Source organism: Enterobacter sp. UPMP2052 (assembly GCF_053709675.1).
Genome location: NZ_JBSKJR010000003.1, coordinates 173014 through 230029, shown reverse-complemented (window position 1 = coordinate 230029; position 57016 = coordinate 173014). Strand labels below are relative to the sequence as shown.

At 56.1% G+C, this 57016-nt stretch carries 55 protein-coding genes, 1 pseudogene and 1 other annotated feature (2 of these 57 running past the window's edge); of the genes and pseudogenes, 37 read left to right on the top strand and 19 right to left on the bottom strand.

Going from position 1 to position 57016, the window contains the following annotated elements:
- Both sltY and trpR read left to right on the top strand, forming a co-directional pair.
- Positions 1-1301: the 3' portion of a murein transglycosylase gene (gene sltY / locus ACWKX3_RS13035; RefSeq protein ID WP_042319297.1), read on the top strand. It extends 637 nt beyond the left edge of the window; the window shows 1301 of its 1938 coding nt (coding positions 638-1938); the start codon falls outside the window, past its left edge; it ends in the stop codon at positions 1299-1301.
- Between the two features lie 55 nt (positions 1302-1356).
- A complete protein-coding gene (trpR, locus tag ACWKX3_RS13030; RefSeq protein WP_042319296.1) occupies positions 1357-1683 on the top strand; it encodes a trp operon repressor in 327 nt (108 codons plus the stop codon).
- On the opposite strand, the gene yjjX is transcribed toward trpR, so the two are convergent.
- The gene (gene yjjX / locus ACWKX3_RS13025) at positions 1680-2195 is read right to left on the bottom strand and encodes an inosine/xanthosine triphosphatase (protein WP_282484216.1); all 516 of its coding nucleotides are present in this window, start codon (positions 2193-2195) and stop codon (positions 1680-1682) included. The genes trpR and yjjX overlap by 4 nt on opposite strands.
- A 49-nt stretch (positions 2196-2244) precedes the next feature.
- Here yjjX and gpmB point away from each other — a divergent pair, with 49 nt between their 5' ends.
- Positions 2245-2892 (top strand): 2,3-diphosphoglycerate-dependent phosphoglycerate mutase GpmB, encoded by a 648-nt coding sequence (gpmB, locus tag ACWKX3_RS13020; protein WP_006174012.1) that lies wholly within the window; start codon positions 2245-2247, stop codon positions 2890-2892.
- On the opposite strand, the gene robA is transcribed toward gpmB, so the two are convergent.
- Positions 2889-3758, bottom strand: a complete 870-nt coding sequence (robA, locus tag ACWKX3_RS13015) for an MDR efflux pump AcrAB transcriptional activator RobA (RefSeq protein WP_006174011.1) — start codon at positions 3756-3758, stop codon at positions 2889-2891. The genes gpmB and robA overlap by 4 nt on opposite strands.
- A gap of 211 nt (positions 3759-3969) precedes the next feature.
- Between robA and creA the strand changes: the two genes are divergently transcribed.
- The 4 genes from creA (at position 3970) to ACWKX3_RS12995 (ending at position 6049) form a co-directional block, all read left to right on the top strand.
- The gene (creA, locus tag ACWKX3_RS13010) at positions 3970-4440 is read left to right on the top strand and encodes a protein CreA (protein ID WP_006174009.1); all 471 of its coding nucleotides are present in this window, start codon (positions 3970-3972) and stop codon (positions 4438-4440) included.
- 106 nt (positions 4441-4546) lie between these two features.
- Positions 4547-5038, top strand: coding sequence for an Hcp family type VI secretion system effector (locus ACWKX3_RS13005; protein ID WP_202561641.1), 492 nt, complete (start codon positions 4547-4549; stop codon positions 5036-5038).
- 11 nt (positions 5039-5049) lie between these two features.
- Positions 5050-5556, top strand: coding sequence for a DUF2778 domain-containing protein (locus ACWKX3_RS13000; protein WP_337278988.1), 507 nt, complete (start codon positions 5050-5052; stop codon positions 5554-5556).
- The gene (locus tag ACWKX3_RS12995; protein WP_202561643.1) at positions 5549-6049 is read left to right on the top strand and encodes a hypothetical protein; all 501 of its coding nucleotides are present in this window, start codon (positions 5549-5551) and stop codon (positions 6047-6049) included. The genes ACWKX3_RS13000 and ACWKX3_RS12995 overlap by 8 nt, the downstream gene beginning before the upstream one ends.
- A 46-nt stretch (positions 6050-6095) precedes the next feature.
- Here ACWKX3_RS12995 and arcA read toward each other — a convergent pair whose 3' ends face one another.
- The gene (gene arcA, locus ACWKX3_RS12990; protein ID WP_006174002.1) at positions 6096-6812 is read right to left on the bottom strand and encodes a two-component system response regulator ArcA; all 717 of its coding nucleotides are present in this window, start codon (positions 6810-6812) and stop codon (positions 6096-6098) included.
- A 95-nt stretch (positions 6813-6907) separates the two neighbouring features.
- Between arcA and yjjY the strand changes: the two genes are divergently transcribed.
- From yjjY to ACWKX3_RS12955, 7 genes are all read left to right on the top strand, one after another.
- The gene (gene yjjY, locus ACWKX3_RS12985) at positions 6908-7048 is read left to right on the top strand and encodes a YjjY family protein (RefSeq protein WP_001541509.1); all 141 of its coding nucleotides are present in this window, start codon (positions 6908-6910) and stop codon (positions 7046-7048) included.
- 399 nt (positions 7049-7447) lie between these two features.
- Positions 7448-8134 carry a tRNA/rRNA methyltransferase gene (locus ACWKX3_RS12980; protein ID WP_153688972.1) on the top strand — a complete coding sequence of 229 codons (687 nt, stop codon included), beginning with the start codon at positions 7448-7450 and terminating at the stop codon, positions 8132-8134.
- A gap of 211 nt (positions 8135-8345) precedes the next feature.
- On the top strand, positions 8346-8414 hold the full coding sequence (gene thrL / locus ACWKX3_RS12975) for a thr operon leader peptide (RefSeq protein WP_072039575.1): 69 nt from the start codon (positions 8346-8348) through the stop codon (positions 8412-8414).
- Positions 8353-8470: a sequence feature (Thr leader region), on the top strand. It overlaps the preceding gene by 62 nt.
- Before the next feature lie 24 nt (positions 8471-8494).
- Positions 8495-10957: a bifunctional aspartate kinase/homoserine dehydrogenase I gene (thrA, locus tag ACWKX3_RS12970; RefSeq protein WP_006173999.1), complete on the top strand. Its 2463-nt coding sequence runs from the start codon at positions 8495-8497 to the stop codon at positions 10955-10957.
- Position 10958: 1 nt separating this feature from the next.
- A complete protein-coding gene (gene thrB / locus ACWKX3_RS12965) occupies positions 10959-11888 on the top strand; it encodes a homoserine kinase (protein ID WP_202561645.1) in 930 nt (309 codons plus the stop codon).
- A 3-nt stretch (positions 11889-11891) separates the two neighbouring features.
- Positions 11892-13178 carry a threonine synthase gene (thrC, locus tag ACWKX3_RS12960; RefSeq protein ID WP_454541915.1) on the top strand — a complete coding sequence of 429 codons (1287 nt, stop codon included), beginning with the start codon at positions 11892-11894 and terminating at the stop codon, positions 13176-13178.
- Positions 13179-13422: 244 nt separating this feature from the next.
- Complete coding sequence (locus ACWKX3_RS12955; protein ID WP_058609644.1) at positions 13423-13716, top strand: DUF2502 domain-containing protein; 294 nt, start codon at positions 13423-13425, stop codon at positions 13714-13716.
- A gap of 33 nt (positions 13717-13749) precedes the next feature.
- On the opposite strand, the gene yaaA is transcribed toward ACWKX3_RS12955, so the two are convergent.
- A complete protein-coding gene (gene yaaA, locus ACWKX3_RS12950; protein WP_006173987.1) occupies positions 13750-14523 on the bottom strand; it encodes a peroxide stress protein YaaA in 774 nt (257 codons plus the stop codon).
- A 66-nt stretch (positions 14524-14589) separates the two neighbouring features.
- Positions 14590-16020: an alanine/glycine:cation symporter family protein gene (locus ACWKX3_RS12945; protein WP_454541914.1), complete on the bottom strand. Its 1431-nt coding sequence runs from the start codon at positions 16018-16020 to the stop codon at positions 14590-14592.
- 262 nt (positions 16021-16282) lie between these two features.
- Between ACWKX3_RS12945 and tal the strand changes: the two genes are divergently transcribed.
- From tal to ACWKX3_RS12930, 3 genes are all read left to right on the top strand, one after another.
- Positions 16283-17236, top strand: coding sequence for a transaldolase (gene tal / locus ACWKX3_RS12940; protein ID WP_006173984.1), 954 nt, complete (start codon positions 16283-16285; stop codon positions 17234-17236).
- 111 nt (positions 17237-17347) lie between these two features.
- A complete protein-coding gene (mog, locus tag ACWKX3_RS12935; RefSeq protein ID WP_088208834.1) occupies positions 17348-17935 on the top strand; it encodes a molybdopterin adenylyltransferase in 588 nt (195 codons plus the stop codon).
- Positions 17936-18057: 122 nt separating this feature from the next.
- Positions 18058-19347 carry an MFS transporter gene (locus ACWKX3_RS12930; protein WP_058609646.1) on the top strand — a complete coding sequence of 430 codons (1290 nt, stop codon included), beginning with the start codon at positions 18058-18060 and terminating at the stop codon, positions 19345-19347.
- A 44-nt stretch (positions 19348-19391) separates the two neighbouring features.
- On the opposite strand, the gene ACWKX3_RS12925 is transcribed toward ACWKX3_RS12930, so the two are convergent.
- The 4 genes from ACWKX3_RS12925 to satP form a co-directional block, all read right to left on the bottom strand.
- Positions 19392-20528: an ABC transporter substrate-binding protein gene (locus tag ACWKX3_RS12925; RefSeq protein WP_454541913.1), complete on the bottom strand. Its 1137-nt coding sequence runs from the start codon at positions 20526-20528 to the stop codon at positions 19392-19394.
- 16 nt (positions 20529-20544) lie between these two features.
- The gene (locus tag ACWKX3_RS12920) at positions 20545-21324 is read right to left on the bottom strand and encodes an ABC transporter ATP-binding protein (RefSeq protein WP_006173979.1); all 780 of its coding nucleotides are present in this window, start codon (positions 21322-21324) and stop codon (positions 20545-20547) included.
- Complete coding sequence (locus tag ACWKX3_RS12915) at positions 21321-22394, bottom strand: FecCD family ABC transporter permease (protein ID WP_006173977.1); 1074 nt, start codon at positions 22392-22394, stop codon at positions 21321-21323. Before ACWKX3_RS12915 ends, ACWKX3_RS12920 begins: the two co-directional genes overlap by 4 nt.
- A gap of 236 nt (positions 22395-22630) precedes the next feature.
- Complete coding sequence (gene satP, locus ACWKX3_RS12910) at positions 22631-23197, bottom strand: acetate uptake transporter (protein WP_006173976.1); 567 nt, start codon at positions 23195-23197, stop codon at positions 22631-22633.
- Positions 23198-23493: 296 nt separating this feature from the next.
- On the opposite strand from satP, the gene dnaK reads away from it, so the two are divergent.
- From dnaK to nhaR, 4 genes are all read left to right on the top strand, one after another.
- On the top strand, positions 23494-25407 hold the full coding sequence (gene dnaK / locus ACWKX3_RS12905; protein WP_058609649.1) for a molecular chaperone DnaK: 1914 nt from the start codon (positions 23494-23496) through the stop codon (positions 25405-25407).
- Positions 25408-25492: 85 nt separating this feature from the next.
- Positions 25493-26641 (top strand): molecular chaperone DnaJ, encoded by a 1149-nt coding sequence (gene dnaJ, locus ACWKX3_RS12900; protein ID WP_006173972.1) that lies wholly within the window; start codon positions 25493-25495, stop codon positions 26639-26641.
- 173 nt (positions 26642-26814) lie between these two features.
- On the top strand, positions 26815-27990 hold the full coding sequence (gene nhaA, locus ACWKX3_RS12895) for a Na+/H+ antiporter NhaA (RefSeq protein WP_088208839.1): 1176 nt from the start codon (positions 26815-26817) through the stop codon (positions 27988-27990).
- 57 nt (positions 27991-28047) lie between these two features.
- Complete coding sequence (gene nhaR / locus ACWKX3_RS12890; protein WP_006173964.1) at positions 28048-28947, top strand: transcriptional activator NhaR; 900 nt, start codon at positions 28048-28050, stop codon at positions 28945-28947.
- Between the two features lie 57 nt (positions 28948-29004).
- On the opposite strand, the gene rpsT is transcribed toward nhaR, so the two are convergent.
- On the bottom strand, positions 29005-29268 hold the full coding sequence (rpsT, locus tag ACWKX3_RS12885; RefSeq protein ID WP_003856458.1) for a 30S ribosomal protein S20: 264 nt from the start codon (positions 29266-29268) through the stop codon (positions 29005-29007).
- A gap of 101 nt (positions 29269-29369) precedes the next feature.
- On the opposite strand from rpsT, the pseudogene ACWKX3_RS12880 reads away from it, so the two are divergent.
- The 8 genes and pseudogenes from ACWKX3_RS12880 (at position 29370) to ACWKX3_RS12845 (ending at position 36869) form a co-directional block, all read left to right on the top strand.
- Positions 29370-29589 (top strand): annotated as a pseudogene (locus ACWKX3_RS12880) (DUF2575 domain-containing protein).
- A gap of 7 nt (positions 29590-29596) precedes the next feature.
- A complete protein-coding gene (ribF, locus tag ACWKX3_RS12875) occupies positions 29597-30523 on the top strand; it encodes a bifunctional riboflavin kinase/FAD synthetase (RefSeq protein ID WP_102891452.1) in 927 nt (308 codons plus the stop codon).
- Positions 30524-30568: 45 nt separating this feature from the next.
- On the top strand, positions 30569-33385 hold the full coding sequence (ileS, locus tag ACWKX3_RS12870) for an isoleucine--tRNA ligase (RefSeq protein WP_058609652.1): 2817 nt from the start codon (positions 30569-30571) through the stop codon (positions 33383-33385).
- A complete protein-coding gene (lspA, locus tag ACWKX3_RS12865; RefSeq protein ID WP_006173956.1) occupies positions 33385-33885 on the top strand; it encodes a signal peptidase II in 501 nt (166 codons plus the stop codon). The genes ileS and lspA overlap by 1 nt, the downstream gene beginning before the upstream one ends.
- A 118-nt stretch (positions 33886-34003) precedes the next feature.
- The gene (gene fkpB / locus ACWKX3_RS12860; protein ID WP_006173955.1) at positions 34004-34453 is read left to right on the top strand and encodes an FKBP-type peptidyl-prolyl cis-trans isomerase; all 450 of its coding nucleotides are present in this window, start codon (positions 34004-34006) and stop codon (positions 34451-34453) included.
- A 1-nt stretch (position 34454) separates the two neighbouring features.
- Positions 34455-35405 (top strand): 4-hydroxy-3-methylbut-2-enyl diphosphate reductase, encoded by a 951-nt coding sequence (ispH, locus tag ACWKX3_RS12855; RefSeq protein ID WP_006173954.1) that lies wholly within the window; start codon positions 34455-34457, stop codon positions 35403-35405.
- A gap of 137 nt (positions 35406-35542) precedes the next feature.
- Entirely contained in the window at positions 35543-36106 is a 564-nt protein-coding gene (locus ACWKX3_RS12850; protein ID WP_454541912.1) for a glucose-6-phosphate isomerase family protein, read from the top strand.
- The gene (locus tag ACWKX3_RS12845; protein ID WP_101738263.1) at positions 36099-36869 is read left to right on the top strand and encodes a glucose-6-phosphate isomerase family protein; all 771 of its coding nucleotides are present in this window, start codon (positions 36099-36101) and stop codon (positions 36867-36869) included. Before ACWKX3_RS12850 ends, ACWKX3_RS12845 begins: the two co-directional genes overlap by 8 nt.
- A 37-nt stretch (positions 36870-36906) precedes the next feature.
- Here ACWKX3_RS12845 and ACWKX3_RS12840 read toward each other — a convergent pair whose 3' ends face one another.
- The 5 genes from ACWKX3_RS12840 to ACWKX3_RS12820 are packed head-to-tail and all read right to left on the bottom strand — an operon-like array spanning position 36907 to position 41214.
- Complete coding sequence (locus ACWKX3_RS12840) at positions 36907-37725, bottom strand: PTS system mannose/fructose/sorbose family transporter subunit IID (protein WP_006173945.1); 819 nt, start codon at positions 37723-37725, stop codon at positions 36907-36909.
- Positions 37725-38522 carry a PTS mannose/fructose/sorbose/N-acetylgalactosamine transporter subunit IIC gene (locus ACWKX3_RS12835; protein WP_088208842.1) on the bottom strand — a complete coding sequence of 266 codons (798 nt, stop codon included), beginning with the start codon at positions 38520-38522 and terminating at the stop codon, positions 37725-37727. Before ACWKX3_RS12835 ends, ACWKX3_RS12840 begins: the two co-directional genes overlap by 1 nt.
- A 10-nt stretch (positions 38523-38532) precedes the next feature.
- Positions 38533-39027, bottom strand: a complete 495-nt coding sequence (locus ACWKX3_RS12830) for a PTS system mannose/fructose/N-acetylgalactosamine-transporter subunit IIB (protein WP_454541911.1) — start codon at positions 39025-39027, stop codon at positions 38533-38535.
- Between the two features lie 10 nt (positions 39028-39037).
- Positions 39038-39466 (bottom strand): PTS sugar transporter subunit IIA, encoded by a 429-nt coding sequence (locus ACWKX3_RS12825; RefSeq protein ID WP_400404327.1) that lies wholly within the window; start codon positions 39464-39466, stop codon positions 39038-39040.
- A gap of 2 nt (positions 39467-39468) precedes the next feature.
- Positions 39469-41214 (bottom strand): class I mannose-6-phosphate isomerase, encoded by a 1746-nt coding sequence (locus tag ACWKX3_RS12820; RefSeq protein WP_454541910.1) that lies wholly within the window; start codon positions 41212-41214, stop codon positions 39469-39471.
- 187 nt (positions 41215-41401) lie between these two features.
- Between ACWKX3_RS12820 and ACWKX3_RS12815 the strand changes: the two genes are divergently transcribed.
- The 5 genes from ACWKX3_RS12815 (at position 41402) to ACWKX3_RS12795 (ending at position 48579) form a co-directional block, all read left to right on the top strand.
- A complete protein-coding gene (locus ACWKX3_RS12815) occupies positions 41402-42409 on the top strand; it encodes a LacI family DNA-binding transcriptional regulator (RefSeq protein ID WP_006173931.1) in 1008 nt (335 codons plus the stop codon).
- A 128-nt stretch (positions 42410-42537) separates the two neighbouring features.
- Complete coding sequence (dapB, locus tag ACWKX3_RS12810; protein ID WP_058609657.1) at positions 42538-43359, top strand: 4-hydroxy-tetrahydrodipicolinate reductase; 822 nt, start codon at positions 42538-42540, stop codon at positions 43357-43359.
- Positions 43360-43813: 454 nt separating this feature from the next.
- The gene (gene carA / locus ACWKX3_RS12805; protein ID WP_058609658.1) at positions 43814-44962 is read left to right on the top strand and encodes a glutamine-hydrolyzing carbamoyl-phosphate synthase small subunit; all 1149 of its coding nucleotides are present in this window, start codon (positions 43814-43816) and stop codon (positions 44960-44962) included.
- Between the two features lie 18 nt (positions 44963-44980).
- Positions 44981-48205 (top strand): carbamoyl-phosphate synthase large subunit, encoded by a 3225-nt coding sequence (carB, locus tag ACWKX3_RS12800; RefSeq protein WP_006173924.1) that lies wholly within the window; start codon positions 44981-44983, stop codon positions 48203-48205.
- A gap of 140 nt (positions 48206-48345) precedes the next feature.
- On the top strand, positions 48346-48579 hold the full coding sequence (locus ACWKX3_RS12795; protein WP_006173922.1) for a YgdI/YgdR family lipoprotein: 234 nt from the start codon (positions 48346-48348) through the stop codon (positions 48577-48579).
- Between the two features lie 49 nt (positions 48580-48628).
- Here the strand turns inward: ACWKX3_RS12795 and ACWKX3_RS12790 are convergent, their stop codons facing one another.
- Positions 48629-51589, bottom strand: a complete 2961-nt coding sequence (locus tag ACWKX3_RS12790) for an autotransporter family protein (RefSeq protein WP_454541909.1) — start codon at positions 51587-51589, stop codon at positions 48629-48631.
- Positions 51590-51959: 370 nt separating this feature from the next.
- Here ACWKX3_RS12790 and kefF point away from each other — a divergent pair, with 370 nt between their 5' ends.
- From kefF to folA, 3 genes are all read left to right on the top strand, one after another.
- Positions 51960-52490 (top strand): glutathione-regulated potassium-efflux system oxidoreductase KefF, encoded by a 531-nt coding sequence (kefF, locus tag ACWKX3_RS12785; RefSeq protein ID WP_454541908.1) that lies wholly within the window; start codon positions 51960-51962, stop codon positions 52488-52490.
- Positions 52483-54348: a glutathione-regulated potassium-efflux system protein KefC gene (kefC, locus tag ACWKX3_RS12780; protein WP_454541907.1), complete on the top strand. Its 1866-nt coding sequence runs from the start codon at positions 52483-52485 to the stop codon at positions 54346-54348. The genes kefF and kefC overlap by 8 nt, the downstream gene beginning before the upstream one ends.
- Positions 54349-54462: 114 nt before the next feature.
- Complete coding sequence (gene folA, locus ACWKX3_RS12775) at positions 54463-54942, top strand: type 3 dihydrofolate reductase (protein WP_006173915.1); 480 nt, start codon at positions 54463-54465, stop codon at positions 54940-54942.
- Between the two features lie 36 nt (positions 54943-54978).
- Here folA and apaH read toward each other — a convergent pair whose 3' ends face one another.
- The 3 genes in view from apaH to rsmA are tightly spaced (at most 4 nt apart) and all read right to left on the bottom strand, a layout consistent with a single transcriptional unit that may run on beyond the window.
- A complete protein-coding gene (apaH, locus tag ACWKX3_RS12770; RefSeq protein ID WP_006173913.1) occupies positions 54979-55827 on the bottom strand; it encodes a bis(5'-nucleosyl)-tetraphosphatase (symmetrical) ApaH in 849 nt (282 codons plus the stop codon).
- Between the two features lie 4 nt (positions 55828-55831).
- Positions 55832-56209 carry a Co2+/Mg2+ efflux protein ApaG gene (apaG, locus tag ACWKX3_RS12765; protein WP_006173911.1) on the bottom strand — a complete coding sequence of 126 codons (378 nt, stop codon included), beginning with the start codon at positions 56207-56209 and terminating at the stop codon, positions 55832-55834.
- Positions 56210-56212: 3 nt separating this feature from the next.
- Positions 56213-57016: the 3' portion of a 16S rRNA (adenine(1518)-N(6)/adenine(1519)-N(6))-dimethyltransferase RsmA gene (gene rsmA / locus ACWKX3_RS12760; protein WP_006173910.1), read on the bottom strand. It continues 18 nt past the right edge of the window; 804 of the gene's 822 nt are visible here — the last part of the coding sequence; its start codon lies off the right edge, out of view; the stop codon is at positions 56213-56215.

Here is a 57016-nt window from a genome sequence, read left to right as displayed (position 1 = left end):
CCATTTCGACAGCCGTCATCGCGCTTGCGAACGATCCCAATTCGGTGCTGACCTTTGCACGCACCACGGGGGCCACCGATTTTACCCGTCAGATGGCGGCGGTAGCCTTTACCAGCGTGGCGCGTGACGATGTGGAAAACGCGCGGCTGATGATCCCGCAACTGGTGCAGGCGCAGCAGCTTAACGACGAGCAAACGCAGGAGCTGCGCGACACCGTGGCGTGGCGACTGATGGGCACGGATGTGACCGACGAGCAGGCCCGCTGGCGTGACGACGCGATTATGCGGTCAAACTCCACCTCTCTGGTTGAGCGCCGCGTGCGCATGGCGCTGGGCACGGGCGATCGCCGTGGGCTGAATACCTGGCTGGCTCGCCTGCCGATGGATGCCAAAGAGAAAGATGAATGGCGCTACTGGCAGGCAGACCTGCTGCTGGAGCGCGGCCGTGAAGACGAAGCGAAAACGATCCTCCACGCCCTGATGCAGCAGCGTGGGTTCTACCCGATGGTGGCGGCGCAGCGTCTGGGTGAAGAGTACACCCTGAAGATCGACAAAGCCCCGGCCAACGCCAACCCGACGCTGACGCAGGGGCCGGAGATGGCCCGCGTGCGCGAGCTGATGTACTGGAACCTCGACAACACCGCGCGCAGCGAGTGGGCTAACCTGGTCACCAGCCGCACCACCGACGAAAAAGCGCAGCTTGCCCGCTACGCCTTTAATAACCACTGGTGGGATCTGAGCGTGCAGGCGACGATCGCCGGTAAGCTGTGGGATCATCTTGAAGAGCGATTCCCGCTGGCCTACAACGATCTGTTTGAGCGCTATACCAGCGGGAAAGACATTCCGCAGAGCTATGCAATGGCGATCGCGCGTCAGGAGAGCGCCTGGAACCCGAAAGTCCGCTCACCGGTCGGGGCCAGCGGCCTGATGCAGATCATGCCGGGTACCGCCACGCACACGGTGAAGATGTTCAACATTCCAGGCTACAGCAGCCCGTCACAGCTGCTGGACCCGGAGACCAATATCAATATCGGTACCAGCTACCTGCAGTACGTTTATCAGCAGTTTGGCAATAACCGTATCTTCTCTTCGGCGGCCTATAACGCCGGTCCGGGGCGGGTGCGCACCTGGCTCGGGAACAGCGCCGGTCGGATAGATGCCGTGGCGTTTGTCGAAAGTATTCCGTTCTCGGAAACGCGTGGATATGTGAAGAACGTGCTGGCCTATGACGCGTACTACCGCTACTTCATGGGGCAGAAAGATACCCTGATGAGCGATGCTGAGTGGCAGAGACGTTACTGATCGGCGTGGGTTGTGTTATGCTGTACTCGCTAATGAGTACAAGAGGCGGCATAACATGACCCAGCATTCCCCGTATTCCTCGGCGATGGCCGAACAACGCAATCAGGAGTGGCTTCGTTTTGTGGAGTTGCTCCGCCAGTCTTATGAAAAAGACCTGCACCTGCCGCTGATGCAGTTGATGCTGACGCCCGACGAGCGCGAGGCGCTGGGCACGCGCGTGCGGATTATCGAAGAGTTGCTGCGCGGTGAAATGAGCCAGCGCGAGCTGAAAAACGAGCTGGGCGCGGGCATTGCGACCATCACTCGCGGGTCGAACAGCCTGAAGTCTGCGCCGGTTGAACTGCGTCAGTGGCTGGAAGCGGTGTTATTGAAAAATCCCTAACGATAAATCGCGTTGTGGAACGGGCTTAACGCCAGAATCACCGCCTGGTGATAAACGCTTGAGCGCGTCAACTTGCCTGCGGTAAAGACGCCAATCGCCCCTTCTTTACGACCAATCTCATCGATGCCGGTGTACTGCGACATCACCGGCCCGAGCGCTTCACCTTCGCGAACCTTATTCAGAATGACGTCCGGCAGCGGCAGGGTGGCCGAGCGCGCTTCACCGCGCTGCGCACGGCTTTCGATGACCACCCAGCTAAAGGTTGCGCCTTCGTCGATACCCGCTTCAATGGCGACCCAAAAGTCTGCATTGGGCGCGGCGGCTTTGGCATTGGCGACGCGATTTCGTGCGCCAGCCCGCGTTTCCTCGCTGCCGAACGGCTGTTCAGGGACGCCGCTCTCGACGCCGACGGCGTCAATGTGGCAGGATCCTTCGCCGAAAATCTCTTCAAATGCCTTTAGAATTGCCTGAATTTTGGCAGGATTGGTGGTAGCAGAGACAACATGGTGCATAATTAAGCTCGATTCAAAAAAACTCATCGCAGTATAACGGAAAAAAAGCATGTTACAGGTATACCTTGTTCGCCACGGTGAGACGCAGTGGAACGCCGAGCGACGTATTCAAGGCCAGTCAGACAGTCCCCTCACTGAAAAGGGCGTGCAGCAAGCATGGCAGGTAGCGGAACGCGCCAGAACGCTGGGCATCACTCACGTTATCTCCAGTGATTTAGGTCGTACACAGCAGACGGCGCGAATTATCGCGGATGCCTGCGGCTGCGATGTTACCCTCGAGCCACGCATTCGCGAGCTGGATATGGGGGTGCTGGAGCAACGCCATATCGATACGCTGACAGAGCAGGAAGAGGGCTGGCGGCGTGCGCTGGTGAACGGTACCGAAGATGGCCGTATTCCGGAAGGCGAATCCATGCAGGAGCTGAGCGTGCGCATGCATGCGGCGCTGGCAGAGTGCCTGAAGCTGCCGGCGGGAAGCCGTCCGCTGCTGGTGAGCCACGGTATCGCGCTGGGTTGCCTGGTGAGCACCATTCTGGGATTACCGGCCTACGCCGAGCGCCGTTTGCGCCTGCGTAACTGCTCAATTTCCCGCATTGATTATCAGGAGAGCCAGTGGCTGGCTTCCGGGTGGGTCGTGGAGATGGCAGGGGACATTTCGCATCTTGATGCCCCTGCGCTGGACGAACTGCAGCGTTAACGGCGGATCGGAATTAAGAATTCCATGCGCAGATTGATTGGGCCTTCTTCCGGCTTAGCATCGCTGGCCGGATAGTAGCGCTCAATGTCCTGACCTTTACGGCGGTTCAGGTTCAGCATTGGCATGCAGGTGCCGTACACGGTCAGGATAAACTCCTGAACGCCGGTGCCCAGCCCTTCATACGAGAACATGACGTATTCGCCACCCTCCACGACGACCGGCTTCGAACCCTGAATGTAGCCATTAGCCAACTCCGGCGTCAGCGCGGTGGTGTAAAACACCTCCTGCTCGTCGTCTTTTTCCTGGCTTGGGTGCGTCTGGTTCAGGCCATACAGGATAGGCGGGATCGCGGGCGCATGGCTCAGGAAATCACGCCAGAACTGCACGCGCATTTGATGACGGAATTCGGAGATCTGCTCCAGCGAACAGGAGTAGCTTTGCGTCGTCCCGATCAAATGGGTTTCAGGCAGCGTAATGAACTGGTATTTCGGCATGGCGAACTCGCCCAGACGCAGCGGCGGACGCATCCCGAACGAGCTCCAGTCAGGCGAACGGCGATAGAGCGCAGGCGTCAGCGAGAACTGTTTTTTGAAGGCGCGGGTGAAGGTTTGCTGTGAATCAAACCGATACTGCAGCGCAATATCCAGAATAGGGCGCGCGGTCAGACGCAGCGCCACAGCAGACTTCGAAAGTCGGCGTGCGCGGATATAAGCCCCGATAGCATGACCGGTGACATCCTTAAACATCCTTTGCAGATGCCACTTGGAATAGCCTGCTTTTGCCGCCACATTATCCAGTGACAAAGGCTGGTCCAGATGACCTTCCAGCCAGGTAAGCAGGTCGCGAATAATTCCAGCCTGATCCATATACTATCCTCATCCTTAAAACAGCAGGTGCCTGATAACAGGTTAGCGGATAATAGCATTTTTTGATGTTTTAGCATTCAGTGTTTTTTTTGCGCATTAATGCTTTTTGCGAGGCATTATGGGCAGATATATTCTAATCCTGTGATCTTGCTACATTTTTGGCTAAAGTGTTGAATAATCGCTCAATGTAATTTTAAAGAATGGTAACAATATGAAATACAAGACATTGCTCTTCACCGCGTTATTATTGATGGCTGGCCGTGCGGCACAGGCGGAACAGGTAGGTTCCGTCGATACCGTATTTAAAATGTTCGGCCCCGACCACAAAATCGTGGTGGAAGCTTTCGACGATCCCGATGTGAAAAACGTGACCTGCTATATCAGCCGGGCGAAAACCGGCGGTATCAAAGGCGGGCTGGGGCTGGCAGAAGATACCTCCGACGCGGCGATCTCCTGTCAGCAGGTGGGGCCGGTTGAACTGAGCGACAAAATCAAAAACGGCAAAGCACAGGGTGACGTGGTATTCCAGAAACGAACCTCGCTGGTGTTCAAAAAGCTGCAGGTGGTGCGTTTTTACGACGCCAAACGTAACGCCCTGGCCTATCTTGCCTATTCCGACAAAGTGGTGGAAGGATCACCGAAAAACGCGATCAGCGCCGTGCCGATTATGCCGTGGCACTGATTTACCTGAATATGATTGATCGTACTTATGGCACTATAACCTTAACCAAACTATGGACTTAGGGGGATAACATCGGTGCGATCAATTTTGAAAAGGAAATCAGATTATGGCTGTACCCGCACACTTATGGTTATACGATGCCAACGGCTCACTCATCTCTGGAGGGAGTGAGGTTACTGGAAGGGAAGGTAGTATTGAGATACAGAGTTTTGTTCATGGTGTTAATGTTCCCTTTGATGGAAACACTGGTAGGTTGACATCTACACGTGTACATAACGTGATGAGTATTGAGAAAGAGTTCGATAAAGCCTCTCCCTACCTCTACCGCGCAGTAGCTCAATGCGAGAAATTGCAAAAAGCACTCATCCGTTGGTATCGCATTTCACCCTCGGGCATGGAAGAAGAGTTTTTTCATATTTTGCTCGAAGACATCCGCCTCATCCATATCAATCCTACCATGCACAACTTCAAGCAACCTATAGGACAACTTTCGGTGCCGACAGAATCACTTGGTTTGGGTTACGGACGCATTACGTGGAAATATCTCGATGGTAATATTCAGTTTACTGACGAATGGAATTCGCGTGTTTGTGCTTAGGAAATCGGCAAATGATCTACTGTGAGTTGAATTACAACGAGCATTATCCCGCACATAATTTAATGCTTCGTTGTGCTGGCGTCGGTTCTTTCCCGGTTTTTTCGGGGCTGGGTCCGTTTATGAACATCCCTGAATTTACTGCGCATCGTAATGGCCCTATCCCGCTGGGCAAATACTGGATTGTTGACAGGCCGATGGGGGGGATAGGTTCAATGGAAAGAATGGTGGAGAAATGGATCAAAACGGGGAATCGTTATTGGGAATGGTTCGCACTTTATCGGCAAGATGGACTTATTGATGATAGTACATTCGTCGATGGAATATGTCGGGGGAGTTTTCGCCTCCATCCCTTGCGTCCCGACGGTACCGGTGTGTCTGATGGTTGTGTCACTTTTCGTAATCATGCTGATTTTGATCAACTCCGTCAGGCCCTTCTCAGAACGTCAGTCCACACACTTCCTCACAACACCTTAAAAGCTTATGGCGAACTGAACGTAATTGGGATGAGGCGTGCCTGAGTTGAAACAATACTTCCCCTGTTTGATTCGTATTGCTATCGCCCCCTTGGGTTTTGTGCTGCTTGGTATCATGGCATTGAGCAATCTGGACTTCGGCAGTTTTGCCTGGAGCGGATATGAACGCAGCTATCCTCAATTGCTGATGGCGCTTTGCATTAATACAGTCATCACATCCGCTATTTTGGTGGCATGTTACGCATTCATGTTAAAAATCACCTGTACGCTTTCACTGGCAGAATTTGTTACCGGAGCACTTTACATTTGCATCTTTCAACTGTTCTTTATCTTTTTCACCATGGCTGATTGCGTTGTTGTTCTGAAATCGACAATAGAAGGTTTTTTAAGCCAAATTGGTGAGTGGAGAATCGACCAGAATTATCCGCAATTGGAGACACAAAAAGAGGTAAGGGATACACTCATTGCAGCCATTTATTTGGTATGTAATTCAGCGCTATCACTGCTGCTTACCAGGGGCATAATACGGCATATATAAAAAAAACGGCGCAAATGCGCCGTTTTTTAATGCATTATCTGCGGGATTACTCCTGCAGATCACCACAGAAACGATAACCTTCGCCATGAATAGTGGCGATGATTTCAGGCGTGTCTGGCGTGGATTCGAAATGCTTACGAATACGACGGATGGTCACGTCAACGGTACGGTCGTGAGGTTTAAGCTCGCGACCGGTCATTTTCTTCAGCAGTTCTGCACGAGACTGGATCTTGCCCGGATTTTCGCAGAAGTGCAGCATCGCGCGAAATTCGCTGCGCGGCAGTTTATACTGCTCACCGTTCGGGCTAACCAGCGAACGGCTATTGATATCAAGTTCCCAGCCGTTGAATTTATAGCTGTCTACGCTACGACGCTCTTCACTGACCGTACCCAGATTCATGGTGCGGGACAGCAGGTTGCGTGCACGAATGGTTAACTCGCGAGGATTAAACGGTTTGGTGATGTAGTCATCCGCACCGATTTCCAGGCCAAGGATTTTATCGACTTCGTTGTCGCGGCCCGTCAGGAACATTAACGCCACGTTCGCCTGTTCACGCAGCTCGCGCGCCAGAAGAAGGCCGTTTTTGCCTGGCAGGTTGATGTCCATAATGACCAGGTTGATATCATTTTCAGAAAGGATCTGATGCATCTCTGCGCCATCGGTCGCTTCAAAGACATCGTAGCCTTCTGCTTCGAAAATGCTCTTTAACGTGTTGCGTGTAACCAACTCGTCTTCAACGATAAGAATGTGCGGGGTCTGCATGTTTGCTACCTAAATTGCCAACTAAATCGAAACAGGAAGTACAAAAGTCCCTGACCTGCCTGATGCATGTCGCAAATTAACATGATCGGCCTAACGTGACTAAAGTACGTAATTGCGTTCTTGATGCACTTTCCATCAACGTCAACAACATCATTAGCTTGGTCGTGGGTACTTTCCCTTTGGACCCGACAGTGTCAAAAACGGCTGTCATCCTAACCATTTTAACAGCAACATAACAGGCTAAGTGACACCGGACACCCAATAAAACTACGCTTCGTTGACATATATCAAGTTCAATTGTAGCACGTTAACAGTTTGATGAAATCATCGTAGCCGAATGCTAGCCTTTGTCACAATTTTTCAATAAACCAACCAGTTGCGGACATTGATTGATAAACGTTACGAATCCAATCACCAGAGGGTATTCATACGACTATTATCATTATAAAACATAAGGATAATAAGCGTCTGTTAACATTCTAACTGATTGTTCAGTCACAAAATAGTTTAGCGTCTTTAATTCGTTAAGAAATGCTATTTCGGTGATTTGTGTTGCAATTTTGTAAATTCGTGCTGCGTAATATGTCGAAGCGCATCACCTTTTTACCCGCTAACTGATTAAAAAGAGAGCAAAAATGCATCTGTCGATTGTGCTGGTTCAGCCAGCAAGAGCAGAAAATATCGGCGCTGCGGCGCGTGCCATGAAGACCATGGGGTTTACCGATTTACGCATTGTCGGAAGCGTTGCGCATCTGGAGCCAGCAACCCGCTGGGTGGCGCACGGTTCGGGAGATATTGTCGATAATATAACGACTTACGATACGCTGGCCGATGCGCTGCACGATATTTCATTCACCGTTGCCACCACGGCGCGCAGCCGGGCGAAGTTCCACTATTACGCCACGCCTCAAGAACTCGTGCCGCTACTGCGTGAAAAAAGTCAGTGGCTCACCCACGCCGCGCTGGTGTTTGGCCGTGAAGATTCCGGGCTGACGAATGACGAGCTGGCGCTGGCGGATGTGCTTACCGGCGTGCCAATGGTGGCGGATTATCCCTCGCTGAATCTGGGCCAGGCGGTAATGGTTTACTGCTATCAATTAGCATCCTTAATGCAAATTACTCCGCCGCCCGTTTCCGCGACCGATGAAAATCAACTAACCGCGTTACGCGCTCGGGTAGAAAGTCTGATTTCACACCTGGGCGTGGCGGACGACCAAAAAATGACGGACTGGCTGCAGCAGCGTCTGGGACGACTTGAACAGCGCGACACGGCAATGTTGCACCGTTTGCTGCACGATATTGAAAAAAAACTGGCCGAGTAAAATGCTGCCATACGTTTTTAGTATGGCTGAACTGTCTGATATCTGGGGTTGCTTTTGGGGGAATCGGATGAAAATAAATCCGCAAACAGCGGGTCGTCAGAGTGAGCGAATCTGTGATCAAATTAAAAATTCGTTGACTTAGCAGGGCCAATCCTTTAACCCTAAAAGAATAGAGCACAGACAGATAATAATGACAGAGCACACAACATCCATGAAACGCATCAGCATTACCACCATTACAACAACCACCATCATTACCACAGGTAACGATGCGGGCTGACGCGTACAGGAAAAACAAAAAGAAGCCCGCACCTGAACAGTGCGGGCTTTTTTTTCGGCTAAAGGAAACGAGGTAGAACCATGCGAGTGTTGAAGTTCGGCGGTACATCAGTGGCAAATGCAGAACGTTTTCTGCGTGTTGCCGATATCCTGGAGAGTAACGCCAGGCAGGGGCAGGTTGCTACCGTGCTCTCTGCCCCGGCAAAAATCACTAACCATCTGGTGGCGATGATTGAGAAGACCATCGGTGGCCAGGATGCACTTGTGAACATCAGCGATGCCGAGCGTATTTTCGCCGAGTTGCTGCAGGGGCTGGCTGAGGCTCAGCCCGGCTTCCCACTCGCGAAGCTGAAAACCGTTGTTGAGCAAGAGTTCGCGCAAATCAAACACGTGCTGCACGGCATTAGCCTGCTCGGCCAGTGCCCGGACAGCATCAATGCGGCGCTGATCTGCCGTGGTGAAAAACTTTCTATCGCCATCATGGCGGGCCTGCTGAGCGCACGCGGCCACAACGTGACGGTGATTGACCCGGTTGAAAAACTGCTGGCTGTGGGCCACTACCTCGAATCCACCGTCGATATTGCCGAATCGACCCGCCGCATTGCCGCGAGCAAAATTCCTGCCGACCACATGATCCTGATGGCGGGCTTCACCGCCGGCAACGAGAAAGGCGAACTGGTGGTGCTGGGCCGTAACGGCTCGGACTACTCTGCGGCCGTGCTGGCGGCGTGCTTACGCGCAGACTGCTGCGAAATCTGGACCGACGTCGACGGGGTTTACACCTGCGACCCGCGCCAGGTGCCGGACGCCAGACTGCTGAAATCGATGTCGTATCAGGAAGCGATGGAGCTTTCCTACTTCGGCGCCAAAGTGCTGCACCCGCGTACCATCTCCCCAATTGCCCAGTTTCAGATCCCTTGTCTGATCAAAAACACCGGTAACCCGCAGGCACCGGGCACGCTGATAGGTGCCAGCACCGATGAAGATGGCCTGCCGGTGAAGGGCATTTCTAACCTCAACAACATGGCGATGTTCAGCGTCTCCGGCCCCGGCATGAAGGGGATGGTCGGCATGGCGGCGCGCGTATTTGCCGCGATGTCGCGCAACGGGATCTCTGTGGTGCTGATCACCCAGTCCTCATCCGAGTACAGCATCAGCTTCTGCGTACCACAGATAGACTGCCTGCGCGCGCGCCGTGCGCTGGAAGAGGAGTTTTATCTGGAGCTGAAAGAGGAGCTGCTGGAGCCGCTTTCTATTCAGGAGCGTCTGGCGATCATCTCCGTGGTCGGCGACGGAATGCGCACCCTGCGCGGTATCTCCGCCAAATTCTTCGCCGCGCTGGCCCGCGCCAATATCAACATTGTGGCGATTGCTCAGGGGTCGTCCGAGCGTTCAATTTCTGTGGTCGTGGATAACGACGACGCTACCACCGGTGTGCGCGTGGTCCACCAGATGCTGTTCAACACCGATCAGGTCATTGAGCTGTTCCTGATTGGCGTCGGCGGCGTCGGCGGGGCGCTGCTGGAGCAGGTGAAGCGCCAGCAGGAGTGGCTGAAGAAGAAGCATATCGATCTGCGCGTGTGCGGCATTGCGAACTCGAAAGCGCTGCTGACCAACGTCCACGGGCTGAATCTGGAAAACTGGCAGGCCGAACTGAGCGGCGCCAACGAGCCGTTCAATCTGGGCCGCCTGATCCGCCTGGTGAAAGAGTATCACCTGCTTAACCCGGTGATTGTCGACTGTACTTCCACTCAGGCGGTGGCCGACCAGTACGCCGATTTCCTGCGCGAAGGCTTCCACGTAGTGACGCCAAATAAAAAGGCCAACACCTCGTCGATGGATTACTACCATCAGCTGCGCCTGGCGGCGAGCAAGTCGCGCCGCAAGTTCCTGTATGACACCAACGTCGGTGCCGGCCTGCCGGTCATTGAAAACCTGCAAAACCTGCTCAATGCGGGCGATGAACTGCAGCGTTTCTCCGGCATCCTCTCCGGCTCGTTATCCTTCATCTTCGGCAAGCTGGAAGAGGGGATGAGCCTGTCGGAGGCGACCCGCGCCGCGCGCGAGCTGGGCTATACCGAGCCGGACCCGCGCGATGACCTTTCCGGCATGGACGTGGCGCGCAAGCTGCTGATCCTGGTCCGTGAAACCGGCCGCGAGCTGGAACTGTCGGATATCGTTATTGAACCGGTGCTGCCCGCCGGGTTTGACGACAGCGGGGATGTCAGCACCTTTATGACCCATTTACCGCAGCTCGACGACGCTTTTGCCGCGCGCGTGGCGAAAGCCCGTGATGAAGGTAAGGTATTGCGCTATGTTGGCAACATTGAAGAAGATGGCGTTTGCCGCGTGAAGATTGCCGAAGTGGATGGCAACGATCCGCTGTATAAAGTGAAAAACGGCGAGAACGCCCTGGCGTTTTACAGCCACTATTATCAACCATTGCCGCTTGTGCTTCGCGGCTATGGTGCAGGGAACGACGTCACGGCGGCGGGTGTGTTTGCCGATCTGCTGCGTACCCTGTCATGGAAGTTAGGAGTTTAACATGGTCAAAGTTTATGCCCCGGCTTCCAGCGCCAATATGAGCGTCGGGTTTGATGTGCTGGGCGCGGCGGTGACGCCGGTGGACGGTTCGCTGTTGGGCGATACGGTGACGGTTGAGGCGGCAGAGAACTTCAGCCTGCACAACGTGGGCCGCTTCGCCAGCAAGCTGCCGTCGGACCCGCGCGAGAATATTGTTTATCAGTGCTGGGAAAGGTTCTGTCTGGAGATCGGCAAAAACGTGCCGGTCACCATGACCCTGGAAAAAAGCATGCCGATTGGCTCGGGTCTCGGCTCCAGCGCCTGCTCCGTGGTTGCGGCACTGGTGGCGATGAACGAACACTGCGGAAAGCCGCTGAACAACAACCGCCTGCTGGGATTAATGGGCGAGCTGGAAGGGCGCATCTCCGGCAGTATTCATTATGATAACGTGGCACCGTGCTTCCTCGGCGGTATGCAGCTGATGATTGAAGAAAATGGCATCATCAGCCAGCAGGTGCCAGGGTTTGACGAGTGGCTGTGGGTGCTGGCCTATCCGGGCATTAAGGTCTCCACCGCCGAAGCGCGCGCGATCCTGCCCGCGCAGTATCGTCGTCAGGACTGTATCGCCCACGGGCGTCATCTGGCAGGCTTTATTCACGCCTGCTATACCCGACAGCCGCAGCTGGCGGCGAAACTGATGAAAGATGTCATTGCCGAGCCGTATCGCACTAAGCTGCTGCCCGGATTCAACGAGGCGCGAGAGGCGTCACTGGATATTGGCGCGCAGGCGTGCGGCATCTCCGGCTCCGGCCCGACGCTGTTCGCCCTGTGCGATAAGCCTGACACCGCGCAGCGCGTGGCGGACTGGCTCGCGAAACACTACCTGCAAAATCAGGAAGGCTTTGTTCATATTTGCCGTCTGGACACGGCTGGCGCACGAGTACTGGGATAAATAATGAAACTCTACAACCTTAAAGATCATAACGAGCAGGTCAGCTTCGCGCAGGCGGTGACTCAGGGGCTGGGCAAAAATCAGGGGCTGTTCTTCCCGCACGACCTGCCGGAATTTCAGCTCACCGACATCGACGAACTGTTGAAGCAGGACTTTGTCACCCGCAGCACCAAAATCCTCTCGGCGTTCATCGGCGATGAGATCCCGCCAGAGCAGCTGGAAGCGCGCGTGCGTGCGGCCTTTGCCTTCCCGGCACCGGTTAAGCAGGTTGAGCCGGACGTCGGCTGTCTGGAGCTGTTCCACGGCCCGACGCTGGCGTTTAAAGACTTCGGCGGCCGTTTTATGGCGCAGATGCTGACCCACATCAGCGGCGACAAGCCGGTGACCATTCTGACCGCCACCTCCGGCGACACCGGTGCCGCGGTCGCGCATGCGTTCTACGGCCTGAAAAACGTCCGCGTGGTGATCCTCTACCCGAAAGGCAAAATCAGCCCGCTGCAGGAAAAACTGTTCTGTACCCTTGGCGGCAACATTGAGACTGTGGCGATCGACGGCGATTTCGATGCCTGTCAGGCGCTGGTTAAACAGGCCTTCGACGACGAAGAGATGAAAGTGGCGCTGGGGCTGAACTCGGCTAACTCCATCAACATCAGCCGTCTGCTGGCGCAGATTTGCTACTACTTCGAAGCAGTGGCACAGCTGCCGCAGAAGGCGCGCAATCAGCTGGTCGTTTCCGTGCCGAGCGGCAACTTTGGCGACCTGACGGCGGGCCTGCTGGCGAAATCGCTGGGTCTGCCGGTGAAACGCTTTATCGCGGCGACCAACGCCAACGACACCGTACCGCGCTTCCTGAAAGACGGGAAATGGGCACCGAACGCCACGCAGGCGACGCTTTCAAATGCGATGGACGTGAGCCAGCCGAACAACTGGCCGCGCGTTGAGGAGCTGTTCCGCCGCAAGGTCTGGCGTCTTGGCGACCTGGGTTACGCTGCCGTGACGGACGAGACCACCAAAGCGACGATGCGCGAGCTGAAAGCGGTGGGATATACCTCTGAACCGCACGCGGCGATTGCCTACCGCGCTCTGCGCGACCAGCTTCAGCCGGGAGAGTATGGCCTGTTCCTCGGCACCGCGCATCCGGCGAAGTTCAAGGAGAGCGTTGAAGCGATCCTCGGTGAAACGCTGCCGCTGCCGAAAGAGCTGGCCGACCGCGCCGACCTGCCGCTGCTGTCTCATGAACTGCCAGCGGATTTTGCCGCGCTGCGTAAGTTAATGATGACGCGCGGGTGATGCTTTGCCGGGTGGCGCAGCGCTACCCGGCAACAGCAGCACCGATCTGTAGGCCGGGTAAGGCGCAGCCGCCACCCGGCTTTTTTGTGAAGAAATTAAGGAGAAAAAACGCAGTAAATAAGCAGAAATTCCCAATAAATGCGGTCACTTAGCGTTTAGGATTGCAGAGAATAACATCCTCCATCCCCCTCACGTATTCTCCTTACATCGGCCCACGACGGGCAAGAATAATAAGGAGTCACCCATGTCGAAACTGAAACCTGCACTTATCGCGCTTTCACTGATGCTGGTCGCTCCCATGGCGGTACAGGCAGCTGAGATCACCCTCGTGCCTGCGGTAAAACTGCAGATTGGCGATCGGGACAATAACGGACACTACTGGGATGGCGGCCGCTGGCGCGACCATGACTGGTGGAAATCTCACTACGACTGGCGCGATAACCACTGGCGTCCGCACGATGAGCACCATGGGCACGATAACCACCACCACGATCGCCACGACGATCGCGGTCATGGCCCGGACTGGAAGCACCATTAACCAAAAACCCCGCCTGAAGGCGGGGTTTTGTTTTTACTGCGCGTGACGCTTAAACACCAGTTCACCTTTCCCCGACGCGTCTTCGTCAAAGAAATAGCCTTCGCTGTTAAACCCGGTCAGCTGCTCCGGACGGGTCAGGCGGTTTTGAATGATGTAGCGGCTCATCAGCCCGCGCGCTTTTTTGGCGTAGAAGCTGATCACCTTAAACGTGCCGTTCTTCTCATCCAGGAATACCGGCTTGATGACCTCTGCGTCCAGCTTTTTCGGCTTCACCGATTTGTAATATTCGTCGGAGGCGAGGTTAATCACCACGTTATCGCCCTGGGCTTTTAACGCCTGATTAAGCGTATCGGTGATGATATCGCCCCAGAAGTGGTAAAGATCTTTGCCTTTGGCATTTTCGAAACGGATGCCCATCTCCAGGCGATACGGCTGCATCAGATCCAGCGGGCGCAGTACGCCATACAGGCCGGAGAGCATGCGCAGATGCTGCTGGGCAAAATCGAAATCGGCTTCACTGAACGTTTCTGCCTGCAGGCCAGTATACACATCGCCTTTGAAAGCGAGCAGCGCCTGGCGGGCATTGTCTGGCGTAAAATCCGGGTGCCAGTCGTGGAAGCGGGTCGCGTTCAGATCGGCAAGTTTGTCGCTAATGCTCATCAGCTTGCCGATTTGCGGAGCGGAAAGCTTGCGCGCCTCGTGGATGAGTTGTTGCGAGTAGTCCAGCAGTTCAGGCTGGGTATACCGCTCGGTGGCGAGTGGGCTCTGGTAATCGAGCGTTTTAGCAGGTGAAATCAGAATCAGCATATCCAGTCCTTGCAGGAAATTTAGGGCGACTTTACCAAAAAATCGCCCTGAATTGATCGATAGCTGTTATTGCCGCGGCAAATCATCCCAGGTGCCCGGCGCGATTTGCGCCTCGATTTCAGGATAGCGCGCAGCATCAAACACCGGTGGCACCCCAAGCTTACGCTGGCGCAGGTAGTCCCGGGCGATCAGCGTCACCACCGGTGAGAGCAGTAAGATCGCCGTCAGGTTGGTGATGGCCATCAGCGCCATAATGACGTCCGCCAGCTGCCAGATCAGCGGCATGTGGAGCAGGGAACCCGTCATTACCATCGCGATAACACACGCGCGAAGCCCGTTGCGGGTAGAACGTGAATCCAGCTTCAGGAAGATGAGGTTATTTTCGGCGTAGATATAGTTCACCACAATCGAGCTGAAGGCGAACAGCATCACAATCAGTGAGACAAACCCTGCGCCCCAGCTGCCGACCATGTTGGCCAGCGCCAGTTGGATAAGCTGGATCCCGGCAATCTCTGACGAATGGGAATCGGGGCCAGCCAGCAGCACAATCATCGCGGTGGCGGAGCAGAGAATGATGGTGTCCGTGAACACGCCAATCATCTGGACGATCCCCTGGGCCGCAGGATGAGGAGGCCATGAGGCCGCCGCCGCCGCCGCGTTGGGCGTCGACCCCATGCCCGCTTCATTCGAGAACATGCCTCGCTGAAAGCCTGCCGTGAGCGCCTGACTGATGGTGTAGCCCAGCGCCCCGGAGGCCGCTTCGCGCCAGCCAAACGCGCTCTTAAAGATGCCCGCTACGATCTCCGGCAGCTGATCAATGTGCATCACCGTGACAATCAGGCTGGCTGACACCCACAGGAGTGCCATAACGGGCACCAGGAACTGCATCAGGCGGGCAACGCCTTTCAGGCCCGCGGTGATGGTCAGCAGCGTAAGGGCGGCCAGCATGACGCCGGTGACCCACTCCGGGCAGGCAAAGGCATAACGCAGGGCGTGGGCTACGGAGTTAGCCTGTACGGAATTGAAAATCAGGCCGTAGGCGAGGAGCAAAATGAGGGAAAACAGGACGCCCATCCAGCGCATACCCAGCCCGCGGGCCATATACCAGGCGGGGCCGCCGCGGAACTGACCGTTTTTGTCCTTCTCTTTGTAAAGCTGGGCGAGCGAACATTCGGCAAACGAGGTCGCCATGCCGATAACCGCCGTCATCCACATCCAGAAGACCGCGCCGGGGCCGCCGGCGGTGATGGCCAGCGCGACGCCCGCCATATTGCCGCTGCCGACACGCGCGGCGAGGCTGGTACACAGCGCCTGGAACGAGGTTAATCCGCCGGGCTGAGGGCTTACGCTGTTTTTCAGACTTCTGCCAAACTTGCGGATATAGCGAAACTGGATAAAACCGCTGCGCAGCGTGAACCATACACCTGCTCCCAGCAGCAGGTATATCATTATCGAACCCCAGAGAATTTCATTAATAAAGAAAAAGAAATCAGGCACTAACGTCCCTCTTGTTGATGCCAAAATGCATATGTAAGCGCTACCAGTGAGTGAGCATGCCGTTACTTAGCAGCCTGTTAATATTGCGAGTTTATCATACTCTGCCTAAGCGCACTGTCTGCGGTTGCGCTACCCCTCCGTCGTGTTATCATCAGGGCAGACCGGTTACATCCCCCTAACAAGTAAACCTGTCATTTTTCCGTTGCTGGCTCGCTGTCGGTAGCGTGAATTATCCAGGGCACGTTAAAAGAGAAACACTATCATGACGGATAAATTGACCTCCCTTCGTCAGTTCACCACTGTCGTAGCTGACACCGGAGATATCGCGGCAATGAAGCTGTACCAGCCGCAGGATGCCACAACCAACCCTTCTCTGATCCTTAACGCCGCGCAGATCCCTGAGTATCGCAAACTGATTGACGACGCTGTGACCTGGGCGAAAGGCCAGAGCAACGACCGCGCGCAGCAGGTTGTGGATGCAACTGACAAACTGGCAGTGAACATCGGTCTGGAAATTCTGAAACTGGTGCCGGGCCGTATCTCTACCGAAGTGGATGCACGTCTGTCCTACGACACCGACGCGTCCATCGCCAAAGCCAAGCGCCTGATCAAGCTGTACAACGACGCGGGCATCAGCAACGACCGTATCCTGATCAAACTGGCCTCTACCTGGCAGGGTATCCGCGCGGCAGAGCAGCTGGAAAAAGAGGGTATCAACTGTAACCTGACCCTGCTGTTCTCCTTCGCGCAGGCGCGTGCATGTGCAGAAGCGGGTGTTTACCTGATTTCTCCGTTCGTTGGCCGTATTCTGGACTGGTACAAAGCTAACACTGACAAAAAAGAGTACGCGGCGTCTGAAGATCCGGGCGTAGTGTCAGTGACGGAAATCTACGAATACTACAAACAGCACGGCTATGAGACCGTTGTGATGGGCGCAAGCTTCCGTAACGTCGGTGAAATCATTGAGCTGGCTGGCTGCGACCGCCTGACTATCGCCCCTGCGCTGCTGAAAGAGCTGGCAGAGAGCGAAGGCGCAATCGAGCGCAAACTGTCTTACACCGGTGAAGTGAAAGCGCGTCCTGAGCGTATCACCGAATCCGAGTTCCTGTGGCAGCACAACCAGGATCCTATGGCGGTAGACAAACTGGCGGACGGTATCCGTAAGTTTGCCATCGACCAGGAAAAACTGGAAAAAATGATCGGCGACCTGCTGTAATCATTTCGCGTGGCCGGGCTCCCGGTCACGCTACTTCTTTCGTACTCTGTCTGAATTTCCCCTCTGCGTGTATCATTCCCCATAGTCAGTACTTTTTTGAATGGAATGAACATGAATACCTTACGCATCGGCTTAGTGTCGATTTCAGACCGCGCCTCCAGCGGTGTTTATCAGGATAAAGGCATCCCCGCGCTTGAAGAGTGGCTGAGCAGCGCCTTGACCACCCCGTTTGAGATCCAGACCCGCCTGATCCCGGACGAGCAGCCGATTATTGAGCAGACGCTGTGTGAACTGGTGGATGAGATGAGCTGCCACCTTGTTCTGACCACCGGCGGAACCGGGCCGGCGCGTCGCGATGTAACCCCGGATGCCACCCTTGCCGTGGCCGATCGTGAAATGCCGGGCTTTGGCGAGCAGATGCGCCAGATCAGCCTGCACTTTGTCCCGACCGCCATTTTGTCGCGCCAGGTTGGCGTGATCCGCAAACAGGCGTTAATACTTAATCTGCCGGGCCAGCCGAAATCGATTAAAGAGACGCTGGAAGGGCTGAAAGGCGAGGATGGCAAGGTCATTGTCCACGGTATTTTCGCAAGTGTACCGTATTGTATACAGTTGCTGGACGGCCCTTACGTGGAAACGCACGACAATGTCGTAGCAGCATTTCGCCCGAAAAGCGCGCGTCGCGAAACAATCTCCTGAAATTAATCAATATGTGACATTAGCTGAAGTCGCGATAGCGTGGTAACCGTTTTACGGTATAGTCATCTTTTCTTTACGATTACTGTAAAAATTAATCCACATTACACGACGAATGGTTCGCTATGTCACATAACGCCCGATCTCTCAATCGACAGGACTATAAAACGCTGACCCTCGCAGCACTGGGTGGCGCGCTGGAGTTTTACGACTTCATCATTTTTGTCTTCTTCGCCGCCGTGGTGGGAGAACTGTTCTTCCCGGCGGATATCCCGGAATGGCTGCGTCAGGTGCAGACCTTCGGGATTTTCGCCGCGGGCTATCTGGCGCGACCGCTGGGCGGCATTGTGATGGCGCACTTCGGCGATCTGGTCGGGCGTAAAAAGATGTTTACCCTCAGTATCTTGCTGATGGCCGTGCCCACTCTGGCGATCGGTCTTCTGCCTACCTACGCCACGATGGGCATTGTTGCTCCGCTACTGCTGTTGCTGATGCGTATTTTGCAGGGCGCTGCAATCGGTGGCGAGGTGCCTGGCGCCTGGGTGTTTGTCGCCGAGCATGTGCCGGCGCGCCGCATTGGTATCGCCTGCGGCACCTTAACAGCAGGGCTGACGATCGGCATACTTCTTGGTTCAGTGGTGGCGACCATCGTCAACACCAGCATGACGCAGCAGGCCGTCCATGAGTGGGGATGGCGACTCCCCTTCCTGTTAGGCGGTGCGTTTGGGCTGGTGGCGATGTACCTGCGCCGCTGGCTGCAGGAAACGCCCATTTTCCTCGAGATGCAGCAGCGTAAGGCGCTGGCGCAGGAGCTGCCGGTCAAAGCGGTGGTGGTACGCCACCGCCAGGCCGTGGTGGTGTCGATGCTGCTCACCTGGCTGCTGTCGGCGGGCATTGTGGTGGTGATTTTAATGTCGCCGGTCTGGCTGCAAAAGCAGTACGGTTTTGCTCCGGCGGTGACGCTTCAGGCCAACAGTATTGCGACGATTATGCTGTGCTTCGGCTGCCTGGCAGCCGGGCTCGCGGCCGATCGTTTCGGCCCCAGCCTGACCTTTATCGTGGGGAGCCTGCTGCTCGCGGCATCCAGTTGGGCGTTCTACCATCTTGCGGGAAGCCATCCTGAACAACTGTTCCTGCTGTACGGCGTTGTGGGGCTGTGCGTGGGCGTAGTGGGGGCCGTGCCTTATGTGATGGTGCGCGCCTTCCCGCCGGAAGTTCGCTTCACCGGCATCTCGTTCTCCTACAACGTTTCGTACGCCATCTTTGGCGGGCTGACGCCGATTGCCGTCACCGTGCTGATGGGCGTGTCGCCGATGGCTCCCGCCTGGTATGTACTGGCGCTGTCGCTGATGGGGCTGGTGCTGGGCATCTGGCTGCGTCAGAAACCGGTGAATGCACCAGTTCTGGCCGGATAGCAGGGCAGGCCGGGTGTTGGCGAAGCCGCCACCCGGCTGATGGATTAGTGCGAAGGGGTATAGCTCAGGATAATGTTGTCATCCGGAATGTGGGTGAAGCGGGTGATAATGGCGTGGTAATCCGCCAGCGGGTCGACATCCTTAAATTGCGTTGGATAGAAGATTTTGCTCAGCGCCTCAATGGCAATGATGTTGTACGGGTTGTTATAGAAGTGGTGATAGAGCGCGCCGGTGTGGCCTTCCGCGACGGCCGGAATGCTCGACACGCCCTGACGCGATAACAGCGCAGTGAACGCCGCGGTCACGTCGCCAGCCGGGACGTTATAGCCGAACGGGATCACCGCCGTGCCTTTACCCGGGCGTTTAGATCCGGTCATCAGGTAGTAATCCGGGTTCATCGAGATAATTTTTTCGACGGAGATATTCCCGGTTGCGCCCGGCAGCAGCTGTGAGCCAATGTTGATCCCGCCCGCTGCCTCGACCAGCCCGCCCCAGCCGTTGCGCGCATGGGTAAAGCAGCAGCCGTTATCCAGGCCACCGACACCGGCAATTGGCTCGATAAACACCAGGGGTTTTTTAGTGATGCCCGCCAGGCGCTGGTGGAGGGTGTCCAGACGCTGTTGATAGAAATCGATATAGGCCTGCGCGCGCGCCGTCTGGCCCAGGACGTTACCCAGCAGGGCAATGCTCGGCAGGGTGTTTTCAACCGGATGCAGTTCGTAGTCAACGAAAATGACCGGTATATGCAGCGCGTTGAGTTTCTCCAGTACGCCGGTTTGCACCAGCGAAGGTTTGGCGCGAAGCTGGGCGATCATCAGGTCCGGCTGGCGAGAGATCACGGTTTCCAGATCCACGTTCCCCTGGTCGGAAAACTTCATGTCGAGGATCTTCTCTGCTTCCGGCCATTTTCGCTTCAGCACGTTCCAGGTTTCAGTGTCCTGCTTCTTCGGCAGGTTATTCCACGCCACCACGCTGGCAAACGGGTTGTCGCGCTCCAGTAGCGCCAGCGTGAAGATATCGCGCCCGTCCTGCAAAATGATGCGCTGCGGCTTGTGTTCAATCGTGACCGTGCGGTTATCCAGATCTTTTACCGTGACCGGCCAGCTCTGCGCCTGGGCGATGAAAGATGAAAGGAGCAGTGCCAGACCGCCTGCGGCGGCGAGAAGTTTTCTGAGCGTCATGTTTTCCCCGTCTGTTTTAGTAAGGCGTTAACCCGTCAACCACCACGTGCGGCAGCCCGCGCGAACAGTATTCAACCCGACCCTGCACGCCGTAGACCGTTGCCAGATTTGCAGCGTTCACTACCTCTCCCGGCGGCCCGCTGGCAATTAACTCGCCGCCTTTAAGCATCATGGCGTAATCGGCATGGCGCAGCGCAATGTTGATGTCATGGATCACCACCACGGTGACGATATTGCGTAGCCGCGTTTCGCGCGCCACGATATCCATGACGTGAAACTGGTAGTTCAGATCGAGGGCGCTGAGAGGTTCGTCCAGCAGCAGCAGGTCGGGCTGGCGGATAAGAGACTGCGCCAGGCCAATCAGCTGTTTCTGCCCGCCGGAAAGCTGGTCAAGAAAGCTCATCGCCAGGTGCGCGACGCCGAGCTTATCAAGGATGGCGTAGGCCTCTTGCTCAACGTTTTCACTCTGCTCGCTGCCGCTGGCCCGGCGGGCCACGATGACCGATTCCAGGGCGTGAAGGTGCACTCCCTGCGGCAGGGACTGCGGCAGATAAACCACCTTCTGCGCACGTTGGGCGGAGGGCATCGCCATCAGGTCTTCCCCGTTGAGGTGTAACGCCCCCTGGGCGGGATTGAGGTCAGCGAGGGCGCGCAGCAGGGTCGACTTACCCGAGCCATTGGGGCCGAGCAGAGCGGTAATTTTCCCGCGTGGCAGGCAGGGCGTATTCAGCCCGGTGATAATTTTTTTCTTGCGATAGCCGGTGTGCAGATCGCGAACGAGCAGGCCGTCGGTCATACGTTCCCCCGGTTACGAATAATGATGCTCAGGAAGAAGGGAACGCCAACAAGAGAGGTGACAATGCCGACGGGAATAATGACGCCGGGCACCATGTTCTTCGAGAAGACCGAGGCCAGCGACAGTACCAGCGCGCCAATCAGCATACTGCCGGGCAGGTAAAAGCGGTGGTCCTCCCCAAACATCATCCGCGAAATGTGCGGCGCGACCAGGCCGATAAAGCCGACCGGCCCCACAAAGGCGACGGTCAGTGCCGAGATAATGCTGATGCGAAACAGCGTGGTCATGCGCAGTTTCTTCACGTTGATACCGAAGCTCACGGCACGATCTTCCCCCAGGCGCAGCGCCGTGAGTTTCCACGCGTTTTTCAGCGACAGCGGGACGATAATCACCAGCGCGACGGCCAGGATCGCCAGCTTATCCCAGGAGGCTCTCGCCAGGCTGCCCATCGTCCAGAAGACCAGCCCCTGCAGCGTATCTTCGCTGGCAACGAACTGCAGAATGGAGATCAGGGCGTTGAAGGTAAACACCAGCGCGATCCCGAACAGCACCACGCCCGAGGTGGCGACACGGGTCCAGCGGCTGATGCCGTCGAGAATAAAGCAGGCCAGCAGCGCAAAGACAAAGGCGTTGGCGGGAATAAACCATTTGTCGTCGATGCCGGGAATGCCCAGGCCAAGCACAATCGCCAGCGCGGCGCCGAACGAGGCGGCAGACGACACGCCGAGAGTAAAGGGGCTGGCAAGCGGATTGTTCAGGATGGTCTGCATCTCCGCGCCGGCAAGCCCCAGCGCCATCCCCACGGCCACAGCCATCAGCGCGAACGGCAGACGAATATCCCAGACAATGACGCGCGTACCTGCGTCGGCGGCGGAGGCGTTGACGAGGGTGTGCCAGAGGGTCGAAACCGACATGCCGGACGGCCCGAGCGTAAAGTCGAGAAGCAGGGAGCAGACAATTAAAAGCAGAAGCGCGCCCGCAAGGGCGTATCGGCGCAGCACAACCCGTCGATAGTGAGAGGCAATGGTCGATTCGTCAGGCTTTACGCTGGCGGCAAGGCTGGAGTTCATTGGATTACCTTATGCAACACAACAACATCGTGATGCCTCCCACCGTTCCTGTGGAGAGCGCTGCATGATATCCAATATCCGGGAGGCTCCGGCGACGATATTTAAAGTGATAATGCTTATCAATTCAATATTGAAATAACGGGTGTTTCATTGACGAGCTGTTGGAGTTTTGGCGCAAAATTAAGCGAAGCGGGCGGGGGAGTCGTGCCTGCAGGGCAGGCACGACGGAAGAGCTATCAGTGTTTTTCACCAATCGGCAGCACGGTGCGGCCAAACTGCTCGTTCAGCACTTCGCCCATTGCCAGGTAGATAGCGCTTGCGCCACACACCAGGCCAACCCAGCCCGCGATGTGAACGATGCCTTCGTTATCCGCCAGGTGGCCAATCGCCAGCAGGGCGAACAGCACGGTCAGGCTCAGGAAGACGAACTGCAGCGCGCGGTTAGCCTTCAGGGTACCGAAGAACATGAACAGCGTGAAGACGCCCCACAGGCCCAGGTAAACGCCCAGGAAGTGCGCGTTTGCCGCGTCTGTCAGACCCATTTTAGGCATCAGCAGAATGGCGACCAGCGTCAGCCAGAAGGAGCCGTAAGAGGTAAAGGCCGTTAGACCAAAGGTGTTGCCTTTTTTGTATTCCAGCAGGCCCGCGAAGATTTGTGCGATACCGCCGTAAAAGATGCCCATCGCCAGGATAATACCGTCCATCGGGAACATCCCGATATTGTGCAGGTTCAGCAGGATAGTGGTCATGCCAAAACCCATCAGGCCCAGCGGAGCCGGATTAGCCAACTTAGTGTTGCCCATAAGTCCTCAAAAAAAATCATCATTAATATGGTGAAATGGTGAATCCCGCGTCAATTCTCCCTGACGGGGCGCGGCATCATAATGGGGACGCACCATGCCGTCTATGATCTGATCAGGGTGAAATTAAAATATTTTTTATCCTTCCCCCTTGATGGATGCCGTTGCGACCCCATCTTGTAAGCAACCGCAGTGTGTGGACCTGAAAAAATCAAATCTGGGCAGTTGAAAAAGCACATTCTGCCCTTATTACAGGTACACAACCACATGTTGACTGAATTTTTAGTGGAGACGTTTAGATGGGTAAAATTATTGGTATCGACCTGGGTACTACCAACTCTTGTGTAGCGATTATGGACGGCACTACCGCACGTGTGCTGGAGAATGCCGAGGGCGATCGCACCACGCCTTCTATCATTGCCTATACCCAGGATGGTGAAACTCTGGTTGGTCAGCCGGCTAAACGTCAGGCAGTGACAAACCCGCAAAACACCCTGTTTGCGATTAAACGCCTGATCGGCCGCCGCTTCCAGGACGAAGAAGTTCAGCGTGACGTTGCTATCATGCCGTACAAAATCATCGCGGCGGATAACGGCGATGCATGGCTTGATGTGAAAGGCACCAAAACGGCACCACCGCAGATCTCTGCTGAAGTGCTGAAAAAAATGAAGAAAACGGCGGAAGATTACCTGGGCGAACCGGTAACTGAAGCGGTTATCACCGTACCTGCATACTTCAACGATGCTCAGCGTCAGGCAACAAAAGATGCTGGCCGTATCGCAGGTCTGGAAGTAAAACGTATCATCAACGAACCAACCGCAGCTGCACTGGCTTACGGTCTGGATAAAGAAGTGGGCAACCGCACTATCGCGGTTTACGACCTCGGTGGTGGTACCTTCGATATCTCTATTATCGAAATCGACGACGTTGACGGCGAAAAAACCTTCGAAGTTCTGGCAACTAACGGTGATACCCACCTGGGTGGTGAAGACTTCGACAGCCGTATGATCAACTACCTCGTTGACGAGTTTAAGAAAGATCAGGGCATTGACCTGCGTAACGACCCGCTGGCTATGCAGCGCCTGAAAGAAGCCGCTGAGAAAGCGAAGATCGAGCTGTCTTCCGCTCAGCAGACCGACGTGAACCTGCCGTACATCACCGCAGACGCGACCGGTCCAAAACACATGAACATCAAAGTGACCCGTGCGAAACTGGAAAGCCTGGTTGAAGACCTGGTGAACCGTTCTATCGAGCCGCTGAAAGTTGCGCTGCAGGACGCGGGTCTGTCCGTCTCTGACATCCAGGACGTTATCCTGGTCGGTGGTCAGACGCGTATGCCAATGGTTCAGAAGAAAGTGGCAGAGTTCTTTGGTAAAGAGCCACGTAAAGACGTTAACCCGGACGAAGCTGTTGCTATCGGTGCAGCGGTTCAGGGTGGCGTACTGACCGGTGAAGTGAAAGACGTACTGCTGCTGGACGTTACCCCGCTGTCTCTGGGTATCGAAACCATGGGCGGTGTGATGACGGCACTCATCAACAAAAACACCACCATCCCAACGAAACACAGCCAGGTGTTCTCTACCGCTGAAGACAACCAGTCTGCGGTAACCATCCATGTGATTCAGGGTGAGCGTAAGCGTGCGGCGGATAACAAATCTCTGGGTCAGTTCAACCTGGACGGTATCAACCCGGCTCCACGCGGCATGCCACAGATCGAAGTCACCTTCGACATCGATGCTGACGGTATCTTGCACGTGTCTGCGAAAGACAAAAACAGCGGTAAAGAGCAGAAGATCACCATCAAGGCATCTTCTGGCCTGAACGAAGCGGAAATCGAAAAAATGGTTCGTGATGCAGAAGCTAACGCTGAATCCGACCGTAAGTTCGAAGAGCTGGTTCAGACCCGTAACCAGGGTGACCATCTGCTGCACAGCACCCGTAAGCAGGTTGAAGAAGCAGGCGATAAACTGCCAGCAGAAGACAAAACGGCTATCGAGGCTGCACTGAGCGCGCTGGAAACCTCGCTGAAAGGCGAAGACAAAGCGGACATCGAAGCGAAGATGCAGGAGCTGGCACAGGCTTCTCAGAAGCTGATGGAAATCGCACAGCAGCAGCACGCACAGCAGCAGGCTGGCGCTGATGCCTCTGCGAACAATGCGAAAGACGACGACGTGGTCGACGCTGAGTTCGAAGAAGTAAAAGACAAAAAATAATCGCCCTTTGAACGGGTAATTACTGGCACGGGCGAAGAGGTTTCCTCTCCGCCCGTGCACGCATGTTAGGGGCAGATAAAACAAGATGGCGAAGCTTGATTATTACGAGATTTTAGGCGTTCCCAAAACAGCGGAAGAGCGTGAAATCAAAAAGGCGTATAAGCGCCTGGCCATGAAATATCACCCGGACCGTAATCAGGGTGATAAAGAGGCTGAATCCAAATTTAAAGAGATCAAAGAAGCCTACGAAGTTCTGACCGATGCGCAAAAACGTGCAGCCTACGATCAGTACGGTCACGCGGCCTTTGAACAGGGCGGAATGGGCGGCGGCGGATTCGGCGGCGCGGGCGGCTTTGGCGGCGGTGCTGATTTCAGCGATATCTTTGGCGATGTCTTCGGCGACATCTTCGGCGGTGGTCGTGGTCGCCAGCGCGCGGCGCGCGGCGCAGATCTGCGTTACAACATGGATCTGACGCTGGAAGAAGCCGTTCGCGGTGTCACCAAAGAGATCCGTATCCCGACGCTGGAAGAGTGTGACGTTTGCCACGGCAGCGGCGCGAAGGCGGGCACCCAGCCACAGACCTGTCCAACCTGTCACGGTTCCGGTCAGGTGCAGATGCGCCAGGGCTTCTTCGCAGTACAGCAGGCGTGTCCTCACTGTCACGGTCGCGGTACGCTGATTAAAGATCCGTGCAACAAATGCCACGGTCATGGTCGCGTTGAGAAAACCAAAACCCTGTCCGTTAAAATTCCGGCTGGCGTCGATACGGGCGACCGCATCCGTCTGTCTGGAGAAGGTGAAGCAGGCGAGCACGGCGCGCCGGCAGGCGATCTGTACGTTCAGGTTCAGGTGAAACAGCACGCAATCTTTGAGCGTGAAGGTAACAACCTTTACTGCGAAGTGCCGATCAACTTCGCGATGGCCGCGCTTGGTGGCGAGATTGAAGTGCCAACGCTTGATGGTCGCGTAAACCTGAAAGTGCCAGGCGAAACCCAGACCGGCAAGCTGTTCCGTATGCGCGGTAAAGGCGTGAAGTCCGTTCGCGGTGGTGCGCAGGGCGACCTGCTGTGCCGCGTGGTGGTCGAAACGCCGGTGGGCCTCAACGATAAGCAGAAACAGCTGCTGAAAGAGTTGCAGGAAAGCTTTGGTGGGCCGACGGGTGAAAACAATAGCCCACGCTCTAAAAGCTTCTTCGATGGCGTCAAAAAATTCTTCGATGACCTGACCCGCTAATTCTTTGCTGGTCACTATCCTTTAAAAAGCCCGGAAGCGATTCCGGGCTTTTTCTATTTGTGGGTATAGCTCGGTAAAACTGAATTTAGAGCCAATATTAATCTGATTTTCCCGATCTATATGGCTTGGTATTATGGTTTTAACGACGTATTCTGGGTAAAGAGAGAATTTAAGTGAAATTATTACAGCGTTTCTTTAGCAACGAAGCCTCCGGCGGCGTGATCCTGATCATCGCCGCCGCGGCCGCGATGGCCCTGGCTAACATGGGCATTACGCGCGATCTCTACCATGCATTTCTGGAAACCCCCGTCGAGCTGAAGGTCGGGCCGCTGGAAATTAACAAGAATATGCTGCTGTGGATAAACGACGCGCTGATGGCAGTGTTCTTCCTGCTGGTCGGGCTGGAGGTGAAGCGTGAGCTGGTGCTGGGTTCGCTTGCCAGCCGACAGCGTGCGGCGTTCCCGGTGATTGCCGCCCTCGGCGGTATGGTCGTTCCGGCGTTGCTCTTCCTGGCATTTACCTGGCAGGATCCGGTTGCTCGCCACGGCTGGGCCATTCCGGCTGCAACGGATATCGCCTTTGCGCTCGGGGTACTGGCCCTGCTGGGCAGCCGCGTGCCGATGGCGTTAAAAATCTTCCTGATGGCGCTGGCCATCATTGACGATCTGGGCGCAATCATCATTATTGCGCTGTTCTATACCAGCGACTTGTCGGTGCTGTCGCTGAGCGTGGCGGCTGGGGCGATTGCGGTGCTGGCGTTGCTGAATATCTTCAACGTCCGCCGCATTGGCATTTATATGCTGGTGGGCGTCGTGCTGTGGACCGCCGTGCTGAAATCGGGCGTCCATGCCACGCTGGCGGGGGTGATCGTGGGCTTCTTTGTGCCGCTTAAGCCGCAGGAGGGCAAGTCTCCTGCACAACAGTTAGAGCATGTGCTTCAGCCGTGGGTCGCCTTCATGATCCTGCCGCTGTTTGCCTTTGCCAACGCGGGCGTTTCGCTGGCTGGCGTCACCCTTGATGGCCTGACGTCGGTTCTGCCGCTGGGCATTATTGCCGGGCTGTTTATCGGTAAGCCGCTGGGAATTAGCCTGTTCTGCTGGTTGGCGCTGAAACTCAAGCTGGCATCGCTGCCGAATGGCGTGACCTTCAGACAAATTATGGCGGTGGGCGTGTTGTGCGGTATCGGGTTTACGATGTCGATTTTCATCTCGACGCTGGCGTTTGGCGCACATGCGCCTGAGCTGATTGTCTGGGCGAAGCTCGGCATTCTGATTGGGTCATTACTGGCCGCAGTAACAGGATATACATTGTTGAAAGTGAAACTGTCAGGGCAGGTCGCCCGGGCATAACGGAAGACCGGGAGAAGGGGACCTTCTCCCGGTATACGATCAGGGAGCGAAGACGCGATGTCTCATTTGAATTACAACCATCTTTACTACTTCTGGCACGTCTACAAACAGGGCTCGGTGGTGGGGGCCGCAGAGGCGCTCTATCTGACGCCGCAGACCATTACCGGGCAAATTAAAGCCCTGGAAGAGCGCCTGCAGGGCAAACTCTTTAAGCGTAAAGGCCGCGGCATAGAACCAACGGAGCTGGGCGAGCTGGTGTTTCGCTATGCGGACAAGATGTTCACCCTCAGCCAGGAGATGCTGGATATCGTCAACTACCGCAAGGAGTCGAACCTGCTCTTTGACGTCGGCGTGGCGGACGCGCTGTCGAAACGGCTGGTGAGCGGCGTGCTGGATGCCGCCGTGGTGGAAGATGAGCAAATTCATCTGCGTTGCTTCGAGTCCACCCATGAGATGCTGCTTGAGCAGCTGAGCCAGCACAAGCTGGATATGATTATTTCGGACTGCCCGATTGACTCCACGCAGCAGGAGGGGCTGTTCTCGGTGAAGATTGGCGAATGCGGTGTCAGCTTCTGGTGCATCAATCCGCCGCCGGAAACACCGTTCCCGGCGTGCCTGGAGGAGCGTCGCCTGCTGGTGCCAGGCAGACGTTCAATGCTGGGACGTAAACTGCAAAACTGGTTTAACTCCCAGGGGCTGAAGGTGGAGATTCTCGGAGAGTTCGACGACGCGGCGCTGATGAAGGCTTTTGGCGAAGCGCATAACGCTATCTTTGTCGCACCGACGCTGTACGCGCACGATCTCTATTCGGCGAAGGGCATTACGGAGATTGGCAGGGTCGATAACGTGATGGAGGAGTATCACGCCATATTCGCCGAAAGAATGATTCAGCATCCGGCGGTGCAGCGCATCTGCAACCGGGACTACGCGGCGTTGTTTACGCCACCGGCACTCTGAAGGCATAAAAAAACCCGCGTTAAGCGGGTTCTTTAAACAAGCAACAACAAGTAGCGATTAAGCCAGTTTGTTGATCTGCGCGGTCAGGTTTGCTTTATGACGCGCTGCTTTGTTTTTGTGGATCAGACCTTTAGCAGCCTGACGATCCACGATTGGTTGCATTTCGTTAAATGCGTTCTGCGCTGCAGCTTTGTCGCCAGCTTCGATTGCTGCGTATACTTTCTTGATGAAAGTACGCATCATAGAGCGACGGCTTGCGTTGTGCTTACGAGCCTTTTCAGACTGAACGGCACGTTTCTTAGCTGATTTGATATTAGCCAAGTCCAACTCCCAAATATGATCTATGTGGACAATTCAAAGGCCGAGGAATATGCCCTCTTTGCCTTCTTTTGTCAATGGATTTGTGCAAATAAGCGCCGTTAATGAGCGACGCTATGTTACGTAGTGATGGCGCAGGATTCTACCAGCTTGTCTCGTGCGAATACAGCTTTTCGGCAGAAAAAAAAGCACCTCTAAGGCAGATTTTTTTGCTGTGAAAGGTCAGCATGATGAAATCATTACGGCTTTCTGTTTTGCGTGAACAATCGCCGGTTAACCTTAATCGCTGTACAAGGTATACTTTGGCGATTTTCACTGTTTTGAGCCAGACATGAAGCTGATACGCGGCATACATAATCTCAGCAAAGCCCCGCACGGGTGCGTGCTGACCATTGGTAATTTCGACGGCGTGCATCGTGGTCATCAGGCGCTGTTGCAGGGATTGCGTAAAGAAGGGGAGGCGCGTGGCCTGCCCGTTGTAGTGATGATTTTCGAGCCACAGCCGCTGGAGCTGTTTGCAGGTGAAAAATCTCCTGCCCGCCTGACTCGCCTTCGCGAGAAGCTGCGCTATCTGGCCGAGTCTGGCGTGGACTACGTACTGTGCGTACGTTTCGACCGTCGCTTTGCCGCGCTGACAGCCCAAAACTTCGTCAGCGACCTGTTGGTCAAGCAGCTTGGCGTGCAGTTTCTCGCCGTGGGCGATGATTTCCGCTTTGGCGCTGGTCGTCAGGGTGATTTCTTGCTATTACAGAAGGCTGGCCTGGAGTACGGGTTTGACGTCACCAGCGCCATGACGTTCTGCGAAGGCGGCGTTCGCGTCAGCAGCACGGCGGTTCGCCAGGCGCTGGCTAATGACGAACTGGAGACAGCAGCAAACCTGCTGGGGCATCCGTTCACCATTTCAGGCCGCGTGGTGCATGGCGATGCGCTTGGGCGTACCATCGGCTTCCCGACGGCGAATATCCCGCTGCGCCGCCAGGTTTCCCCGGTAAAAGGGGTTTACGCGGTGGAAGTGACTGGCCTTGGCGATAAAACCTTTTACGGCGTCGCTAACATTGGCACGCGTCCTACTGTCGCCGGTGTACGTCAACAGTTAGAAGTACACCTCCTGGACGTTGTAATGGACCTCTACGGTCGCCATATAGATGTGATACTGCGTAAAAAGATACGCAACGAACAGCGATTTGCCTCGCTGGATGAACTAAAAGCGCAAATTGCGCGAGATGAATTGACGGCCCGTGAGTTTTTTGGGCTATAAAACCGGCTTTAATGCCTACGTGATAAATACGGAACCGAGAATCTGATGAGTGACTTTAAATCAACCCTGAATTTGCCGGAAACAGGGTTCCCGATGCGCGGCGATCTCGCTAAGCGCGAACCGGGAATGCTGGCGCGTTGGACCGATGATGACCTGTACGGCATCATTCGTGCAGCCAAAAAAGGCAAAAAAACCTTCATTCTGCATGATGGCCCTCCCTATGCGAATGGCAGCATTCATATTGGTCACTCGGTTAACAAGATTCTGAAAGACATTATCGTGAAGTCTAAAGGCCTCACGGGGTTCGACTCGCCGTACGTTCCGGGCTGGGACTGCCACGGCCTGCCGATCGAACTGAAAGTTGAGCAAGAGTTCGGTAAACCAGGCGAGAAATTCACCGCGGCTGAATTCCGCGCGAAATGCCGCGAATACGCCGCCACTCAGGTTGACGGTCAGCGTGCTGACTTTATCCGTCTGGGCGTGCTGGGCGACTGGTCGCACCCGTACCTGACCATGGATTTCAAAACCGAAGCCAACATCATCCGTGCGCTGGGTAAAATCATCGGTAACGGCCACCTGCATAAAGGCGCGAAGCCAGTGCACTGGTGCGTGGACTGCCGTTCTGCGCTGGCTGAAGCGGAAGTTGAGTATTACGACAAAACCTCGCCGTCTATCGACGTCGCTTTCGAAGCGGTCGATCAGGATGCCATCAAAGGTAAATTCGGTCTGCCTGGCGTAAACGGCCCGATCTCGCTGGTGATCTGGACCACCACCCCGTGGACCCTGCCTGCCAACCGTGCGATCTCCCTCTCCAGTGAGTTCGACTACGCGCTGGTGCAGATTGATGGCCGCGCGGTAATCCTGGCGAAAGATCTGGTGGAGAGCGTGCTGAAGCGTGCGAACATCACCGAGTACACCGTGCTGGGCACTGTGAAAGGGGATGCGCTGGAACTGATGCGCTTCAAACACCCGTTCCTCGATTTCGATGTGCCTGCAATCCTGGGCGATCACGTGACGCTGGACGCCGGTACCGGTGCGGTGCATACCGCCGGTGGCCACGGTCCTGACGACTACAACATCAGCCTGAAATACGGTCTGGAAATCGCTAACCCGGTGGGTCCGGACGGCTCTTATCTGCCTGGCACCTACCCGGCGCTGGACGGTATCAACGTCTTTAAAGCCAACGACATCATCGTTGACATCCTGCGCACCAGCGGCGCGTTGCTGCACGTTGAGAAAATGCAGCACAGCTATCCGTGCTGCTGGCGCCACAAGACGCCTATCATCTTCCGTGCGACCCCGCAGTGGTTCATCAGCATGGATCAGAAAGGCCTGCGCGCGCAGTCGCTGAAAGAGATCAAAGGCGTGCAGTGGATCCCGGACTGGGGCCAGGCGCGTATCGAATCCATGGTGGCTAACCGTCCTGACTGGTGTATCTCCCGTCAGCGTACCTGGGGCGTGCCAATGTCTCTGTTCGTGCATAAAGAGACGCAGGAGCTGCACCCGAATACGCTGGAGCTGATGGAAGAAGTGGCGAAGCGCGTCGAAGTTGACGGTATTCAGGCGTGGTGGGATCTCGACGCCCGCGACATCCTGGGCGCGGACGCAGACAACTACGAAAAAGTGCCTGACACCCTGGACGTATGGTTCGACTCCGGGTCAACCCACTCTTCCGTTGTGGACGTGCGTCCTGAGTTTGCCGGTCACGCCGCCGATATGTATCTGGAAGGGTCTGACCAGCACCGCGGCTGGTTCATGTCATCGCTGATGATCTCCACCGCGATGAAAGGTAAAGCGCCATACCGCCAGGTACTGACTCACGGTTTCACCGTCGATGGTCAGGGCCGTAAGATGTCCAAATCTATCGGCAACACCGTTTCTCCGCAGGACGTGATGAACAAACTGGGCGCGGACATTCTGCGTCTGTGGGTGGCATCAACCGACTACACCGGTGAAATGGCCGTTTCTGATGAAATCCTGAAACGTGCCGCCGACAGCTATCGTCGTATCCGTAACACCGCGCGCTTCCTGCTGGCGAACCTTAACGGTTTCGATCCGGCGAAAGACATGGTGAAACCGGAAGAGATGGTGGTTCTCGACCGCTGGGCGGTTGGCTGTGCGAAAGCCGCGCAGGAAGATATCCTGAAAGCCTACGAGTCTTACGACTTCCACGAAGTGGTGCAGCGCCTGATGCGCTTCTGCTCCATCGAGATGGGCTCGTTTTACCTCGACATCATCAAAGACCGCCAGTACACCGCGAAAGCGGACAGCGTGGCGCGTCGCAGCTGCCAGACTGCGCTGTTCCACATCGCAGAAGCGCTGGTGCGTTGGATGGCACCAATCATGTCCTTCACCGCAGACGAGATCTGGGGCTACCTGCCGGGCGACCGCGAGAAGTATGTCTTCACCGGCGAGTGGTACGAAGGTCTGTTCGATCTCTCCAGCACCGAAGCGATGAACGATGCCTTCTGGGACGAGCTGCTGAAAGTGCGTGGCGAAGTGAACAAGGTTATCGAGCAGGCGCGTGCTGATAAGAAAGTCGGTGGCTCTCTGGAAGCGACAGTGACCCTGTACGCAGAACCTGAGCTGGCGGCCAAGCTGACGGCGCTGGGCGATGAATTACGATTTGTCCTGTTGACCTCCGGTGCGAAAGTTGCGGATTATGCCGGGGCGCCTGCTGATGCACAGCAGAGTGAACTGCTCAAAGGGCTGAAAGTCGCGCTGAGCAAAGCCGACGGTGAGAAGTGCCCGCGTTGCTGGCATTACACCACCGATATCGGCCAGGTGGCGGAACACGCAGAAATCTGCGGACGCTGTGTCAGCAACGTCGCCGGTGATGGCGAAAAACGTAAGTTTGCCTGATGAGTAAACCATTAAGTTCAACAGGACTGCGCTGGCTGTGGCTGGTTGTGGTGGTGCTGATTATCGATCTGGGCAGCAAATTCCTGATCCTCCAGAACTTCGCTCTGGGGGAGACGGTTTCCCTGTTCCCGTCCCTTAATCTGCATTACGCGCGCAACTACGGCGCGGCGTTCAGTTTCCTTGCTGACAGCGGTGGCTGGCAGCGCTGGTTCTTCGCGGGTATCGCAATGGGTATCTGCGTGGTGCTGGCGGTGATGATGTACCGTTCAAAGGCCACGCAGAAGCTGAATAACATCGCCTACGCGCTGATCATTGGTGGTGCGTTAGGCAACCTGTTTGACCGCCTGTGGCACGGCTTCGTGGTCGATATGATCGACTTCTACGTCGGCGACTGGCACTTCGCCACCTTTAACCTGGCCGATAGCGCAATTTGTGTCGGTGCGGCGTTAATCGTGCTGGAAGGCTTCTTGCCGAAACCGGCCGCGAAAGAGCAGGTGTAAGCATTAATGCCGGGTCGCGTGCAGCGATTCCGGCCTAAAAAATTTGTGGCCTCCTGTTTGCCGGGTAAACGAAGCGCCACTCGGCAAACAGGCACCCCAAAACAAGCGAGCAATGTGCATGTCTAAATCCGTACAGAGCAACAGCGCAGTCCTCGTTCACTTCACGCTGAAGCTGGACGATGGCTCAACGGCCGAGTCTACCCGTAACAACGGCAAACCTGCCCTGTTCCGTCTTGGCGATACCTCACTGTCTGAAGGTCTTGAGCAACAGCTGCTGGGCCTGAAAGAGGGCGAGAAGAAGGTCTTTTCGCTGGAGCCGGATGCGGCGTTTGGCGTGCCAAGCCCGGACCTGATCCAGTATTTCTCGCGCCGTGAGTTTATGGACGCGGGCGAGCCGGAAATCGGGGCTATCATGCTCTTTACCGCTATGGACGGCAGCGAAATGCCTGGCGTGATCCGTGAAATCAACGGCGATTCTATCACCGTCGACTTCAACCATCCGCTTGCCGGGCGTACCGTTCATTTTGATGTAGAAGTGCTGGAGATCGATCCGGCACTGGAGGCCTGAAATGCAGATCCTGTTGGCTAACCCGCGCGGTTTCTGCGCCGGTGTAGACCGCGCTATCAGCATTGTTGAAAACGCGCTGGAAATTTACGGCGCGCCAATTTACGTGCGCCATGAAGTGGTGCATAACCGCTACGTGGTCGACAGCCTGCGCGAGCGCGGTGCCATCTTTATCGAGCAGATCAGCGAAGTGCCGGACGGCGCGATCCTGATCTTCTCCGCCCACGGCGTGTCCCAGGCGGTGCGTAACGAAGCGAAAAGCCGTGAACTGACCGTTTTCGATGCAACCTGTCCGCTGGTGACCAAGGTGCATATGGAAGTGGCGCGCGCCAGCCGTCGCGGTGAAGAGTCGATTCTGATTGGTCACGCGGGCCACCCGGAAGTCGAGGGCACCATGGGCCAGTACAGTAACCCGGAAGGGGGCATGTATCTGGTCGAGTCGCCGGACGATGTGCTGACGCTTAACGTCAAAAACGAAGCCCGGCTGTCGTTTATGACCCAGACGACGCTCTCCGTGGACGACACCTCAGACGTGATTGACGCGCTGCGTCAGCGCTTCCCGAAGATCGTCGGGCCGCGTAAAGATGATATCTGCTACGCCACCACCAACCGTCAGGAAGCGGTGCGCGCGCTGGCTGAACAGGCGGACGTGGTGCTGGTGGTAGGCTCGAAAAACTCCTCTAACTCTAACCGTCTGGCCGAGCTGGCCCAGCGTATGGGGAAAGCGGCGTTTCTGATCGACGACGCGACGGATATCCAGGAAGCGTGGGTGAAAAATGCAGCCTGTGTTGGCGTCACGGCCGGGGCTTCCGCGCCGGATATCCTTGTGCAGAATGTCATCACCCGACTGCAGGAACTCGGCGGCGGCGAAGCGGTTCCGCTGGAAGGGCGCGAAGAGAACATTGTCTTCGAAGTGCCGAAAGAGTTGCGCATCGATGCGCGCGAAGTCGAGTAACTGAGTTTTCATGAATGCAAAGCCAGGCCCGGTGCCTGGCTTTTTTGATCCACGGCGCAATTCCGGCACGGCATCACAAGGTTAATCGATTAATCTGCTATGCTTTTCAGGCTGTTCTCCTCGGGCCGGAGACACATATGAAACCTGACATTATCCAGCCACCGCAGGTGGACTGGCTGACCGGCGCGTTCGCGCAGGGTCATATCCTGCGTAAAACGACGCGCATTGCCGATCTGGCTGGCGTGTTTGCCTGCACCGACGCCTGGCAGAACGGCGACCCGCAACGGCCCGTTTACGACGTTGAAATCCTCGACGGTAAGACGGTCGAAGGCAGCCTGTTCACTGGCGTAACCCATCTTCAGCCCGGAAAAGTCGGCAATGAATTCTTTATGACCCGGGGCCACTTCCACGCGCGCCGGGAGCAAGGGGAAGTCTATCTCGGGCTGCGCGGGACGGGATTACTGCTGCTGCAATCAGAGAGCGGCAAGGCGTGGCTGGAATCCGTGAACGCCGGTTCGGTACACGTCATTCCCGGCTTTACCGCACATCGTCTGATTAACACCGGCACGGAGGTACTCTCCGCGCTGGCGGTCTGGCCGACAATCGCCGGGCATGATTACGCGGCTCTTCAGCAGGGTTTTGCGCTGAGGGTGATGGAGGTGGGTGGCGACATCCTGGTGCGTGAGGTGCAGCATGGCTAATTACGGGCTGGATATGCAGATACATCATCGGCCGCTCGGCTTTTCATACGGAGAAGAGGTCACAGGCCCGATGCCGGAGATCCGCCGTCTGGATCAGATCCGCTCGTCGCTGCGCGATCCGGACTGTCAGGGGCCGGAAGAGGTGTACGCTATTGCGATGGACGTGGCGCGAATGCAGGACAGGGATGAGCTGAGCAAACGGATGCTGCTGTTTGGCGTGGTGACCTATGCCGCCGGACAGCTTGGCGACGAGCCCGTGCGCAGCCAGGGGCATGTTCATCGCATCAGCCAGCACAGCGGCTGGTCGCCGCCAGAGCTGTATGAGATCTGGCAGGGGACCGCCATTATTTATATGCAGGAGCGGGTTGAAAACGATCCGGGCCGCTGCTTTGCCGTGATCGCTCACGAAGGCGAGAAGGTGCTGGTTCCACCGGGCTGGGGCCATGCCACGCTCTCCGCCGATCCGGATGTTCCGCTGACGTTTGGTGCCTGGTGCGACCGGGAATATGGTTTTGAGTACGAGGCCGTGCGGGCGCATAAAGGGCTGGCCTGGTATCCGCTGATGCAGGACCGGCAGGTCGTCTGGCAGCATAACCCGCGCTATGCGCCGGGACGCTTACAGGTCATCACGCCGCGTCGGTATGATGAGTTTGGTATTACTGCGGAGCCCATCTATCAGCAGTTTGTTGCCGATCCGGCGCGCTTTCAGTTTATCTCCCGGCCCGATAAAGTCGCCGCGCTGTGGCAGAATTTTCACCCATAAAAAAACCGGGGCCAGTTGGCCCCGGTTATCGCAGGCATTATCCGGCGAAAAGCCCCGACGCCACGCCAGCGGCGGCCAGGACCAGCAGGAGCAGCATCGCCTTAACCGGTGACACACCGCGTTTCGCCATCAGGTACCAGGTGCTCAGTACCACCACCAGCGGCAGCAGCTGCGGGAAAATCCCGTCGAGCATCTGCTGAACATGGATATTAACCCCATCTTTGGTGATGAACTCCAGCCCGGTGCCCAGCTTCACATAGCTTGCCGCGACGCCACCCATCACAAAAACACCCAGCAGGGACAGCGCTTCGCGCAGGCGGGTCGATTTGCTGCTCACCAGCATTTCAACAGAGCCGGATCCCATCTGGTAACCCTTCAGGAATAAGAACCAGGAGCCAGGTATGATAATGGCAAGCCAGGCCACTATGTAGAACAACGGTCCCAGGGCGTTACCGCCTGCCGCCAGCGCCATACCGATGCTGAGCAGAATAGGGATCAACATGCCGGGGATCATCGAATCGCCGATCCCGGCGATCGGCCCCATCAGGCCAACCTTGAGGGTATTGATCGTCTCACCATCGATAGGCTCACCGTTGGCCTTTTTCTCTTCAAGGCCCAGCGCCATCCCGTTCACAATGGCACCAATCTGCGGCTCGGTATTGTAGAAAGAGGCGTGGCGACGCAGCATTTCCCGCCGCTGGTCGGCGTCCGGGTAGAGCTTTTTGGCGACCGGCAGCATGCTCAGGCAGAATCCAAACGACTCAAGGCGCTCAAAGCTCATCGACGACAGGTTGTGCATCATCCATGCTCGCCAGCAGCGGCGCAGATCCTTACGGGTCAGTTTACGTTCTTCCATCAGAATTCGTCCTCGTCATCGACGACCGGCGCAGAGGCGACGGCCTTTGCGGATTCCGGTTTGTAGTTATAGTGGATCAGCGCCAGCAGCGCGCCAACGATGACCAGCGCAACCATGTTGAGCTTCAGGAAAACGATGCAGACGAAGCCCACCAGAAAGTAGATCAGCATGCTGTAGTCTTTGATGATCTGCTTGAGCAGGATAGCGATACCGACGGCGGGCAAGATCCCACCTAAAACGTTCATGGTAGACAGGACCACGGCTGGCAGGCTGTCCATGATGCCGCTGATATACTGCGCGCCGAAGTAGACGGCTATGAACGTTGGAACAAAACGCAGAATAAAGTTGGTCGCCTGGGGCCAGATCGCACTGTTCAGATAGATCCCCCGCTCGTCGCCGCGCTCAAGGGCGTTATCCGCGCGATGGTTCCAGAAGGAGTTCAGCACCATCATCATATTAAACAGAATGGTCCCGGCAATGCCGATCGTGGCCGCCAGCGCCACCGCCACTTCCGGGCCTTTACCCGACAGAATACCCAGCGCAATGGCCGGGTAGGCGACAAAGTTCAGGTCAGCGGGCATCGACCCGCCCGGCGTCACCATGGCGATATAGACCGCCTGCACCGCCACGCCAATCATGATACCGGTCTTAATATCGCCAAGGATAATGCCCACCAGCATGCCTGACACCAGCGGGCGGGTGATCAAATACCAGCCGCCGGTCAGGCCCAGCAGCCAGGGGCTGCTCAGCGCGCCCAGATAACAGAGCACGCCAATTAATGCCGCTTCGATAATCATCATTCGCTCCTTATTTCAGCTTTTGCCGGGCATCCTGCCAGCTGTAGCTGCTGGCATCCGGTACCAGACGAAATTCAATGAGATGCCCCTGAACGTTAAGCCAGTCAAACGCCGCGATCTCCTCTGCGTTGACCGACTGGTTCGGGCCAATAGTGGTGGTCTCCGCGCGGGCGCTCATCGGGCCAACGTTGATTTTGCCGTTACTGTTTTTCAGGCTGATACCGGCCTGTTCAATGCGCTGCAGGGTGAGGGGCGATTTGCCAATAACGAAATAGCGCTTGTCGCTGGCGATGACCTTCGGCAATTTTTCAATCGCCGTTGCGGTATCAAAAAGCCAGACTTTGGTGTCGGAGACGGCACCTTTCATGACGGAAGAGAGAAGGGGATCGGCCGCCACGGCGTCGTCGATGGCCACGATACCGTCGCAGGGCAGCTCTTTGGCCCAGCGTGTGATGAGCTGCCCGTGGATCACGCGGTCATCGATGCGTACAAAAGAAATGCTCATAGTGGAGTCCTCAAAAGTCGTCGGATTGCACGGCAGAAGCGGGAGCAGCTACCACCAGCGTGGGTTGGGTGAGCGCCAGCAGCAGGCTGGCCGCGGCGTTCACGTCGGCAAGCGCGTGGATCTCATCGGTTTGCAGCAGCATCGGCAGATTAACCCCGCCCAGCACCGCCACCGGCGGCGTGGTATCTGGCGAAAAGGCGGCGCTGCTGGCGACGTTCCACGGCGTGCCGCTTTGCATATCGCACAGCACCAGTACACCCTCTGCGTGTTGTGAGGCCTGAGCCAGCACGCGGGCAAAGTCCTGCTTAAAGCCTTCAATTCCCGCCTCACCGGTGAGCGTAACGGCATAGCAGTAGGGCAGATCGCCGTAAACCATGCAGGCGCTGTCGAGCATCGCCTTTGCCATCGGCCCGTGGGAGGCCACAATGATGTTAATCATGCTTACCCCCTGACCCAGGCTTTAACGGTGGCGAGCTGCTGGCCTGAGCCTTTGCCCCACGGTGTGATTCGGTATTCCCCTACGGCGGCAGGAATGATAAACGTCTCAGCGTAATGCACGACGAAAGGCTCAAACGCGCCGCTCGGGCTGTCGACGCGCGCTTCGTCGCCCTCAACCAGATTAAGCACGTTGACGCCGCCTTCAGTGTGGTGAACGACCGGGCCGCTAAACCAGTGGCGGCGTGTTTCGATAAATTCACGTTCGTGCAGGCCGGTTCGTTCTTCACGCCAGCCTTCACCCTCCGCCACCGGTTCAATCCGGTTGACCAGGTGGTCATTTACCCATTGGGTATCGCGCTGCCAGTCGATAACCTGCTCGCCGTGATCGAGGTGAACCGGGCGCGGTAAGCCATCAAGACCCAGGCGGCCCCAGTCCCAGAGCTTAAAGGTGAAAATGTACGGGGTGGCGCTGATCTCAAGCACCATGGTGCCGGCACCTGAACAATGTACGGTTCCGGCCGGGATGAGAAAGTGATCGTGTTTTTTGGCGGGGATTTGATTCACAAAGCGTGCATCGTCGAACGGCTTTTCGCCCCGCGCGGCCTGGCGCAAATCGTCCATCATCGCCTCAGGCCGGGTGCCTGTTTGGGTGCCGAGATAGACCACGGCCCCCGGCTCGGCGTCGAGAATGTAGTAGCTCTCATCCTGGGTGTAATGCATGCCAAACTGCTGCTGAATGTACTCCGTCAGCGGATGCACCTGAAAACTCAGATTCTGCCCCCCGACGGTATCAAGAAAATCAAAGCGGATGGGGAACTCGGCCCCGAAGCGGGCGTGAACCTTTTCGCCCAGCAGCGCGCGCGGTTGCAACAGAACTATATCAATGGAGGGGATCTCGATCCGAACGTCGCCAAACCGCATCAGCAGGCTGTTTTCCTCGGGCACGCAGTCAAAACACCATGCGTAGTTAGGCTTCGCTGGATCGAGATCGAATCGTTGTTTCATCCACTGGCCGCCCCAGACGCCGGGATCAAAGAAGGGGACAACGCGGAACGGCTGCTGTGTGGTCTGCTTAAGCCCCGCGCGAAGTGCCTCGCCGCTGACCATGGCCGGTGCGTCGGCCTGGGTGGTATCAAGCAGGAAATCACAGCGCTTGAGCAGCGGTGTTTTGTGTCGGTCAAAGACGCGCCACTCAACGAAAAAGGCGCGTTTATATCGGCGCAGCATATCTTCAGTGAGGTTTTCAACACCCCAGTTGCCCAGCTCGCCTGCGCGCATGCGCTGCTGAATTTCCCAGCGCGGCATATCGGCGTACACCAGCACATCGCCCGGATGGACCAGAGCGGCACCGGAGCCATACACAATCACCAGTCCCGCCGCCTCGGCCACCTGCTTTTGCAGGGCCGTTAATGCTTCGGCATCAAAAAACTCGGCGAGCTGGTGGCAGGAGAGCACGCCAAACACGCGGTCATCCGTCAGGTTGCGGGCCAGCATCTCGCTAAGCGTGTGCTCGTCGCGGCGGGCCGTTTCGACGTTTATCCGCACTGCGTTGCCGAACCGGGCAAGCACATTACGCTCCAGCTCCTCCAGACGGACGCCAGGATAGCAATCGATAACCAGCACGGTTTTCCGGGACGTCAGGAACCTGGTGTTAAGCGCCGTAATAATGTCGTTCCACCCACGCCATGCGTGAGCGTCAAAGCCCCGAACAGAGACTTCAGGATGTTTGTTATAAGGGGGGTAAGTCATCGTTTCACTCCGTTGTCGTTGAAACAAGATTAATCGATTAACCTTGCGATGGAAGAGTGGTTAACGCGATTAACCTGGCAAAACGGCGAGGAAAGGCGGTTTTATGGCGGGGAGTGTGAACCGCTTCACAGGGAATTAGACAAAAATCAGGTTATTCGATTAATCTGTGAAGAATAAGGGAGGAACAATGACAACTGTAACGCTGGCGCAGGTCGCTGAACGAGCAGGCGTGTCGACCGCCACGGTGTCGATGGTCTTGCGAAACCGGGGGCGGATCTCGCAAGCCACCCGTGAAAGAGTATTAAAAGCGCTGGATGACGCGGGTTATGTCTATAACCAGACGGCGGCGAATCTTCGAAACCGCAGCAGCAACCAGGTCGGGCTGCTTCTGCATGATATTACTAACCCCTTTTACGGCGAGATGACGGCCGGGCTGAGTCATGAGATTGAGCGTCACGAGATGCTGCTGTTTCTGGCGAACAGTGAAGAGTCCGGTGAGCGACAGCAGAAGTTCGTCGATTCGCTGATGCGTAATAACGCGTGCGGTATGGTGCTTTGCGCGGCCCGCGAAACGCCACAGACGTTTTTTGAGAGCCTCAAGCGTCGCAATATTCCCGCCATTATGGTGGTGCGGCCCGTTAACGATCCGGATTTCGACTTTGTCGGTACCGACAACTTTCTTGGCACCCAGATGGCGACCGCGCATCTGCTCGCCCTGGGACACCGGCATATTGCCTTTATCGGCGGGAGCCAGAGTTCCGGTACGCGTGCCCAGCGTATTGGCGGTTTTACCAGTAAGTTGCTCGAAAAAGGTCTTTCAGCGGACCCGCGATGGATTGTCCCCAGCCTGGCGAGCCAAAGCGACGGCGCACGGGTAGCCGAGAGCTTATTCCGCCAGTTCCCGGCGATCACCGCCGCGGTCTGTTATCAGGATATCGTCGCGCTCGGCGTAATGCAGGCGCTGCGTAAAATGGGGCGCGAGGTCGGGCGTGATTTTGCCCTGGTGGGGTTTGACGATATCACCGAGGCGGCGCTGGTCCAGCCTGCGCTCACCACCGTATCGGTAGCGGCAAAAGAGATAGGTCGTAAAGCCGGAGAGCTGCTCTACAGCCGAATTCAGGGCAATAATGAGCCGCCGAAACGTATCATTCTGCCGCCTGCCCTGGTGATCAGAGAATCATGCGGTTTCAGTTAGTATGTCTTTTACTGATATCGGCTGCGGTTTCACATTAATTTCTAATTATGGGCGTTTTTAGTGGCAGCCTTCGTGAGGGCTGGTTACTCTGAAAACGATTTACATCATTTTAACGTAAGAGAATAACTATGCATGATGCACAGATCCGTGTCGCTATAGCGGGCGCGGGTGGACGTATGGGTCGCCAGCTTATTCAGGCGGCACTCCAGTTGGATGGCGTGGCGCTTGGCGCGGCGCTGGAACGTGAAGGCTCGTCGCTGTTGGGAACCGACGCGGGTGAGCTGGCGGGGGCAGGGAAGACGGGCGTCACCGTGCAGAGCAGCCTTGAGGCAGTAAAAGATGACTTTGATGTCTTCATTGATTTCACGCGCCCGGAAGGCACGCTGAACCATCTGGCCTTCTGCCGTAAGCACGGCAAAGGAATGGTTATTGGTACCACCGGTTTTGACGATGCCGGTAAACAGGCTATTCAGGATGCCTCGCGCGATATTGCGATTGTCTTTGCGGCGAATTTTAGCGTGGGCGTAAACGTCATGCTGAAGCTGCTTGAGAAGGCGGCAAAAGTGATGGGCGACTATACCGACATTGAGATCGTTGAAGCGCACCACCGTTACAAAGTCGATGCCCCGTCCGGCACCGCGCTGGCGATGGGCGAAGTGATTGCCCAGGCGCTGGATAAAGATCTGAAGGATTGCGCGGTCTATGCGCGTGAAGGCCACACGGGTGAACGCGTACCGGGCACGATTGGTTTCGCTACCGTTCGTGCGGGGGATATCGTCGGTGAACATACGGCGATCTTCGCCGATATTGGCGAGCGCGTAGAAGTTACTCACAAAGCCTCGAGCCGCATGACCTTTGCCAACGGTGCCGTTAGATCCGCATTGTGGTTAAAAGAAATGGATAAGGGGCTTTTTGATATGCGTGATGTGCTGGATCTTAACAATTTGTAAGCATTATTACCCTTCGTGATGTGGTTATTGCAGTCGTAATTGATTGATTGCATAGGGCAATATTTAATTGCCCTTTTATTTTTCCTGTTTGGTGACTTTTAAGATGCTTAATCCATAAAAGTATGAGTTAACCTTCGTTTATTCGTTATTGAATTGTAAATTTTGACCATTTGGTCCACTTTTTTATCGCGTTGCGCGCTCATTTCAATTTAACGCCTCCCGCAAGCGTTTCCTGCAGTGATTTGCCTGATCTTTTCGCCGCTTACTCTGCATTTCAGCCACCAGGCCTGCAAAAGACTAAGTAAAATATCCGTTTTAAGTTGACTTTTAGCCACCAAATCCCCAGAATGCCGCCGTTTGCCAAAAATCCGCTGGCAACACATTTGCATTGCTTCATAACGCGGTTATGAATTAATATGCAAATAAAGTGAGTGAATATTCTCTGGAGGGTGTTTTGATTAAGTCAGCGCTATTGGTTCTGGAAGACGGAACCCAGTTTATCGGTCGGGCCATAGGGGCAACGGGTTCGGCGGTTGGGGAAGTCGTTTTCAATACTTCAATGACCGGTTATCAAGAAATCCTCACTGATCCTTCCTATTCTCGCCAAATCGTTACTCTTACTTATCCTCATATCGGCAATGTCGGCACCAATGCGGCTGACGAAGAATCCTCTCAGGTACATGCGCAAGGTCTGGTCATTCGTGACCTGCCGCTGATTGCCAGCAACTTCCGCAACACCGAAGACCTCTCGTCTTACCTGAAGCGCCATAACATCGTGGCGATTGCTGATGTCGATACCCGTAAATTAACGCGCCTGCTGCGCGAGAAGGGCGCACAGAACGGCTGCATCATCGCAGGGGATAACCTCGATGCGGCGCTGGCGCTGGAAAAAGCAAAAGCCTTCCCGGGTCTGAACGGCATGGACCTGGCGAAAGAAGTGACGACCGCAGAAGCCTATAGCTGGACCCAGGGGAGCTGGACGCTGGAAGGTGACCTGCCGGAAGCGAAACAGGAGAGCGAACTGCCATTCCACGTTGTCGCGTATGATTTCGGTGCCAAGCGCAACATCCTGCGCATGCTGGTGGACCGCGGCTGCCGCCTGACGGTCGTCCCGGCGAAAACCTCCGCCGAAGAGGTGCTGAAGATGAACCCGGACGGTATCTTCCTTTCCAACGGCCCGGGCGACCCGGCACCGTGCGACTACGCTATCGACGCCATCAAAGCCTTCCTTGAAACCGACATTCCGGTCTTCGGCATCTGTCTCGGCCATCAGCTGCTGGCGCTGGCGAGCGGGGCGAACACCGTCAAGATGAAGTTCGGCCACCACGGGGGCAACCACCCGGTGAAAGACATTGATAACGACACGGTGATGATTACGGCTCAGAACCACGGCTTTGCAGTGGATGAAGCGACCATGCCGGCCAACCTGCGCGTGACGCACAAATCGCTGTTCGACGGCACCCTGCAGGGTATTCATCGCACCGATAAGCCAGCCTTCAGCTTCCAGGGCCACCCGGAAGCCAGCCCTGGCCCGCACGATGCCGCACCGCTGTTCGATCACTTCATCGAACTTATTGAGCACTACCGTAAGACCGCTAAATAATCAGGAGCTGAGAAGACCATGCCAAAACGTACAGACATAAAAAGCATCCTGATCCTCGGCGCTGGCCCGATTGTTATCGGCCAGGCCTGTGAATTTGACTACTCCGGCGCGCAGGCGTGTAAAGCCCTGCGCGAAGAGGGTTACCGCGTTATCCTGGTGAACTCCAACCCGGCGACCATCATGACCGACCCGGAAATGGCCGATGCGACCTATATCGAGCCGATTCACTGGGAAGTGGTACGTAAGATCATCGAAAAAGAGCGCCCGGACGCGGTACTGCCAACCATGGGCGGCCAGACGGCGCTGAACTGCGCGCTGGAGCTGGAGCGTCAGGGCGTGCTGGAAGAGTTCGGTGTGACCATGATTGGTGCCACCGCCGACGCGATTGATAAAGCAGAAGACCGTCGCCGCTTCGACGTGGCGATGAAGAAAATCGGCCTCGATACCGCGCGTTCCGGCATTGCGCACAATATGGAAGAGGCGCTGGCCGTGGCGGCTGACGTGGGCTATCCGTGCATCATCCGGCCTAGCTTCACCATGGGCGGCACCGGCGGCGGCATCGCCTATAACCGCGAAGAGTTTGAAGAGATTTGCGAGCGCGGCCTGGACCTCTCCCCAACCAAAGAGCTGCTGATTGACGAGTCGCTGATTGGCTGGAAAGAGTACGAGATGGAGGTGGTGCGTGATAAAAACGACAACTGCATCATCGTCTGCTCTATCGAAAACTTCGATGCGATGGGGATCCACACCGGCGACTCCATCACCGTTGCGCCAGCCCAGACGCTGACCGATAAAGAGTACCAAATCATGCGTAACGCCTCGATGGCGGTACTGCGTGAAATCGGCGTGGAAACCGGCGGCTCTAACGTGCAGTTCTCGGTGAACCCGAAAACGGGCCGTCTGATTGTTATCGAAATGAACCCGCGCGTGTCTCGTTCTTCCGCGCTGGCCTCCAAGGCTACCGGCTTCCCGATTGCGAAAGTGGCGGCGAAGCTGGCGGTGGGGTACACCCTCGATGAGCTGATGAACGACATCACCGGTGGCCGCACGCCTGCGTCCTTCGAGCCGTCCATCGACTATGTTGTGACCAAAATTCCACGCTTCAACTTCGAGAAATTCGCCGGTGCGAACGACCGCCTGACCACCCAGATGAAATCCGTGGGTGAAGTGATGGCGATTGGCCGCACGCAGCAGGAATCCCTGCAGAAAGCGCTGCGCGGCCTGGAAGTCGGTGCCACCGGTTTCGACCCGAAAGTGAGCCTCGACGACCCTGAAGCGCTGACCAAAATCCGCCGCGAGCTGAAAGACGCGGGCGCTGAGCGTATCTGGTACATCGCCGATGCCTTCCGTGCGGGCCTGTCCGTCGACGGCGTGTTCAACCTGACCAACATTGACCGCTGGTTCCTGGTGCAAATTGAAGAGCTGGTGCGTCTGGAAGAGAAAGTGGCAGAGCTTGGCATCAACGGCCTGGACGCTGACTTCCTGCGCATGCTGAAGCGTAAAGGCTTCGCCGATGCGCGTCTGGCTAAGCTTGCAGGCGTGCGCGAAGCGGAAATCCGCAAGCTGCGCGACCAGTATGACCTGCACCCGGTTTACAAGCGCGTGGATACCTGCGCGGCGGAGTTCTCCACCGACACCGCCTACATGTACTCCACCTATGAAGACGAGTGCGAAGCGAACCCGTCCGTCGACCGCGATAAAATCATGGTACTGGGCGGCGGTCCTAACCGTATCGGCCAGGGCATTGAGTTTGACTACTGCTGCGTCCACGCCTCGCTGGCGCTGCGCGAAGACGGTTACGAGACCATCATGGTCAACTGTAACCCGGAAACCGTCTCGACCGACTACGACACCTCTGACCGCCTCTACTTCGAGCCGGTCACCCTGGAAGACGTGCTGGAAATTGTGCGCATCGAGAAGCCGAAGGGCGTCATCGTGCAGTACGGCGGCCAGACCCCGCTGAAACTGGCGCGCGCGCTGGAAGCTGCAGGCGTACCGGTTATCGGCACCAGCCCGGATGCGATTGACCGCGCCGAAGACCGCGAACGTTTCCAGCAGGCGGTTGACCGTCTGAAGCTGAAACAGCCGGCTAACGCCACCGTGACCGCGATTGAAATGGCGGTGGAGAAGGCGAAAGAGATTGGCTACCCGCTGGTGGTGCGCCCATCCTACGTGCTGGGCGGCCGCGCAATGGAGATCGTCTACGACGAAGCCGACCTGCGCCGCTACTTCCAGACGGCGGTTAGCGTCTCTAACGATGCGCCGGTTCTGCTCGACCGATTCCTGGATGACGCGGTAGAAGTGGACGTCGACGCCATCTGCGACGGCGAAATGGTGCTGATTGGCGGCATTATGGAGCACATCGAGCAGGCGGGCGTGCACTCCGGTGACTCGGCGTGTTCTCTGCCAGCCTACACCCTGAGCCAGGAAATTCAGGACGTGATGCGCCAGCAGGTGCAGAAGCTGGCCTTTGAGCTGCAGGTTCGCGGCCTGATGAACGTCCAGTTCGCGGTGAAAGACAACGAAGTCTACCTGATTGAAGTGAACCCGCGTGCGGCGCGTACTGTCCCGTTCGTGTCGAAAGCGACCGGTATCCCACTGGCGAAAGTGGCGGCGCGCGTGATGGCGGGCCAGACGCTGGCGCAGCAGGGCGTGACCAAAGAGATCATCCCGCCGTACTACTCGGTGAAAGAAGTGGTGCTGCCGTTCAACAAATTCCCGGGCGTTGACCCGCTGTTAGGGCCAGAAATGCGCTCTACCGGGGAAGTGATGGGTGTGGGCCGTACCTTCGCAGAAGCGTTCGCCAAAGCACAGCTGGGCAGCAGTTCCACCATGAAGAAATCGGGCCGTGCGCTGCTCTCCGTCCGTGAAGGTGACAAAGAGCGCGTGGTCGACCTGGCCGCCAAGCTGCTGAAACAGGGCTTCGAGCTGGATGCGACCCACGGAACGGCGATTGTGCTGGGTGAAGCCGGTATCAACCCGCGTCTGGTGAACAAGGTGCATGAAGGTCGTCCGCACATTCAGGACCGTATCAAGAATGGCGAATACACCTACATTATCAACACCACCGCAGGCCGCCAGGCGATTGAAGACTCCAAGCTGATCCGCCGTAGCGCGCTGCAGTACAAAGTGCATTACGACACCACCCTGAACGGCGGTTTCGCGACGGCGATGGCGCTAAACGCGGATGCCACCGAGAAGGTGATTTCGGTGCAGGAAATGCACGCGCAGATTAATAAGTAAATAAGCCAGCCCGGCAGCGTTCGCCTGCCGGGCATTATCCCCCCTATTAGGAACCATCTGGTTTTCCATCCGCATTCAGTCAGTTAGCCTAGAATTAACAGGACGTTAATTACATTCAACTGACAAGCAGGGGAAACACCATGCGCAATAAACTCCTTATCACGTCTTTTTTGGCTGCCACTGCACTGTTTACCGTTGCGGGTTGTTCGTCTAACCAGGCGGTGAAAACCACCGATGGCCGTACCATCGTGACCGACGGCAAGCCGCAGGTGGATGATGACACGGGGCTGGTATCGTATAAAAACGCTGAGACGGGCCAAACCGAACAGATTAACCGTGACCAGGTTAAATCCATGGGTGAACTGGATAACTAAAAAAAAGCCGTGGCGAGAGCCACGGCTTTTTGCATTTTGCGGTAAGTGATTACCAGCGGTGATTCAGCAGGATATGACCGCCGTAAGCGGCATAGCTGTTCTCACCCCATTCGCCGCTGGCGCGCAGCGAAATCGTGGTGGTGTCGTTCAGGTTGCCGGTCACGCCCAGCTCTAACTGGCCACGATCGTCTGGCGTATCGTTGCTGACGGTTTCATCGTTAAAGGCCAGATCGTTTTGACCCGCACCTTTCAGCCAGTTAACCGCAACGTACGGCTGCCATGCCTTCACGTCTTTCTGCTGGAAATAGCTCGATTTAACACCGAGACGACCAAAGAAGGTATCGTTATCCAGCGTGGTAACGCGTACGCCATCGCGGTCAGTATGGTTCTCCTGATCCAGATAGCTGTAGATCACCTGTGCCTGCGGCTCGATTTTCCAGGTGCGCTCGTTCTCTGACGCGATAATCCACGCGTGGCCCACTTCGACAGAGGCAGCAAAGCCTTCGCTATCGTAATCTTCGTCGTTACGATTGCTGGTCACTTTGTTGTTGTACCAGCTGTAGGCCGCCCAGGTATCAATGTAGTTGCCCAGACGCAGTTTCTGATCTTCCTGCCAGGTCGCATACAGCCCAACGTTGAAGCCATCCACTTTACCCTGCGCATCGCGGACGTTGTGTTTGGCGTCGGAGTGCGTTTTCGCCTGGCCTGCACCGAACATACCCCCGGCACGCAGAATGCCGTTGTCCATCGGCTTGCTCATGAAATCGCTGCCCACCTGAAGGACGGTGGTGGTGGTGTCATAGTTAACCTTGTCACCGCCAGCATCGTTTTCGTGGTAACGGCCTTTGACGTACATCCAGGTGTTCAGATCTTCTTCGTTGCGGAAGGTGATCTGATCGCGGTCGTCACGTTTATGCAGGAACATGCTTTGCGCGGCAAGGTAGTTGCCAAGGTATGCGCCAACTTCCGGTGCCATCACTTCTGGTGCAGCGTTTCCACCGTTATCGGCATCGCCGCCGTTGTCAGAATTGCCGCCGTTATCGGTGTTGCCGCCGTTATCGGAATTACCGCCATTATCGGTGTTGCCGCCGTCGTCTGTATTGCCACCGCCATCGGTGTTACCGCCGTCGTCGGTATTGCCACCACCGTCGGTATTACCGCCATCGTCAGGTTTATTGCCGCCATCATCTGGCTTATCCCCGCCATCGGTATCATCCGCTGGATCGTCGGACGGTTTGGCTTTCGATTCCAGATACCAGTTGCCGTCGCTGTGCTGGTACAGGTTGTATTCGTATGCGCCTGCAACCACCGGTTTCGCCAGCGTCAGCTGAGCTTCAGAACTGCCGCCGACGCTGACGATCTCCATACCGTTAACGGTTTGCGCGCCGAGGCCACCCATATTGCTGACGGTCACGCCAGACTGACCGAAGCTGCTGCCGGTAATGGTGAGGTGGTCTGTCGGGGCGTTATCAGCACCCAGTTCGCTGTTCATCACAATCTGGCTGCCGGCAGAGCCGGTATAGTCGCCGTTAATGACGAAGTTATTGCCCACGCTGTTGTTGGCTGCGCTCAGCAGAACTGTGCCGCTATTGGTTACGTTGCCATTAATGGTATCAACGCCTGACGCGCTCAGCGTGGCGTTACCCTGAACCGCGTTCCACGCGGCCAGCGTACCGCCGCTCAGGATATCGATGTTGTCGTTGACTTGTCCGGCAGACGCAAAGGTTGCGCCATTTTCGATGGTGACGGTGGCGTTACTGCCCTGCACACCGAGCTGTGCGCCAGCCGTAACCAGCGTGGTGCCGCTGTGTAAAACCGTATTACCGGTATAGGTGTTTTTGCCGCTAAGCGTCAGGGTGTGGGCATCCGCTTTTTCAATGTTGCCGCTGCCGGTAATGTCGGTAGCGTAAGTGAAATCGCTACCCTGATTGAAGATGAGGGTGCCGTTGTTGGTCAGGCCACCGCTCAGCGTGGCGGTATCCTGGCCGTTACCCAGCTGCAGCGTGGCGTTTTGAGCCACCAGCGTATTGCCGCTGTTAGCCACATCGCCAGAAAGGATTAAATTACCGCTGTTGACCTGCAGGGCATCGCCAGAGCCGATAATATCGAGATCGCCTGACAGCGCCCAGCTTTCACCGTTCATTTTGACGGAGGCAAAGCCGTCGCCTTCATTGAGGCCGACAAAATTGCTGTCTTCGGTGCCTGTGCCTACAAACGTCAGGGTGTTACCGGTAGAAACGGTGGAGATGACATCGCCCGTCAGTGACGAGCCGGTGTTGAGTACCAGGGTGTTGTTTTTATTGCTGGCGAACATGACGGCAGCATTCTGGCCGCTCAGCATTCCGCTGTTGGTGATATCGACTTTTGCGTTGCCAGTAATGTTGATACCGTACTGGCTCCCCTGAATATTGCCGCTGTTGGAGATCTTAGTATTGCCGTCATTAAGAGCAACACCATCGCCATTTACTCCGCTAATAGTACCTGCGTTGTCAATCGCGATTCCAACTTTAGCCGTCAGGCCAGTATTACCTTTAATAATACCGGTTGTAGTGTTTTCGACATTGATTGTAGAAGAGTTTTCACCAATAAAAACGCCTATTTGACGGCCGATGATACTACCCTTATTAATTATGTCACCGCGCATTGATTCAACGTTCAGGGCATTGGCAGTCATAGATGAAATGGTTGCACCAGCTTCATTATCTATCGTTACTTTCTGTGCACCAGTGTTGACCTGTAAACCATTCTCCGTGCCTGAGATATTTCCCTGGTTTGTTAGTGTCGTGATGTTTATACCTGAAGCATTAACGGCGGGGGTAGAACCTGAAGAAGAGATGGTGACATCTTTGTTAATAATGTACTCGGCGTCATCTCTAAATTCTTGTGGGACAGAGGTGGACTGATCAATTGTTCCTGCTGAGGCGAGTATAGGTGTAAATATAAGCAAGGCGGGGAATATATTCCCTAGAGTTTTAGTCGTCCTGTTTAATTCAAAGTATTTATTACTCATAGACACATCCATTTGGAGAATAGGCAGCTAACTGTTAAGTAAATTCTCTCTTTTAATTCACAGTAGAGAATCCTTGGAAAAGAACGTAAAATTATTATTTTTTCAATGTGTTATGTATACTTTGTTTTATTTAATTTGCTTTTTAAAATTTCTTAATATGTGGTTGAGGTAAATGGTTGGAAAAGTTTAATTCACTATTTAAATGTATTTGATATGTTCATAAAGGTTCCTGCATCCCGCCTGTGGATAACGTTTAAGGGTGCAATACTCGCGTTTTCTGCCTGGAGGTCACCTGAACACTTTCGGCAAGGGAGGTAACTGTCTACACTCACTGCTACCAGACAAGAAGAAAGTGAAAACAGGCCCATCGATGATTTTGATTATTTATGCGCATCCTTATCCGCATCATTCACATGCGAACAAAAGGATTCTTGAACAGGCAGGGAGCCTCGACGGAGTGGAAATCCGCTCTCTCTATCAACTTTACCCCGACTTTAATATTGATATTGCCGCCGAACAGGAGGCGCTGTCGCGTGCCGATCTGATTATCTGGCAGCACCCGATGCAGTGGTACAGCACGCCGCCGCTCCTGAAGCTGTGGATCGATAAAGTTCTCTCCCACGGCTGGGCATACGGCCACAACGCTAATGCTCTCAAAGGTAAAAGCCTGATGTGGGCCGTAACGACCGGCGGGGGGGAAAGTCATTTTGATATTGGGGCTTTCCCGGGCTTTGACGTATTGGCCCAACCGCTGCAGGCAACCGCGCTGTATTGTGGAATGAACTGGCTCCCACCATTTGCGATGCACTGTACCTTTGTCTGCGACGATGAAACGCTGCAGGCGCAGGCCCGTCATTATAAACAACGCTTACTTGAGTGGCAGGAGACGCACAATGGATAGCCATACGCTGATACAGGCGCTGATATACCTTGGCGCGGCGGCGCTGATAGTGCCCGTGGCGGTGCGCCTTGGGTTAGGGTCCGTGCTGGGCTATCTGATTGCGGGCTGCGTCATCGGGCCGTGGGCGCTGCGCCTGGTCACCGATGCCGAGTCGATTCTTCACTTCGCTGAAATTGGCGTCGTGCTGATGCTGTTTGTGATTGGCCTCGAGCTGGATCCGCAGCGCCTCTGGAAATTACGCGCATCGGTATTTGGCGGCGGTGCGCTGCAGATGGTGGCCTGCGGCCTGCTGCTCGGCGGGTTCTGCATTGTGCTGGGAATGGACTGGAAAGTGGCCGCGCTGATTGGCATGACCCTGGCGCTCTCCTCGACGGCGATTGCCATGCAGGCGATGAACGAGCGCAACCTGACGGTCTCTCAGATGGGACGCAGCGCGTTCTCGGTGCTGCTGTTCCAGGACATTGCCGCCATTCCGCTGGTGGCGATGATCCCGCTGCTGGCCGCCAGCGGCGCATCAACGACGCTGGGCGCATTTGCCCTGTCGGCGCTTAAAGTCGTCGCTGCGCTGACGCTGGTGATCCTGCTTGGTCGATACGTCACCCGTCCGCTGCTGCGCTTTGTCGCCCGCTCGGGCCTGCGCGAAGTCTTCAGCGCCGTGGCGTTGTTCCTGGTGTTTGGCTTTGGCCTGCTGCTGGAGGAGGCCGGGCTGTCGATGGCGATGGGTGCGTTCCTCGCGGGCGTACTGCTGGCAAGCTCCGAGTACCGACATGCGCTGGAAAGCGATATTGAGCCGTTTAAAGGGCTGCTGTTGGGGCTGTTTTTCATCGGGGTGGGCATGTCGATCGACTTCGGCACCCTGGTTACGCACCCGCTGCGAATCATCATTCTGCTGATCGGTTTCCTGGTCATCAAAATGGCGATGCTGTGGCTGATCGCCCGTCCGCTGAAGGTGCCCAGTAAACAGCGCCGCTGGTTTGCCGTGCTGTTGGGGCAGGGCAGCGAATTCGCCTTTGTGGTGTTTGGCGCGGCCCGGATGGCCAATGTCCTCGATCCTGAGTGGGCGAAAGCGCTGACGCTTGCCGTGGCGCTGTCGATGGCGGCCACGCCGATCCTGCTGGTGCTGCTGACGCGTCTGGAAAAATCGGGCAGCGAGCAGGAACGCGAGGCGGATGAGATCGATGAGGAGCAGCCGCGTGTGATCATCGCCGGTTTTGGCCGTTTTGGGCAGATCACCGGACGTCTGCTGTTGTCGAGCGGTGTAAAGATGGTGATCCTCGATCATGACCCCGATCACGTCGAGACCCTGCGTAAATTCGACATGAAGGTCTTCTACGGCGATGCGACCCGGGTCGATCTGCTGGAGTCTGCCGGTGCGGCAAGGGCGGAGGTGCTGATCAACGCCATTGACGATCCGCAGACCAGCCTGCAGATGGTTGAACTGGTGAAAGAACACTTCCCGAACCTGACCATTATTGCCCGCGCCCGTGACGTTGACCATTACATTCAGCTGCGTCAGGCCGGGGTGGCTGCGCCAGAGCGTGAAACGTTCGAAGGTGCGCTGAAATCGGGCCGCATGGCACTGGAAAGTCTTGGTCTCGGAGCCTATGAAGCGCGCGAGCGTGCCGATCTGTTCCGCCGGTTCAATACCGGGATGGTGGAAGAGATGGTTGAGATGGCGGGCAGTACGGACACTGAACGCGCGGCGGTATTTAAACGTACCAGCGCGATGCTGACGGAAATCATCAACGAAGACCGCAACCACCTCTCCCTGACCCAGCGTCACGGCTGGCAAGGCACGGAAGAGGGCAAGCATACCGGCGATCCGCAGGATGAACCGGAGAGTAAACCGTCCGCGTGAAGTGGAGTTGCCAGCAATATTAAAAAATTTCTTTTTCTTTACCCTGCCGCCAGTCGACGAAAGATTAAGCTTTCCGTATAGTGGCGGCAATTTTTTGTATCCGGGAAATTTTTAATGATCAGTCTGATTGCAGCGCTGGCGGTAGACCGCGTTATCGGCATGGAGAATGCCATGCCGTGGAACCTGCCTGCCGATCTCGCATGGTTTAAACGTACGACGTTGAACAAGCCGGTAGTGATGGGCCGCCTGACCTGGGAGTCAATCGGTCGTCCATTACCGGGCCGTAAAAATATCGTTATTAGCAGCCAGCCGGGCACGGACGATCGCGTTGAATGGGTAAAATCCGTCGACGAAGCGATTGCCGCGTGCGGCGATGCCGAAGAGATCATGGTGATCGGCGGTGGGCGTGTGTATGAGCAGTTCCTGCCAAAAGCGCAGAAGCTGTATCTGACCCACATTGATGCGGAAGTGGAAGGGGACACCCATTTCCCGGATTACGATCCGGACGAGTGGGAGTCGGTGTTCAGTGAATTCCACGACGCTGATGCACAGAATTCGCATAGCTACTGCTTCGAGATTCTGGAACGTCGTTAAGCGATAACCCTCTCCATCCGGAGAGGGTTTCAAACGTCAGGAGGCGACCGCCTCACCTTCTCCTGTGTTCAGCTGTCGGTTGGACGGCTGCACAAAATAGCTTTTATCTTCCCAGCGCAGACAGGTCAAATCGCCACCCCAGCAGCATCCCGTATCCAGACCGTAAATGCCCTCCGGCGTGCCTTTTCCTTCCAGTGACGCCCAGTGACCAAATACGACGCTGTAATCATGCGTGACCGGCCCCGGAATGGCGAACCAGGGTTTAAGCGGCGCAGGGGCACTTTCAGGCGTCTCTTTACAGTACATATCCAGCTGCCCGTTCGGGAAGCAGAAACGCATGCGTGTGAAAGCGTTAGTGATAAAACGCAAACGCGCGAGGCCGCTGAGATCGTCGCTCCAGTTATTCGGCATATCGCCGTACATGGCATCGAGAAAGAACGGGTAAGAGTCGCTCGCCAGCACCGCTTCGGCGTCACGGGCGCAGGTTTTTGCAGTCTCGATATCCCACTGCGGCGTGATCCCGGCATGCGCCATCACCAGTTTTTTCTCTTCATCGATCTGCAGCAGCGGCTGGCGACGCAGCCAGTTGAGCAACTCGTCGGCGTCCGGGGCGTCCAGCAGCGGAGAGAGGCGGTCTTTAGGCTTATTGCGGCTAATCCCGGCGTAGACCGCCAGCAGATGCAGATCGTGATTACCCAGCACCATTCGAACGCTGTCGCCCAGCGATTTGACGTAGCGCAGCACGTCAAGCGAGCCGGGGCCACGCGCGACTAAATCGCCGGTGAGCCAGAGCGTATCCTGCCCGGGCACGAAGTCGACCTGTTTTAACAGGGCGATCAGTTCATCGTAACAACCGTGAACGTCGCCAATCAGATATGTAGACATTAGATTAATGAATGAGTGTGGTTACGGCGAGACGGAACACAGGAATAGCAACGCGGAATGCGTTGCCGTCGGCATCGACCATTTCATAATGGCCCTGCATGGTACCCATCGGCGTTTCAATGACTGCACCGCTGGTGTATTGGTACTCTTCGCCAGGGGCAATGTGCGGCTGTTCACCGACCACACCTTCCCCCTGGACTTCTGTTTCACGCCCATTGCCGTTGGTGATAAGCCAGTAACGCCCGCGCAGTTGCACAGGCATCCGCCCCAGATTGCGAATGGTTACGGTGTACGCAAAGACAAAACGGTCATCATCCGGCGTGGACTGGGACTCAATGTAGACGCTTTGTACATGAACACATACGCGGGGCGAATCAATCATGGCTTAGCTCTCCTTCGGCGGCGCATTGTCGCTGATGTAATTAGCCAGCTTGCAGTACTGCTCTACGGAGATGTTCTCCGCACGCATGGTCGGGTCGATGCCCAACTCAGCCAGCACGTCAACGGTAAACAAATTGCCAAGGCTGTTACGAATCGTTTTACGGCGCTGGTTAAAGGCTTCCGTAGTGATGCGGCTCAGTACGCGCAGTTCTTTAACCGGGTACGGCATCGTTTTATGCGGCACAAGGCGCACAACCGCAGAATCGACTTTCGGCGGCGGCGTGAACGCGGTCGGCGGCACTTCGAGTACCGGGATCACGTTGCAGAAATATTGTGCCATCACGCTTAAACGACCATACGCTTTACTGTTCGGCCCCGCAACCAGACGATTCACCACCTCTTTTTGCAACATGAAGTGCATGTCGGCAATGGCATCAGTATAGCTAAACAGGTGGAACATCAGCGGCGTGGAGATGTTGTACGGCAGGTTACCGAATACGCGCAGCGGCTGGCCCATTTTCGTTGACAGTTCGCCAAAGTCCATGGTCATGGCATCCTGCTGATAAATCGTCAGCTTTGGCCCGAGGAACGGATGCGTTTGCAGGCGCGCGGCCAGATCGCGGTCCAGCTCGATAACGGTCAGCTCGTCTAAGCGTTCGCCTACGGGTTCGGTCAGCGCGGCAAGACCCGGGCCAATTTCGACCATGGCCTGGCCTTTCTGCGGATTAATGGCAGACACAATACTGTCGATCACGAACTGATCGTTAAGGAAGTTTTGCCCGAAGCGTTTACGGGCTAAGTGGCCCTG

Coding starts and splice junctions, on each gene's coding strand:
- trpR (WP_042319296.1), top strand. CDS start 1,357: ATGACCCAGCATTCCCCGTATTCCTCGGCGATGGCCGAACAACGCAAT.
- yjjX (WP_282484216.1), bottom strand. CDS start 2,195: ATGCACCATGTTGTCTCTGCTACCACCAATCCTGCCAAAATTCAGGCA.
- gpmB (WP_006174012.1), top strand. CDS start 2,245: ATGTTACAGGTATACCTTGTTCGCCACGGTGAGACGCAGTGGAACGCC.
- robA (WP_006174011.1), bottom strand. CDS start 3,758: ATGGATCAGGCTGGAATTATTCGCGACCTGCTTACCTGGCTGGAAGGT.
- creA (WP_006174009.1), top strand. CDS start 3,970: ATGAAATACAAGACATTGCTCTTCACCGCGTTATTATTGATGGCTGGC.
- ACWKX3_RS13005 (WP_202561641.1), top strand. CDS start 4,547: ATGGCTGTACCCGCACACTTATGGTTATACGATGCCAACGGCTCACTC.
- ACWKX3_RS13000 (WP_337278988.1), top strand. CDS start 5,050: ATGATCTACTGTGAGTTGAATTACAACGAGCATTATCCCGCACATAAT.
- arcA (WP_006174002.1), bottom strand. CDS start 6,812: ATGCAGACCCCGCACATTCTTATCGTTGAAGACGAGTTGGTTACACGC.
- ACWKX3_RS12980 (WP_153688972.1), top strand. CDS start 7,448: ATGCATCTGTCGATTGTGCTGGTTCAGCCAGCAAGAGCAGAAAATATC.
- thrA (WP_006173999.1), top strand. CDS start 8,495: ATGCGAGTGTTGAAGTTCGGCGGTACATCAGTGGCAAATGCAGAACGT.
- thrB (WP_202561645.1), top strand. CDS start 10,959: ATGGTCAAAGTTTATGCCCCGGCTTCCAGCGCCAATATGAGCGTCGGG.
- thrC (WP_454541915.1), top strand. CDS start 11,892: ATGAAACTCTACAACCTTAAAGATCATAACGAGCAGGTCAGCTTCGCG.
- ACWKX3_RS12955 (WP_058609644.1), top strand. CDS start 13,423: ATGTCGAAACTGAAACCTGCACTTATCGCGCTTTCACTGATGCTGGTC.
- yaaA (WP_006173987.1), bottom strand. CDS start 14,523: ATGCTGATTCTGATTTCACCTGCTAAAACGCTCGATTACCAGAGCCCA.
- tal (WP_006173984.1), top strand. CDS start 16,283: ATGACGGATAAATTGACCTCCCTTCGTCAGTTCACCACTGTCGTAGCT.
- mog (WP_088208834.1), top strand. CDS start 17,348: ATGAATACCTTACGCATCGGCTTAGTGTCGATTTCAGACCGCGCCTCC.
- ACWKX3_RS12930 (WP_058609646.1), top strand. CDS start 18,058: ATGTCACATAACGCCCGATCTCTCAATCGACAGGACTATAAAACGCTG.
- ACWKX3_RS12925 (WP_454541913.1), bottom strand. CDS start 20,528: ATGACGCTCAGAAAACTTCTCGCCGCCGCAGGCGGTCTGGCACTGCTC.
- ACWKX3_RS12920 (WP_006173979.1), bottom strand. CDS start 21,324: ATGACCGACGGCCTGCTCGTTCGCGATCTGCACACCGGCTATCGCAAG.
- ACWKX3_RS12915 (WP_006173977.1), bottom strand. CDS start 22,394: ATGAACTCCAGCCTTGCCGCCAGCGTAAAGCCTGACGAATCGACCATT.
- satP (WP_006173976.1), bottom strand. CDS start 23,197: ATGGGCAACACTAAGTTGGCTAATCCGGCTCCGCTGGGCCTGATGGGT.
- dnaK (WP_058609649.1), top strand. CDS start 23,494: ATGGGTAAAATTATTGGTATCGACCTGGGTACTACCAACTCTTGTGTA.
- dnaJ (WP_006173972.1), top strand. CDS start 25,493: ATGGCGAAGCTTGATTATTACGAGATTTTAGGCGTTCCCAAAACAGCG.
- nhaR (WP_006173964.1), top strand. CDS start 28,048: ATGTCTCATTTGAATTACAACCATCTTTACTACTTCTGGCACGTCTAC.
- ribF (WP_102891452.1), top strand. CDS start 29,597: ATGAAGCTGATACGCGGCATACATAATCTCAGCAAAGCCCCGCACGGG.
- ileS (WP_058609652.1), top strand. CDS start 30,569: ATGAGTGACTTTAAATCAACCCTGAATTTGCCGGAAACAGGGTTCCCG.
- lspA (WP_006173956.1), top strand. CDS start 33,385: ATGAGTAAACCATTAAGTTCAACAGGACTGCGCTGGCTGTGGCTGGTT.
- fkpB (WP_006173955.1), top strand. CDS start 34,004: ATGTCTAAATCCGTACAGAGCAACAGCGCAGTCCTCGTTCACTTCACG.
- ispH (WP_006173954.1), top strand. CDS start 34,455: ATGCAGATCCTGTTGGCTAACCCGCGCGGTTTCTGCGCCGGTGTAGAC.
- ACWKX3_RS12850 (WP_454541912.1), top strand. CDS start 35,543: ATGAAACCTGACATTATCCAGCCACCGCAGGTGGACTGGCTGACCGGC.
- ACWKX3_RS12845 (WP_101738263.1), top strand. CDS start 36,099: ATGGCTAATTACGGGCTGGATATGCAGATACATCATCGGCCGCTCGGC.
- ACWKX3_RS12840 (WP_006173945.1), bottom strand. CDS start 37,725: ATGGAAGAACGTAAACTGACCCGTAAGGATCTGCGCCGCTGCTGGCGA.
- ACWKX3_RS12835 (WP_088208842.1), bottom strand. CDS start 38,522: ATGATTATCGAAGCGGCATTAATTGGCGTGCTCTGTTATCTGGGCGCG.
- ACWKX3_RS12830 (WP_454541911.1), bottom strand. CDS start 39,027: ATGAGCATTTCTTTTGTACGCATCGATGACCGCGTGATCCACGGGCAG.
- ACWKX3_RS12825 (WP_400404327.1), bottom strand. CDS start 39,466: ATGATTAACATCATTGTGGCCTCCCACGGGCCGATGGCAAAGGCGATG.
- ACWKX3_RS12820 (WP_454541910.1), bottom strand. CDS start 41,214: ATGACTTACCCCCCTTATAACAAACATCCTGAAGTCTCTGTTCGGGGC.
- ACWKX3_RS12815 (WP_006173931.1), top strand. CDS start 41,402: ATGACAACTGTAACGCTGGCGCAGGTCGCTGAACGAGCAGGCGTGTCG.
- dapB (WP_058609657.1), top strand. CDS start 42,538: ATGCATGATGCACAGATCCGTGTCGCTATAGCGGGCGCGGGTGGACGT.
- carB (WP_006173924.1), top strand. CDS start 44,981: ATGCCAAAACGTACAGACATAAAAAGCATCCTGATCCTCGGCGCTGGC.
- ACWKX3_RS12795 (WP_006173922.1), top strand. CDS start 48,346: ATGCGCAATAAACTCCTTATCACGTCTTTTTTGGCTGCCACTGCACTG.
- ACWKX3_RS12790 (WP_454541909.1), bottom strand. CDS start 51,589: ATGAGTAATAAATACTTTGAATTAAACAGGACGACTAAAACTCTAGGG.
- kefF (WP_454541908.1), top strand. CDS start 51,960: ATGATTTTGATTATTTATGCGCATCCTTATCCGCATCATTCACATGCG.
- kefC (WP_454541907.1), top strand. CDS start 52,483: ATGGATAGCCATACGCTGATACAGGCGCTGATATACCTTGGCGCGGCG.
- folA (WP_006173915.1), top strand. CDS start 54,463: ATGATCAGTCTGATTGCAGCGCTGGCGGTAGACCGCGTTATCGGCATG.
- apaH (WP_006173913.1), bottom strand. CDS start 55,827: ATGTCTACATATCTGATTGGCGACGTTCACGGTTGTTACGATGAACTG.
- apaG (WP_006173911.1), bottom strand. CDS start 56,209: ATGATTGATTCGCCCCGCGTATGTGTTCATGTACAAAGCGTCTACATT.